Below are 49,947 nucleotides of genomic sequence, written 5' to 3' on the forward strand. Positions count from 1 at the left end.
TTCTCCACCTGTCCGTGAATGGCCTGAACCGACTGTTCAGGGGTGCCCGTTTCGTACAGCTTGGGGTCGCCGGTCGTCACCCAGGCCTGTCCGTGGCGGGCGGCGAGCTTCATGCCGCGCGGGCCGGTGGCGGCCACCGCGAAGGGCAGTCGGGGCCGCTGGACACAGCCCGGGATGTTGCGTGCCTCGTGTGCCGAGTAGAAGTCGCCGTCGTAGGAGACCGAGTCCTCGGTGAGGAGGCGGTCGAGCAGGGGTACGAACTCGCCGAAGCGGTCGGCGCGCTCACGCGGGGTCCAGGGCTCCTGGCCGCACTTCAGAAGCGTCATGGCGTCGAATCCGTTGCCGCCCGCGCCGATGCCCAGGGTGATCCGGCCGTTCGAGATGTCGTCGAGGGAGATCAGTTCCTTGGCGAGGGTCACCGGGTGCCGGAAGTTCGGCGAGGTCACGAGCGTGCCCAGGCGGAGCCGGTCGGTGGCGGCGGCCGCGGCGGTGAGCGTGGGCACGGCACCGAACCAGGGGCCGTCCCGGAAGGTCCGCCACGACAGGTGGTCGTACGTGAACGCGGTGTGGAAGCCGAGCTGCTCCGCACGCTGCCAGGCGGCACGCCCGCCCTCGTGCCAGCGGAGGTACGGCAGGATCACAGTGCTCAGACGCAGACTCATGCATCGAGCGTAAGCGGAGCCGCGGGGTGGTCGTGGCCACCGTGTGATCGCTCCACCGGTGCCCCTCGGCCGGCCGGTCGGCGGACGATCAGTGCGGGCCGGGGAAGCGCAGGTACTTCGACGGTACGGCCTCGGTGAGCCACACCCCGTTCGCGCTGACCCGGAAGACATGGCCGTCGCGGTGCATGGCGGCGGCGTCCACGCCGAGCACGACGGGCCGGCCGCGGCGGGCGCCGACGCGGGTGGCGGTCTCGCGGTCGGGCGAGAGATGCACGTCGTGCCGGTTCATGGGCCGCAGGCCCTCGGCCCGGATCGCGTCCAGATTGCGGGCCACGGTCCCGTGGTAGAGGTACCCCGGCGGAGTCGCCGGGGGCAGTCCGAGGTCGACCTCGACGGAGTGGCCCTGGCTGGCGCGGATGCGGGTGCCCTCCACGGCGAAGCGCCGCTTGTCGTTCGTGGCCACCACATGGTCTAGCTCCTCGCGGGTGATCCGGAAGCCGTGCTCCGCCGCTGCCGCGATCAGCGTGTCGATCTCGACCCAGCCTCCCTCGCCGAGCGTGAGCCCGATCCGCTCGGGCTGATGCCGCAGATGCTTCGAGAGGTACTTCGACACCTTCACGGTGCGTCTTTCATCCATCGGTTCGTTCATCCTGCCAGCGTGCCTGGCGAGAGGCGGATCACGCATTTGATTTTGGTGCGGAGGTTTGATCCACAAGCAAGTCCTGTTATCCACAGGTGAATTGACGAATCTGTGGACAACGCGCAGGAGATTTAGGGCGTTTCGCCAACGGTATGGTGATTGTTGTAATTTGAGGTGAGATGGTCCAACGTCCTGGCCTGGACCTCCCGTTCGGCTGCCGCCGCGACGAAGGAGGCCGCCTGTCCGGAACCAACCAAGGTCTCCACGGCGCGCATCGTGGAGACCGGTAGCTGAACGGAACGCGTCTCTTCCATGGTGTCTTGGGTCGGCCCCGCCCCAAGACGTTCACGCAGGTGTCGGGTCGCGAACAGCCGCATGGCACGGGCCAGTTCCGCGTCCACCGTCTGCTGCGCGAGCGGTCGCAGACGGCGTACCAGGGAGGCCGCCTCGACCGCTTCCGCATCGCTCGGCGGATGCTCACCGAGATAGCGCGCGAAGACGTGCTCGGTCGTGAACTCCAGGAAACGCGCGGCGATGTGCTCGACCTTGCCCCTCAACTCCCGCAGATGGCCCGAGATCGCGGACAGCGGCACGCCCGCCGCGTACAACTCCACTGCCACAGCGAGCTCTTGGGGGCTCGGGACCAGATACACCTCGCTCTCGCCGGGGAGGCGCTCCAGCACCCCGAGCTCCACCGCCTCCGCCACCGCCGCGTCGTCCGGGCTGCCACCGAACCGCTCGTCCAGCTCGGCCCGCGACATGCGCACGGCCTCCTCGTCGGTCCACGGTCCGTCGACCTCCGCGACCAGCCCGAGGATCCCGCCCAGCCCCCGGCCCGCGTCCCAGGCCTCCAGGAGTTCCTTGATGGAGGCCAGGGTGTAGCCGCGGTCCAGGAGGTCGGCGATCTGCCGCAGCCGGGCCAGATGCGCGTCCGCGTACACGTTGGCGCGACCGCGTCGCTCGGGGCGGGGGAGCAGCCCGCGGTCCTGGTAGGCGCGGATCGTCCGGACCGTGGCGCCGCTGTGATGCGACAGATCCTCGATGCGGTACGCGACCCGGACCGGCTCGTCGTTCACGCTGTCTGCCTCCCGACCCCCTGGGTACTACGCGACGGCCCCGCGCGGCGAGCCCTCCTGCGAGGGATGGTACGACCGCCGCGGACAGCGGGACATGGCCGTGCCGTGCTCCTCCAGAGTGGGCAACAGGCCCTTGCCCACGACCCCGTTGCGCGCGGCCACGAACCTCACAGCGGTGGCTCCATCCGCGCGATCGCGCGCAGCGCCCTCGGCGCCAGCCGAGACATCAGGCGGCCGCCGCGCGCCTCGGGGGTGACGGGTACGACCGCCTGGTTGCGGACGACCGCGCGCAGGATCGCGCCGGCCACCTTTTCCGGCGGGTAGTTGCGCAGCCCGTACAGCCGCGCCGACTTCTTCTGGCGGCGCTTCTCCTCGCTCGCGTCCACCCCGGCGAAGTGCGCGGTCGAGGTGATGTTCGTGTTCACGAATCCCGGGCAGATCGCCGAGACGCCGATGCCCTGCCCGGCCAACTCCGCGCGCAGGCACTCGCTGAGCATCAGCACGGCCGCCTTCGAGGTGCTGTAGGCGGGCAGCGCCTTCGAGGGCAGGTACGCCGCCGCCGACGCGGTGTTGACGATGTGGCCGCCCTGCCCGCGCTCGGCCATCTGCCTGCCGAAGAGCCGGCAGCCGTGGATCACGCCCCACAGGTTGACGTCGAGAACCTTCTTCCAGTCCTCCGGAGTGGTGTCGAAGAAGGACCCGGACAGTCCGATCCCGGCGTTGTTCACCAGCACGTCCACCACGCCGTACTCGCCGGCGACCCTTTCGGCGAGCTTCTCCATGGCCTGCTCGTCGGAGACGTCGACGGTCTCGGCCCACGCTTCGGGGGAGCCGATCAGCCGGGACATCTCCGCCGTGCGCGCCGCGCCCTCCGCGTCCCGGTCGACGGCCACCACGCGCGCGCCGGCCTCGGCGAACGCCAGCGCGGTGGCCCGCCCGATGCCGCTGCCCGCGCCGGTGACCAGCACGAGCTGCCCGCCGAACCGGTCGGCGTACCTGCCCGGGGCGATGGTGTCCCGCACCGGCACGCCGTCCTCGTTGGCGTGCACGAAGTCCGTGATCCAGGACGCCAGTTGGTCGGGCCGCGTACGCGGGATCCAGTGTTTGTCCGGGAGGGTGCGGCGCACCAGCTGCGGGGCCCACTCCTCCAGATCGTCGTAGAGCCGCTCGGAGAGGAACCCGTCCCCCAGGGGGGTGATGAGCTGCACGGGCGCGTGCGCGTAGGCGTCCGGGCGTGGCCTGCTCAGCCGGGCCCGTACGTTGTCGCGGTACAGCCAAGCGCCGTGCGCCGCGTCCGTCGGCAGCGAGGGGGTCGGATAGTCACCCGCAGGCACCTTCTCGACCCGCCGCAGGATCTTCGGCCACTGCTTGCCCAGGGGGCCACGCCAGGCGAGCTCCGGCAGCACGGGCGTGTGGAGCAGGTACACGTACCAGGACTTGGCGCCCTGGCCGAGGAGCTGGCCGATCCGGCGCGGGGTGGGCCGCCGCACACGCCGCTTGATCCAGTGGCCGAAGTGGTCGAGGGACGGCCCGGACATGGAGGTGAAGGATGCGATCCGGCCCTGGGTCCGTGCGACCGTGACGAACTCCCATGACTGCACCGAACCCCAGTCGTGCCCCACCAGGTGCACCGGACGGTCGGGGCTCACCGCGTCGACGACGGCCAGGAAGTCGTCCGTCAGCTTCTCCAGGGTGAACCCGCCGCGCAGTGGCTGCGGGGCCGTCGATCCGCCGTGGCCACGGACGTCGTACAGCACCACGTGGAAATGCTCCGCCAGGCGGGTCGCGACCTCGGACCACACCTCCTTGGAGTCCGGATAGCCGTGCACGAGCACCACCGTGGGCCTTGCCGGATCGCCCAGCTCGGCGACGCACAGCTCGATCCCGCCCGTCCGCACCCGGCGCTCGCGCGCGCCTTCGAGAGTCACGAGAGTCACTTCTCCTTCGCCCAGCCCCGCACGGTACGTGTCCGTAACTTGACACTGGCGAATGTGACAGTTGTTAGAGGCTGCGTCAATAGGCCTGCTCGGCACCTGTGGACAACCGGTCCGATGTGGATAAATCCCCGCCGGTTGTTCGACTTCAGGGGGACCCCTACGGGCCCGTACGACTGGAGGCGGACGCGGATACAGCTCCATGGGTTGACGACCGCTGTGGCGTGCGCCACTACCTTCGACAACGTGACTGTGATCGCGACCGAAAGCCTGAGCAAGCGGTACCCCCGGGTGACCGCTCTTGACCGGCTCTCCGTGGACGTCGGACCCGGTGTGACCGGACTCGTCGGAGCCAACGGAGCCGGCAAGTCCACACTGATCAAGATCCTGCTGGGTCTCTCCCCCGCCACCGAGGGCCGCGCCCAAGTGCTCGGACTCGATGTCGCCACCCAAGGCGGCGCCATCCGCGAGCGGGTCGGGTACATGCCCGAGCACGACTGCCTGCCCCCCGACGTCTCGGCCACCGAGTTCGTCGTCCACATGGCGCGCATGTCCGGGCTCCCGCCGGCCGCGGCCCGCGAGCGCACCGCGGACACCCTGCGCCATGTCGGACTGTACGAGGAGCGCTACCGCCCCATCGGTGGCTACTCGACGGGCATGAAGCAGCGCGTCAAGCTCGCGCAGGCCCTCGTCCACGACCCCCAGCTGGTCTTCCTCGACGAGCCGACCAACGGCCTCGACCCGGTCGGCCGCGACGAGATGCTCGGCCTGATCCGCCGTATCCACACCGAGTTCGGGATCTCGGTCCTGGTCACCTCGCACCTGCTGGGCGAGCTGGAGCGCACCTGCGACCACGTCGTGGTCGTCGACGGCGGCAAGCTGCTGCGGTCCAGCTCCACCACGGACTTCACCCAGACCACGACGACCCTCGCCATCGAGGTCACCGACAGCGACGAGCACCCGGACGGCACCGGCACGGTCCGCGAGGCGCTCCACGCGCGCGGGGTCGAGACCCACGACGGCAGCGGGCTGCCGGGCGCCGGCCACATCCTGCTGCTGACCGCCGAGGGCGAGGAGACCTACGACCTCGTCCGCGACGTCGTCGCCGACCTCGGCCTCGGCCTGATCCGGATGGAACAGCGGCGCCACCACATCGCGGAGGTCTTCCGCGAGGAACAGACGGACGGGACGGACGTGCAGGGCGTACGGAAGGAGGCAGTGGGCCATGGCAGTTGAGCAGTCCCTCACCCCCCGCGGTGAGCAGACCCGGATCCACGACATCGGCTACCGCCACTACGACGGCCCGCGCCTGGGCCGCGCCTACGCCCGCCGCTCGCTGTACTCGCAGTCCCTGCGCGGCTCCTACGGCCTGGGCCGCTCGGTCAAGTCCAAGGTGCTGCCGATGCTGCTCTTCGTGGTGATGTGCGTCCCCGCACTCATCATGGTGGCCGTCGCGGTCGCCACCAAGGCGAAGGCCCTGCCGGTCGACTACACGCGCTACGCGGTCATCATGCAGGCCGTCATCGGCCTGTACGTCGCCTCCCAGGGACCGCAGTCCGTCTCCCGCGACCTGCGCTTCAAGACCGTGCCGCTGTACTTCTCACGTCCCATCGAGACCGTCGACTACGTACGCGCCAAGTACGCGGCGCTGGCCTCGGCGCTGTTCGTCCTGACGGCCGCGCCCCTGATCGTGCTCTACGTAGGGGCGCTTTTGGCGAAGCTCGACTTCTCCGACCAGACGAAGGGCTTCGGACAGGGGCTGGTCTCCGTGGCGCTGCTGTCGCTTCTCTTCGCCGGGATCGGCCTGGTCATCTCGTCGGTGACCCCGCGCCGCGGCTTCGGCATCGCGGCCGTCATCGCAGCGCTGACCATCTCCTACGGAGCCGTGTCGACCGTCCAGGCCATCGCCTTCGAGCAGTCCAGCTCCTCGGCCGTGCCCTGGCTCGGCCTCTTCTCTCCCATCACGCTCATCGACGGGGTGCAGACGGCCTTCCTCGGCGCCACCTCCGCCTTCCCCGGCGGGGAGGGCCCCTCGTCCGGGCAGGGAGTCGTCTACCTCGTCGTCGTCCTGGGGCTCATCGCGGGCTCCTACGGCCTCCTGCTGCGCCGCTACCGAAAGGTCGGGCTGTGACCACGCTCAACATCGACCATGTCTCGCGCTGGTTCGGCAACGTGGTGGCGGTCAACGACATCACGATGACGATCGGCCCCGGCGTCACCGGCCTGCTCGGCCCGAACGGCGCCGGGAAGTCCACCCTCATCAACATGATGGGCGGCTTCCTCGCCCCCTCCACCGGCACCGTCACCCTCGACGGCCGGCAGGTCTGGCGCAACGAACAGATCTACAAGCACATCGGCATCGTCCCGGAGCGCGAGGCGATGTACGACTTCCTCACGGGCCAGGAATTCGTCGTGGCCAACGCCGAGTTGCACGGCCTCGGAGCGAAGGCCGCCCAGCGGGCGCTCGCCACGGTCGAGATGGAGTACGCGCAGGACCGCAAGATCTCCACGTACTCCAAGGGCATGCGGCAGCGCGTGAAGATGGCCTCCGCCCTCGTCCACGACCCGTCCCTGCTGCTGCTCGACGAGCCCTTCAACGGCATGGACCCGCGCCAGCGCATGCAGCTCATGGACCTGCTGCGCCGCATGGGCGACGAGGGCCGCACGGTGCTGTTCTCGTCCCACATCCTCGAAGAGGTCGAACAGCTCGCCGCCCACATCGAGGTGATCGTCGCCGGACGGCACGCGGCCAGCGGCGACTTCCGCCGCATCCGGCGCCTGATGACCGACCGCCCGCACCGCTACCTGGTGCGCTCCAGCGACGACCGGGTACTGGCCGCCGCGCTGATCGCCGATCCGTCGACGTCCGGCATCGAAGTGGACCTGGCCGAGGGCGCGTTGCGCATCCAGGCGGTCGACTTCGGCCGGTTCACGGCGCTGCTGCCGCGCGTCGCGCGCGAGCACGGCATCCGGCTGCTCACGGTCTCGCCGTCCGACGAGTCCCTCGAGTCCGTCTTCTCGTATCTCGTCGCGGCGTAGGAGGCCAAGATGTACGACCCCACAGTCGCCCGGCTCACCTATCGAGCCCTGCTCGGCCGCCGCCGGGCCCTCATCCTCTGTGCGCTGCCCGTCCTGCTCATCGTGATCTCCGCGGCCGTACGCAGCTTCGCCGGAGCCGACGACCAGGTGGCATCGGACCTGCTCGGCGGCTTCGCGCTCGCCACGATGGTGCCGATCATCGGCGTCATCGCCGGCACCGGCGCGATCGGCCCCGAGATCGACGACGGCTCGGTGGTGTATCTGCTGGCCAAGCCCCTGAAGCGGCCGACGATCATCTTCACCAAGCTGATCGTCGCGATCGGCGTCACCATGGCGTTCTCCGCCCTGCCGACGTTCATCGCGGGCATGATCCTGAACGGCAACGGCCAGCAGGTCGCCGTCGCCTACACCGTGGCGGCGCTGGTCGCCTCGATCGCGTATGCCGCGCTGTTCCTGCTGCTGGGGACGGTCACCCGGCACGCGGTGGTGTTCGGGCTCGTCTACGCGCTGGTCTGGGAGGCCCTGTTCGGGTCACTGGTGTCCGGCGCGCGCACGCTCAGCGTCCAGCAGTGGGCGCTCGCCGTAGGCCACAAGGTCACCGGCGGCGACCTCGTCACCTCGGACGTGGGCCTGCCCACCGCCACGGTGCTCCTGGTCGTGGTCACCGTGCTCGCCACCTGGTACGCCGGGCAGCGGCTGCGGTCGCTGACGCTGGCCGGCGAGGAGTGAGCCGGGGGTTCCACGCGCGCGTGCCGGTTGTCGCCATGCACGCGCGCGTGGCGCCCCCTTTTTTTCTTGACAGTGGCTTCACCTCTGTCCCGGCAGACTGGGCAGATGGGACGCGCGGCTAGGAGGAACGGGGATGGCGGAACCGCAAGGTGAGGGACAGAGGGAGACCGAGGACGTCTGGGACGGCCTCGTACTTGACGAGAGCTTCATACGGTCGGCGGAGACGACCGAGCCGTCCGCCCGCGCCCGTATGCTCGCCGCCCGCTGGCGCGAGGGGGGACCCGACCCGCAGCCCTGGCGCTCCGACGAGCCGCCCGCGGGGTGGTTCTTCAGCAAGGCACGTCGGCGCAAGTGGCGCCGCCGGTAACTCTCTTTGAGCCGTCGACAACCCCCTTTGCGGGGCGGCTTTATTCAGTGGCGTCCAAGTCGGCGTCCGGGCACAGTAGTTATGTCCACGTCGCCGCATCGAGTCGGCGCCACGTTCTGGGAGAGGAGCGCGACGATGCCCATGAGTAGCAGTCCGTCGAGCTCCCTACAGGGCAGCCCGCGGCAGGCTCAGGAGTAGTTACCCCTCCGTGGAGCCCGCCCGCACGGGGGGCTGCCCGGGGCGGCCGCTTCGAGCGCGCGTATGTCGCGCGGGCCGCCCACCCGGAGGATTGGCCGAGAGGCAAGGCACCGGCTTGCTAAGCCGTGGTCGGGGTCAACCCCGCGCGCGTTCGATCCGCGCATCCTCCGCGAGCTCTCACCCGCTAACCCAGCAACCGCTCCAGCACCACCGCGATGCCGTCCTGCTCGTTCGAGGACGTCACCTCGTCCGCGACAGCCTTGAGCTCGTCGTGGGCGTTCGCCATGGCCACGCTGTGGGCCGCCCAGGCGAACATCGGGATGTCGTTGGGCATGTCACCGAAGGCGATCGTGTCCGCCGCCTTCACACCGAGCCGACGGGCGGCGAGGGACAGTCCCGTGGCCTTGGAGAGGCCGAGGGGGAGGAGTTCCACTATCCCCGCGCCCGCCATGGTGACGCCGACCAGGCTGCCCGCGACCTTGGCAGCCACCGCGGCCAGTTCGTCGTCGGAGAGCGTGGGGTGCTGCACGTACACCTTGTTCAGAGGGGCCGACCAGAGGTCCGTCGCGTCCCTGATCGGGACGACCGGGAGCGAGCCGTCCTGCCTGCGGTAGCCGGGGCCGACCAGTACCTCGCCGTCGAGCCCGTCGCGGCTCGCGGCCAGCAGCAGCGGTCCGACCTCCGCCTCGATCTTGGCGAGCGCGAGCCCGGCCAGCTGCCGGTCCAGCGTCACCGAGGTGAGCAGCCGGTGCTCCCCCGCGTCGTACACCTGCGCGCCCTGTCCGCACACCGCGAGGCCCTCGTAGCCGAGGTCGTCGAGGATGTGCCGGGTCCAGGGCACCGCGCGCCCGGTGACGACGATGTGCGCGGCGCCCGCCGTGGTCACCGCGGCGAGTGCCTCACGCGTGCGCTCCGAGACCGTCTCGTCGGAACGCAACAGCGTGCCGTCGAGATCGGTCGCGACGAGCCTGTAGGGGAACGATCCGGTCGGACCCGTGGATCCGGTCGGACCGGTCGACCCGGCGGCGGCGGTCACTTGGAGATCGGCTCCAGAACCTCACGGCCGCCCAGGTACGGACGCAGCACCTCGGGCACCCGCACGGAGCCGTCGGCCAGCTGGTGGTTCTCCAGGATCGCCACGATCGTGCGCGGGACGGCGCACAGCGTGCCGTTCAGCGTGGCGAGCGGCTGGACCTTCTTGCCGTCGCGCATGCGCACGGACAGGCGGCGGGCCTGGAAGCCGTCACAGTTCGAGGCCGAGGTCAGCTCGCGGTACTTGCCCTGGGTCGGGATCCACGCCTCGCAGTCGAACTTGCGGGACGCGGAGGAACCGAGGTCGCCCGAGGCCACGTCGATGACCTGGAAGGGCAGCTCGAGCCCGGTCAGCCACTGCTTCTCCCAGTCCAGGAGCCGCTTGTGCTCGTTCTCCGCGTCCGCGGGGTCGACGTACGAGAACATCTCGACCTTGTCGAACTGGTGCACACGGAAGATGCCGCGGGTGTCCTTGCCGTAGGTGCCGGCCTCGCGGCGGAAGCACGGCGAGAAGCCCGCGTAGCGCATCGGCAGCTGGTCGGCGTCAAGGATCTCGTCCATGTGGTACGCCGCGAGGGGGACCTCGGAGGTGCCGACCAGGTAGTAGTCGTCCTTCTCCAGGTGGTACACGTTCTCCGCGGCCTGGCCGAGGAAGCCGGTGCCCTCCATGGCGCGCGGGCGGACCAGGGCCGGGGTCAGCATCGGCGTGAAGCCGGCCTCGGTGGCCTGCGCGATCGCCGCATTGACGAGGGCGAGCTCCAGGAGCGCGCCGACACCCGTCAGGTAGTAGAAGCGGGAGCCGGAGACCTTGGCGCCCCGCTCGACGTCGATGGCGCCGAGCGCCTCGCCGAGCTCCAGGTGGTCCTTGGGCTCGAAGCCCTCGGCGCCGAAGTCGCGGATCGTGCCGTGCGTCTCCAGGACGACGAAGTCCTCCTCGCCGCCGACCGGGACGTCCGGGTGGACCAGGTTGCCGAGCTGGAGGAGCAGACGCTTGGTCTCCTCGTCCGCCTCGTGCTGTTCGGCGTCGGCGGTCTTGACGGCGGCGGCGAGCTCCCCGGCCTTCCTCAGCAGCTCGGCCTTCTCGTCGCCGGACGCCTTGGGGATCAGCTTTCCGAGCGCCTTCTGCTCGGATCGGAGCTCGTCGAAGCGGACGCCGGACGACCTGCGCCGCTCGTCGGCGGAGAGGAGGGAGTCGACGAGGGCGACGTCCTCTCCACGGGCGCGCTGGGAGGCGCGAACACGGTCGGGGTCCTCACGGAGCAGGCGAAGGTCAATCACCCCTCAAGGCTACCGGTGCCCGCTTCCGGCCATCGACTCGATATTCCACTCCGTCACTTCTGTGACGTTATGAGTGAAATGCCGTGTCGGTATTCCTTGATCGCCAATGATCACCCATGCGTGCCGGTCCGCGTCAATAAAAGGGACGGTACTCCCTGAAACGGGGCAGACGGTAATCAGGTGGTTGACTGGATTCCCTTGTGGAGAGCGGTACTTGAGAAGGGTTGTCCACAGGGATCCATGCCTCCGCAGAGTTATCCACAGGCTGTGCGGAAGATCTGTGGACTTCGGAGGTGATCGTTCCGAAAGCCGCATGTGGGGCGAAGAATTCCCGGGTCAAACCATCCGTACACCCACGTTCGAGTGGAAATGCTTCGCTCCAAAGGATTGATCAAGGGAAAAGAGTGGACGAGGGGTGACGTGCGGGGCTGTGGACGAACTTGGGCCCTGTGGGCCGATTTGTCGACGATGTAGTGCTTCCTTGTCGACTTGTCCCCAGGTCGAGAAGCACACCTGTGGATAACATCTGTGGATGACGAATATCAGCAGGTAGGACTGATGGAATGCGGAGAAGGGCAGTGGAAAAGCCCGCGCCGAGGAGCCGCCGACGCGGGAACCCGAACGGGCCTGATCCGGCCCTGATCCGGCCTGGATCCGGCTCTGGTTCTGAATCTGGCCTGGAACCGGCCTAGAACTGTCCGTCCCGCCGGCCTAGAACCGTCCGTCCTGGCAGCGCGCCAGCCAGTCCGACGCCGCCGAGAACGCACTGTCCGACGTCCCGGGCCGCAGCGGCCGTACGTCCTCCAGGGCGACCCCGGCCCGCGGATAGGACCCGAGGAAGCGCACCTGGGGGCTGATGCGCTTGAGCCCCATCAGCGCCTCGCCCACACGGCGGTCGGTGATGTGGCCCTCGGCGTCCACGGAGAAGCAGTAGTTGCCGATGCCCCGGCCGGTCGGCCGTGATTCGATCCGCATCAGGTTGACGCCGCGCACGGCGAACTCCTGGAGCAGTTCGAGCAGCGCACCCGGGTGGTCGTCGCCCAGCCAGATGACCACGGATGTCTTGTCGGCGCCGGTCGGGGCCGCGGGCCGGGCCGGACGGCCGACCAGCACGAAGCGGGTCTCGGCGTTCGCTGCGTCGTGGATCTCGGTGACCAGCGGTTCGAGCCCGTAGGTCGCTGCCGCGAACTCGCCCGCGAAGGCCGCGTCGTACCGGCCCTCCTGGACCAGCCGGGCACCGTCCGCGTTCGAGGCCGCCGACTCCCACACGGTGTTCGGCAGATGGGTGCCGAGCCAGTTGCGCACCTGCGGCTGGGCGACCGGGTGGCCGGTGACCGTCTTGATGTCCTTCAGGGCCGTGCCGGGCCTGACCAGCAGGGCGAAGGCGATCGGCAGGACGACCTCGCGGTAGATCATCAGCTGCTCGCCCTTGGCGAGTTCGTCGAGGGTGGCGGTGACACCGCCCTCGACCGAGTTCTCGATCGGGACGAGGGCGCCCGCGGCCTCGCTCGCGCGCACCGCGTCGAGCGCGGCCGGCACGGACACCATGGGCACCAGCTCCCGTGTCGCGGCTTCCGGGAGCGTGCGGAGGGCGGCCTCGGTGAACGTTCCCTCGGGGCCGAGATAGGTGTAGCGCGTCGCCGACATACCCGTCACCCTAATGGGCCCCGTCCCGCACGGATCACCCTTCCAGCAGCCGCTGCCCCACGTACTCCCCCTCCGCCGCCCCGCCCGGCACCGCGAACAGCCCGCTCGCCTCGTGGCGGATGAAGGTCGACAGGGCGTCGCCGCGGTCGAGCTTGCGCTGCACCGGGACGAAGCCGCGCAGCGGATCCGCCTGCCAGCAGACGAAGAGCAGGCCCGCGTCGGGCACCCCGTCCGTGTCGAAGCCGTCGTGGAAGGAGAACGGGCGGCGCAGCATCGCGGCGCCGCCGTTCTGGTCGGGCCGGGTGATCCGGGCATGCGCGTTGAGGGGGACGACCAGGTTGCCGTCGGCATCGGTCTTGTCGAGTTTCATCGCGGTCGTCTCGGTGCCACCGGTCAGCGGCGCCCCGGTGGATTTCTTCCGCCCCACGACGTCCTCTTGGGCCTTGACCGACAGCTTCTCCCAGTCGTCCAGGAGCATTCGGATCCGGCGTACGACGGCGTAGGAGCCGTTCGCCATCCAGGCCGGGTTGCCGGCGGCCGGCACGAAGATGCGCCGGTCGAAGTCGGACTCGGACGGCTTCGGATTGCGGGTGCCGTCTATCTGGCCCATCAGGTTGCGGGCCGTCATCGGCTGGGCCGTGGCGCCGGGCGAGCGGTTGAAGCCGTTCATCTGCCAGCGCAGCCGGGCCGCGCTGCCCGCGTCCTTCTGGAGCGTGCGCAGGGCATGGAAGGCGACGAGGGCGTCGTCGGCGCCGATCTGGACCCACAGGTCGCCGTTGCTGCGCGTCTTGTCGAGGTGGTCGGAGGAGAAGTCGGGCAGTGGGTCGAGGGCGACCGGGCGCTGCTTCTCCAGACCCGTCCGGGCGAAGAAGCTGTTTCCGAAGCCGAAGGTGACCGTCAGGGACGACGGTCCGGCGTCACGGGCGACGTCCGTGTCGTCCTGCGCGGCCGCCTCGCCCGCCATCAGCCGCTGGGCCGTCGTCGACCAGCGGCGCAGCAGTGCGGCGGCCTCCTTGCGGCCCGCGCCCGCGGCCAGGTCGAATGCGACGAGGTGGCCACGGGACTGGAGTGCGGTGGTGATGCCGGGCTGATGTTTCCCGTGAAACATCACCGCGTCCGCGCCGAGCGAGGTCAGGGGCGCGGCCTTGTCGGCGGCGGGCGCTGCCGCGTACCCGGCGGCACCTCCGGCCGCGCCCAGGGCGAGACCTGTGGCACCGGCGGTGCCGAGCAGTCGGCGCCGGGAAAAGACCCCGCCAGAAGAGGGCTTCTGGGAAACGGCCTCTCCTGGAGGGGTCTTTTCCGTGGTGGCTTCCGGAGTGGGCTGGTCAGCCATGGTGAGGTTCAGCCGATCTTCGCGTTCTTGGTGACGGTCGTCTGGTCGATGTCGGAGGTGCGCACGGTCACCGCGATCTCCCAGTCGCCCGCCATGGGGATCTGCACCCCGATCGCCGACCAGTGGCCGGTGGCGATGCGGTCGGGGGTCACGGGCAGCGGCCCGATCTTCTTGGCCTTCAGGGTGAAGGCGACCTTCACCTCGGGGACGTCGAAGGCCTTGCCGTTCGGTCGTTCCACGAAGACGTGCATCTCGTTGCCGCCGACGCGGGCCGGGTCGAGGGTGACCTCCGCGGTGCCCTTGCCGTCCTGGCCGCCCGTGTCGAAGGGGAGCTTCAGGGAGAGCGGCCCGGACCGCTGCGAGGAGGACGAGGTGGCCTGCTGGGCCGCCTCCTCCGTGCGGCCCGGCTCGGTGGACGTCAACACGGTCGTCACGGCCAGCAGGACGACGGCGACGCCGGCCTCGGCGAGCACCGAACGGCGCAGGCCGGCCCGGGCCGGGTCGGCGTCGCGGAGGCGCTTTTGACGCGCGGTGTCCACGGCGGCCTGTTGCCGGGCGAGTTGAGCGGCGCGCCGGGAGTCTCCGGAGTTCGAGCCCCTGGAGTTCGAGTCCCGGGAATCCGAGCCCCCAGAGCTGGAGTCCCGGGAATCCGAGCCCCCAGAGCTGGAGTCCCGGGAATTCGCGGGCACCTTCGTCGGCTGCTTCGTCCGCAGTTCGGCGCGAGCCGTCGTTCCGGCCGTCGCCCCGGCTGTCGCCATGGCCTTCACCTGCGGCGCCTCGGACAACTGGGCCGTCCAGCGCCGCGAGATCCACCCGATGCCGACGAGGACCGCCACCAGGCCGATCTTGATGAGCAACAACTGCCCGTACCACGTTCCGGTCAGCGCCGACCAGGAGCCGACCTGGCGCCAGGACTGGTAGATCCCGGTCGCGGCCAGCACCGTCACGCTGCCGAACGCGAGGCGCGAGAAGCGCCGTACGGCCACCGCGTCGATCCGTGTCTCGTTGGGCGCCCGGAACAGCGCCACGAGCAGCGCCGACAGGCCGCCCAGCCAGACGGCGACCGCCAGCAGGTGCAGCACGTCGACGGGCATCGCGAGGCCCGCCTGGATACCGGTGGAGGCGTGCTCGGCCATCGCCCAGCTCGCCGCCAGGCCCGCCGCGACGACGGTGCCGCCGATCGCGAGCCCGAAGGTGAGGTCCCTCTTCGCGGCATCGGCATCGGCATCGACACCGCTCTTGTCGGACCCGTCACCCTTGTCGGACTCGTCACTCCTGCCGGACGCGCCGCCCTCGTCGGTCACGTCGGCTTCGTCCCGCCGCGCGTACGCCCCGAAGAGCACCGCGATGAACAGCGCGCCCGCGGCGAGCAGCAGCAGCCGTGAGACCAGTGCCGCGCCCGCCTTGGTCTGCAGTGCCTGCCCGAGCAGCGTCAGGTCGAAGATGTCGCCGACCTTGCCGGAGCCGACGTAGGAACCGCGCAGGAGCAGCAGCGCGAGGGTGGCGCCGGTCAGCGCGAGCCATCCGGAGACCACGAGCCGTTGCACCGGACGGACCCCGGCGCCGCGCTGCCAGCAGGCCAGTACGAAGGCCGCGCCACCCACCAAGAGGATGAATCCGGCGTACGAGACATACCGCCCGACCCCATAGAGCGCGCCGACGACTCCGCCGCCCACGGCAGGGTCGGAGAGCGCGACGGAGGTCTGCGAGGGCGCGCCGATGGAGAAGGTGAAGGCGCCCGAGACGGGATGGCTGTCCGCCGACACCACCTGGTAGGTGACGGTGAACGTGCCGTCGGGCAGCCCCGAGTGGAGCTTCACGCCGTAGGTGGTGCCGCCCAGGTCGGTCGCCTTGCCGGTGTCGACGCGCTTGCCCTTGGGGTCGAGCACGCGCACCGAGCCGTCGGACATCGCGACCTTCTCGGAGAACGTCAGCGAGACCTGGGTGGGTGCCCGGCTGACCACCGCTCCCTGCTGGGGGTCGCTGCCGGTCAGCGCGGCGTGCGCGGAGGCGGGCGCCGCGCCGGCCAGGACCGCGCCGATCACGGCGAGGAGCAGCACCAGCAGTGCCCGTACCCGAAAAGCGACCCCTCCAGTGGTGGTGGCGGCCGCACCGGGAGCGATGGCCTGTGTCACGGTGATCCCTCCCTCAGTGCCCGGTCTTGGGGTTGTACGTCGCGGACTTCACCGGCATGGAGACCTTCACCGCGCCCGCCTTGGTGAAGTGCAGCGTCACCGACACCTTCTCGCCCTCCAGAGGCTTGTGGGTGAGCTTTTCGAACATGAGGTGGTTGCCGCCGCTCGCGAAGTCGAGTGACCCGTCGGCGGGCACGGCGAACGACTTCTGCTCCTCCATCGCGCCGCCCTTGGTGGAGTGCAGCGTGACGTCAGGGGCGAGGTCGCTGGTGACGGAGGTCAGGGTGTCGCCGCCGCCGGAGTTGGTGACGGTGAAGAAACCCGCCGCCATGGTGTCCATGACGGGGGCGGGCATGTAGGCGCCGGTGATCTTCAGTTCGGGCTTGCCCGCGTTGTCCGAGGAGGAGTTGTCGGAGCCGCAGCCCGCCAGCGCCAGCACCGTGGCCGTCAGCGCCACGCATCCCGCCAGACGCCTCGAAGGGGCTCCGGGTCGGCTCACGGATTCTCTCCCTTGATGAGCTTGGGGAGGTCCTTGGTGTAGTCGTCGACCGTGGCGTCCTCGCCGTAGATCACATAGCCCCCGTCGGTCTTCGGCGAGAACGCGATGACCTGGGTGCCGTGCACGGAGACGAGCTTGCCGTTCTTGTCCTTCGCCGTCGGCTCGATGGAGATGCCCAGGGTGCGGGCGCCCGCCTGGATGGTGGGGAAGTCGCCGGTGAGGCCGACGAAGGCGGGGTCGATCCCCTTGAGCCACTTGCCGAGCGCGGCGGGGGTGTCGCGGGCCGGGTCGGTGGTGACGAACACGACCTTGACCTTGTCCTGTTCGGCCTTGGGCAGCTGCTTCTTGGCGACGGCGAGGTTGCTCATCGTCGTCGGGCAGACGTCGGGGCAGTGGGTGTAGCCGAAGTAGATCAGCGTCGGGACGCCCTTGGTCTCTGCCCGGAGGTCGTACTTCTTGCCGTTCGTGTCGGTAAGGACCAGGTCGGGCTTCTCGAACGCCTTGTCGAGGACCGTGGCGGCCTTGCCCGTGCCGGCCTCGGCGGACACGTCGGCGATCGGTTTGTTGCTGTCGTCCCCGCTGCCGCAGGCGGAAAGGGTCAGTGCGGCGGCGGCGAACAGGGCGGCCGCGGCATACGTCTTCTTGCGCATAGAAAAATGTCCCAGATGTGAGGGCTCCGGTGTGCACCGGGGTCGTACGACCACTTTGACGAGGGCGTACGACCTACCGGTGCACAAGGGAGGGGTGCGGTGGGCCCTCAGGCCTCGGTGCGCCGACGGCCGGCCAGAACGCCGTACGCCACGCCCGCCGCGCCGACGACGATGCCGACGACACCGAGGACGCGCGCGGTGGTGTCACTGCTGTCCGCGGAGGAGGCGGAGGTGGACGAGGCGGGGGCCGCCGTGGAGGTGTCGGAGGCGTCCTTGGCGGTGCCGGAGGACCCGTGGTGGCCGTCCGTGGACGCGTCGGAGAGCGTGAGCACCGGAGCGGGGTTCTCGGGCTCCTCCTGGCCCTTCTGCTGCGGCTCGATCCAGCGCACGACCTCCTTGTTGTCGTACGTCTGGATCGCCTTGAAGACGAGCTCGTCGGTGTCCTCGGGGAGCGCGCCGACGGAGAGCGGGAACTTCTGGAAGAAGCCCGGCTCGATGCCCTTGCCGGTGGCGGTCCAGGTGACCTTGCTGACGGCCTCGGAGATCTTCTCGCCGTGCAGCGTGAGCGGCTTGGCCAGCTTGCTCTTGGTGACCTTCACGGACCAGCCGTCGAGGGGCTGCGGCATGACGGAGGCGAGCGGGTGGTCGGTCGGGAAGTTCACCTCGACCTTGTTGGTCGAGGCGTCGTCGCGCTCGTTGGGGACCTTGAAGTCGACGACGGCGTAACCGCCCTTGGCGGCCTCGCCCTCCGGCTGCACGCTGACGTGCGCGAAGGCGGGGGCGGAGACGGCGAGGACGGCCGAGGCGGCGACGGCACCGGCGGCGGCGATACGGGAAGCCTTCATGGAAGAGAGCACTCCACTTTCAGTCCGATGAGAAGAGAAGGGGGTGCGCGTGCGAAGGGTGCGATAGGCCCCTGGGGGTGCTTTCGCGTGCACGCGCGCGTGCCGCACGACGGCATCCCCTTCGGATCCTTCGGATGCTTCGGATCCGTTCCGGACGGATTCTTCGGATCGGTCCGCGGAGTGGCGCGTCGTGTCAGGCGGCGAGGACGAGAGCGGTGGAGTGGGGCGGTCCACGGCGGACGACGCTGTGCTGGAGCTCGGCGGTACGGGGCTTGGACGGCGTCAGCAGCGCGGTGCGCCGGGCGCGCGGTGTCGCGTCGGGTGTACCCGGCAGTCCGGCCCGCAGGGCGCGTACGAGCGCGAGCGCCCCGCGCAGGGACCGTACGAGCGCCCCTTCCGCGACTCCGTGCGCGGACAGCCGCATCAGCCGCAACAGCGCCAGATCACCGTGGCGCAGCACCCAGCCGGAGGCGACGGCCGCGAGGACGTGGCCGAGCAGCATCGGCAGGGACGGCCACACGGACATCGAGGACCCCGTGACGGCCGACATCGCGTCCGAGGAGTGGGGCATGGGCATGGACATCGACGGGGTCGTGCCCGTGTCGAGCCGTGCGTCGGCGAGGATTTTCATGGCCTGAGCCGGGCTGATCGCCGCCGCGGTCGTGCCGCACACGATGCGCGCGGCACGTTCCACGAGTGAGGTGTCGGCCATCGACATGGAGCCCGAGCCCGACGTAGCGGTCCCGGCGAGTCCGAAGAGCGCGTGCAGGGCGGTCTGACCGCCCGCGAGCAGCGCGGCGATGCCCGGCAGCGAACGCTCCCGCCCCGCCAGCGCGGCGGCGACGGCGAAGACCGCGAGGAATCCGGCGCCGAGCGTCCACAGCGGGACGGTGGCGCAGGAGGCGAGCCCATGACCGGCCGCGGCCAGCACGACACAGACCGCGGCGAACACCGCGGCCCGCAGAATCCGGAGCTCGTGTCCGGAGCGCGCCCTGGGCTGTTGGGGGGCAGTCATGGCGGGCTCATCATCGCACTCGGCCCACCCGCTTCCTACGGCAGGTCCGCAGGATGACGGTCCGCGAGCCGTGGTCCGGAAGGTCACGATCCGGGCCGAACCACCCGCACATACACCGATCGTTGTCGCGTGCGCATCCGCCATATGGGCGGCATCACGTCATGCAGGCGATTGCGCACAGGTGCTTGCGGCAATACGTAACGGTATGTCGAGCCGCGGCCAGGAGGCTGGAGCATGAGCATCTGGTGGTCACTCCATTTGCGGCGTGAGGCTGCGAGCGTTCCGCTCGCCAGACGTCTGCTGCTCGGCACGATGGAGACGGCGGGTGTCGATCCGGACGTCTCGTACGACCTCTCCGTGGCCCTTACCGAGGCCTGCGCCAACGCCGTGGAGCACGGAGGCGACGCCGCTCCCGGTACCGCGTCCGAGGCCTATCGGGTCACCGCCTACCTCGACGGCGAGAAGTGCCGCATCGAGGTCTCCGACTCCGGCCCGGGTTTCGCCCCGGGCCGTGCGCGTCCCGCGCTCCGCCCGGTCCGCGGCGACGCGGAGCACGGCCGGGGGCTCTGCCTGATCCGGGAACTCGCCGATCACGTCCAGATCGGCAACGAGCCGGGGCGGGGCGGCGCGGTGGTCAGCTTCGACAAGATCCTCAAGTGGAAGAAGGACGCACCGCTGATGGCGGTTTAGCGCCCGGGGATGGCGGTTCGGCGCTCGGGCGGAGGCGGATCGTCAAGGCGGTCTCGTGGAGTGCCAAGGCGGTTTCGCGGATCGTCAAGGCGGTCTCGCGGTTCGTCAAGGTGGTCTGGCTGAGCGGGAGTTCGGCAGCGAGCGGTGGGGCGCTGCGAGTGGTGCGGTGCTGCGAGGGCGAGGGCGAGGGCGAGGGCGAGGGCGAGGGCATGCCGGGGTGTCCCGTGAGCGCGTCGGGCCGCCGTCGGAGCGGCAGGTGCGTCAGGCCGGGGTCGGCGTCCTGCGGCCCTGCGTTGCGAGGGCCTGTGTCCCGCGGTTCTCTGTTCCGCGGCTCCGCATCCCGTGGTTCTCTGCCGCGCGGCTTCGCGTCCCGCGGCTCTGGAGGAGGCCGAAGCCCGCGCCGAGTGAGACGAGGCCCATAGCGGCGGCGGCCGTGATCCCCTGCACACCGTCGAGGGCGAAGCCGACGGTCGCGGCGACGACTCCGTTGAAGAGGAACAGGAACCAGAGCACCGGAGGGGAGGAGAGGAACGACTTGATCGGGTCCTTCTTGGCGATGCGGGAGCCGGCCACGAGGGAGAGGGCGATCCCGCCGTAGGTGGCCACGTCCTTCTGCGTGCCGTCGAACGCGGCACCGGAGGCCACGGTGGCGGAGAGGCCGACCAGGAACAGCGACCGGAGCACGATCGAGGAGAGCAGCGACTTCATGAACCTTTTCCTTCGGCGGGAGTCTGTTCGGCGGGAGTCTGTAGGGGCGTGAGCTTCCGGATTCAACGATCCCGTCGGTAGCTCGCCGCCACGAGTGAGTGCTCTGCCGAACCTGCGGTGTAGCGGGCTACACCATCTGTCCGGAGCCTGCTCTCCCGCGCAGCCGCACCAGGCGTGCCTAGCCTGGACGGCATGGGAACGACGGTGCGGCAGGCAGCGCGAGCCACGGTCCAGTTGGGACGGGCCGCCGTACTGGCGTTCGGCTCGATCATCTTCATGACGGTGCTGCTGTTCACGGCCGTCGCCACCCTCGTGGTGGTCGGTGCCGGACTGCTGCCCGAGACGGTGCTCCTGGTGCGCCGCTTCGCCGGCGCCAAGCGACGCCAAGTCGCCGAGTGGACGGGCCGGGAGATCCCCGAGGCGTACCAGCGCGTCGAGGGTCCGCTCCGCTGGCGGCTGCGCACGGCGGTCCGTGACCCGGGCACCTTCAACGACCTGCGCTGGATGGTCGCCCACTACGCCTACGGCTTTCTGGGCGTCCTCGCGCTGCCGCTGTGGCCGGCCGGCCTGCTCGTCGACGGCGTACGACAGGGTGTGCTGGGCCGTTCACCGCTGGTCCTGCCGCTGATCAGCGGTCTCGCGGGCCTCGACGCCGGATGGTCCACCGCCCTGCTCAAGCCCTCACCCAAGGCCCTGCTCGCGGAGCGGGTCGAGGAACTGACCGAGACCCGGGCGGGCGCGGTCGCCGCGCACGAGGCCGAACTGCGCCGCATCGAGCGGGACCTGCAGGAGGGTACGCAGGCGCGACTGGTGTCGCTCTCCCTGCGGATCGGCATTGCCAAACGGGCGTACGAAAGCGACCCGGACGCCGCCCGCGAACTCCTCGACGACGCCCAGGACCAGGCCGAAGAGGCGCTCACCGAACTGCGTCATGTCGTCCGTGGCATCCACCCGCCGATCCTCACCGACCGTGGACTCGTCGGGGCGGCGCGGGCGCTCGCGGCGAGCAGCGGGCTCGACGTGACCATGGACGTGGACGGTCTGGAGGACGGGGCGCAGAGCGGGGTCCGGGCCCCCGCGGCGATCGAGGCGGCCGCGTACCTCGTGCTGGCCGAGGCGCTGACGAACGCGGGCAAGCACAGCGCATCGGAGCGGGCGGCGGTCCGGCTCGCCCGTACGCCGACGGGGTTGAGCGTGGTCGTCCGCGACGAGGGCCGCGGTGGCGCCGACGAGGTGGCCGGTTCGGGACTGATCGGTATGCGACGGCGGGTCGCCGCGCTCGACGGGGCCCTGCGCCTGACCAGCCCTGTCGGGGGGCCGACGGTGATTGAGGTGGACCTGCCCTACGCGTGGTGACGCCCTCGGCGTTTTCAGGCTCCCTCGTTTTCAGGCTCCCTCGTTTTCGGGCCCCTCGTTTTCGGGCTCCCTGTAGAGGGCGATTACCCGTCGACTTCAGTTTTCTCAGGATTCTTACCCTCCTCACAGCCCCACCCCATGCCCCTGACGGCTGCCCTTCCTAGCTTTCCGATCATGACGAGAAGCCACAAAGACACTTCGGTCACCCGGCGCCGTGCGCTCGCGGTGACGGGCGGCACCGTCGCCGCGGGCGGGCTCGCGGCCGCCGGCTACCAATCGGCGTTCGCCGACGAGACGACCACCGCCACCGACGCCGAGGCGACCGCCTCGGCGACCTCGACCTCCACCAGCAGTGGCCAGTGCGTGCTGATGTCCAGCGTGACGGAAGGGCCGTACTACCTCGACGGCGCTCTGGTGCGCAAGGACATCACCGAGGGCAAGGGCGGCGTCCCGCTGATGCTGCGCATCACGGTGCAGGACACCACCGACTCCTGTGGCCCGGTCGCGGGCGCGGCCGTGGAGATCTGGCACTGCGACGCCTGGGGCTACTACTCCGGCTACACCACCGCCAACCCCGGCGGCTCCGCGCCCGCCGAGAGCGAGGACGGCTCGACCGCGAACGACCAGACCTACCTGCGCGGCTACCAGGTCGCCAACGCCAACGGAGTCGTCAAGTTCGAGACGATCTTCCCCGGCTGGTACACGCCCCGCACCACGCACATCCACGTCAAGGTGCACACCGGCGGCGAGAAGGCGGACGGCACCTACGAGGGCGGCAAGGTCAACTTCACCGGCCAGCTCTTCTTCGACGACGACATCGCCGCCGAGGTCCAGGCCCTGGAGCCGTACTCCAAGCACACCGGCAGCTACACCAAGCTTGCCGACGACATGGTGTACGACGGCGGCGGCACCTCCAGCGGGCTGCTTACCCTGAAGCCGGTCCACAAGAAGGACCCGTCCAAGGGCTTCAAGGGGTCCATCATCCTGGGCATCGACCCCGACGCCGAGAGCACCGGCGCGGGCAGCGGTGGCGGTGGTACGCCCCCGAGCGGCGCTCCGACCGGTACGCCGCCGAGCGGTGCCCCGAGCGACGCCCCGAGCGACAGTGCCAGTCCGTCCGCCTCGGCGTCCTCGTAGGGCTCGCGCGTGAGTGGCCGCGAGGACGAGACGCTGGCGTGGGCCGCCGTGGCCGCGCTGACAGGGCAGCTGGAGCTCACCCCCAAGCCCGGCCTGCCCGATCCGCGGGATCTCGGCGCCCGGGCCACCCGCCGGGACCTGTGTTCCCTGCGCTGGTCGGCCAAGGCGCTGACGCCCGGCCTCGCGGCCATGGCGGCCGCCGCCCGCCGCATCGGCGGGCCCACACCCGAACTCCGCACGGAACTGGGCGCGATCGGCCGGTCCACCGAACACTCGGTGACGCTGGCGGGTGGTGGCCACCGCGGGGCGCTGTGGGTCCTGGGTTTCCTGGTCGCGGCGGCGGCCCTGGAACCAGGAGCCAAGGGTTTCGAGGTCGCCACCACCGCCAAGCGGATCGCGGCGCACCCCGACCGGCGGGCGCCGCGGCGGCCCTCCCGGGGGTCGTCCATGTCCGCGAAGTACGGCGCGGCCGGGGCGCGGGGCGAGGCACGCGCCGGATTCCCGCACGTACGACGGGCGTTGGACGCGCTCGCCGCCTCCCGCTCCGCCGGCGCGGCCGAGCCGTACGCCAGGCTCGACGCCCTCCTCACCGTCATGTCCACCCTCCAGGACACCGAGTTGCTGTACACGGCGGGCCCGCACGGGCTCCGGCACGTCCAGGCGGGTGCCCGGGGCGTGCTGGAGGCAGGCGGTACGGCGACGGAGGCCGGCCGCGCGGCTCTGGCCGCCTTCGACGACGACCTCCACACGCGCGCGTGGAGCCCGCGTGGCACGGGGGGACTGCTCGCGGGCGCCCTGTTCGTGGACTCGCTTCCGGTGGTGGTCAGTTCGCCGGCACGGGTTGCTGCTTGACCCGGTCCTGGGTCTGATTCCCGCCCCGGTCCCGGTCCCGGTCCCGGTCCTGATTCCGGTCCTGGTCCTGATCCCGGTCCCGGTCCCGGTCCCGGTCCTGATTCCGGTCCTGGTCCTGATCCCGGTCCTGGTTCCGGCGGTGGGCTGTCACCTCGTGCGTGGCGGCCCACCGCACCGCCGGGCCCATCCCGTACGAGGCCCCCAGCATCAGTCCCCCCAGCAGCAGCCATCCCGGCGTGCCCCAGCCCACCAGCAGTGCGGTCAGGACCAGCGGGCCCGCGGTACGCGCCACCGTGACGCCCGTGCCGAAGAAGCCCTGGTACTCGCCCATGCGGTCGGCCGGGGCGAGATCGAAGCCCACCTGCCAGGAACCCGCCGACTGCTGCATCTCGGCGAAGACCTGGAGCACCGCCCCCGCCACCAGGACCCCGGCAGCGACCCACGGCGAGGCACCGGCGGACAGTGCGAAGACCGCGCAGGACACCAGCATCACGAGCCCGGAACGGCGTATCGCGCGCGTGGCCGAGGCGAGGCCTGTCACACCGCGCGCCATCCGCACCTGGAAGACCATCACCGCAACGGTGTTGAGGACGAACAGCGCGGAGACCAGCCAGGCGGGCGCCTGGGTGCGCTCGGTGATCCACAGCGGGACGCCCAGACTGAGCAGCGGCATCCGCAGCAGCAGCACGGTGTTGAGGAATGTGACGAGCACGTACGGGCGGTCGCGCAGGACACCGGCCCCGTGACCGTGTCGTACGGTCACGCGAGGCACGGACGGCAGCCGCAGCAGCACACCCGCGCAGAGCAGGAAGCTCACCGCGTCCAACGCGAACACCCCGAGATACGCGTCCCGTGTTCCGGCGTGCAGTGCGAGCCCGCCGAGGCCCGCCCCCACCGCCAGACCGGCGTTGAGGGTCGACTGAAGATGGGCGAGCAGCCCGGTGCGCTCCCCGGCCGGTATCAGCCCGGCGAGCAGCGCCTGCCGGGCCGCCCCGAGCCCCGACTGTGCGGAGGCGTACGCGCAGGCCGCGAGGACGAAGGGCAGGAAGCCGCGGACGACCAGGAAGGACGCCACCGCCGCTCCGGTCGCGAGGGCCAGCAGCACCGCCGTGCCACGCGGCCCGCGCCGGTCGGCGAGCCGTCCCAGCGGTACGCCCACAAGGGAGCCGATCGCCCAGGCGACGGTCAGCCCGAGCCCCACGCGCGCGGGGGCCAGCCCCACGACATGCGTGAAGTACAGCGCGGAGGTCACGTAATAGGCGCCGTCCCCCACGGAGTTGGTCAGCTGGGCGACGGCGAGGACGCGTTGCGGTCCCGCGGGCGGGACGAGGCGGCTCGACTGCGCGGATGCTGCCGGATTCGTCATGGCTTCGACGCTACGGACCCGGTGGACCCGTCAACAGGCCCAATTCTCACGTCTTTTCGCGACCCAATCGGCTCCCGCCGGACACCCCTTGGCTCCCGCCGGACACCCCTTGGCCCCCACCCGACGCCCCTTGGCTCCCGTCCAGCACCCGCCCCAACGCCTCCAGCGCCTCCGGATAGATCCGCTCCCGGGGAGTCCCGTAGCCCACGACCAAGCCCTGAGGCCGCCCCTCGCCGCGCTCGTGCCAGTGCTCGCCCAGATGCCCGACCGCGAGGCCCTTCTCCTCCGCCCGCGCCAGCACCTCCGCCTCGTCCGCCACATCCACCAGTGCGTGCAGCCCGGCCGCGATACCCCGTACGCTCCTGCGCGCCCCCAGCCGGTCGAGCAGCTGGTCCCGGCGTCGCCGGTACCGCAGCCGGCAGGCGCGCACATGACGGTCGTACGCGTGACTGGTGATCATCTCGGCCAGCGCCAACTGGCCGATGGACTCGGTGTGATGGTCGCTGTGCAGCTTCACGTCGGCCACCGCGTCGACCAGGTGCGGCGGCAGCACCATCCAGCCGAGCCGCAGGGCGGGGCCGAGAGTCTTGGACGCCGTACCCAGGTAGGCGACCTGCCCCGGTGCCATGCCCTGGAGGGCGCCGACGGGTTGCCGGTCGTAGCGGAACTCACCGTCGTAGTCGTCCTCGACGATCAGTCCGCCGCGCGCGCGTGCCCAGTCGGTGAGCGCCCGCCGCCGCTCGGGGTGCAGGGTCACCCCGGTCGGATACTGATGGGCGGGCGTGACGACGACCGCGTCCGCCGGTGAGGAAGCCAACTCCCCCGCGCAGGCGCCTCGTTCGTCCACCCTCAGTGGCACCACCGTGCCTCCGCCCCGCCGCACCACGTCCCGGTGGAACGGCAGCCCGGGGTCCTCCATCGCGACCACCCCGCCGTCCAGCACGCGCGTGAGGAGTGCGAGCCCCTGCACGTATCCCGAGGTGATCACGATCCGCTCGGGCGGCGCGATCACGCCCCGGGCCCGTCCCAGGTAGCCGGAGAGCGCCGTTCGCAGTTCGATCCGGCCGCGTGGGTCCCCGTAGTCGTACGCCAGGGAGGGCGCCGTCGCGATCGCGCGGCGCAGCGCCCGCAGCCACGCCGCCGCCGGGAACGTACCGACGTCCGGGCTGCCCGGCCGCAGATCGAAACGGGGCGCACGCGCGCGGGGAGCCCCGACGGCCTCCGACACGGCGTCCGCGGGAAGCACCGCGACCTCGGTGCCCGACCCCTGCCGGGCCGTCAGATACCCCTCGGCGACCAGTTGGTCGTACGCCCCCTTGGCCGTCCCGCGCGAGATGCCGAGTTCGGCCGCGAGCCGCCGGGTCGGGGGCAGCCGTGTGCCCGGAGCGAGCCGTCCGTCGCGCACCGCGTCCCGCAGAGCCCGCTCCAGCCCGGTCCTGCGCCCCGCGGCCACGTCCGGTTCCAGATGCAGATCCACCCCGACACCGGACCAGAAGTCGTCGCCCACTAATCCCCCCCCCGTGAGTGCCCCGCGCCCAAAGGGGCGCGGGGAACCGCGCGACCAGCCACGGCCTACCCGCAGACGAATGGCCGGGCACTCACTTCTCGTACCCGGCCATCAGCCCTACGTCAGTCCTAGACCAGCCCTAGACCAGCCCTAGGTCAGCTCTTCAGAGCCGCCATCCACGCCTCGACCTCGTCGGAGCGACGCGGCAGCCCCGCCGACAGGTTCCGGTTGCCGTCCTCGGTCACCAGGATGTCGTCCTCGATGCGCACGCCGATGCCCCGGTAATCCTCGGGGACGGTCAGGTCGTCCGCCTGGAAGTACAGGCCCGGCTCGACCGTCAGGCACATGCCCGGCTCCAGCGTGCTGTCCACGTACGTCTCCGTCCGCGCGGCGGCGCAGTCGTGGACGTCCATGCCGAGCATGTGACCGGTGCCGTGCAGGGTCCAGCGGCGCTGCAGACCCAGCTCCAGGACGCGCTCGACCGGGCCTTCGACCAGACCCCACTCGACGAGCTTCTCGGCCAGCACGCGCTGCGCGGCGTCGTGGAAGTCGCGGTACTTGGCACCGGGCTGCACGGCCGCGATACCGGCTTCCTGGGACTCGTACACGGCGTCGTAGATCTTCTTCTGGATCTCGCTGTAGCGGCCGTTGACCGGCAGCGTGCGCGTGACGTCGGCGGTGTAGAGCGTGTGCGTCTCCACGCCCGCGTCGAGCAGCAGCAGGTCTCCGGAGCGCACGGGCCCGTCGTTGCGCACCCAGTGCAGCGTGCAGGCGTGCGGGCCGGCGGCGCAGATCGAGCCGTAGCCGATGTCGTTGCCCTCGACCCGGGCGCGCAGGAAGAAGGTGCCCTCGATGTAGCGCTCGCTGGTCGCCTCGGCCTTGTCCAGGACCTTCACGACGTCCTCGAAGCCGCGCACCGTCGAGTCGACGGCCTTCTGCAGCTCGCCGGCCTCGAAGTCGTCCTTGATCAGGCGCGCCTCGGAGAGGAAGACCCGCAGCTCCTCGTCGCGCTCGGCGGTGACCTTGTCGGTCAGGGCCGCCTCGATGCCGTCGTCGTAGCCGCGCACGACCCGGACCGGGCCGGTGGCCTCACGCAGCTTTCCGGCCAGCTCCCGCACGTCGGAGGCGGGGATGCCGTACAACTGTTCGGCCTCGGTGAGGGAGTGGCGGCGGCCGACCCACAGCTCGCCCTGCCCGGACAGCCAGAACTCGCCGTTCTCGCGGTCGGAGCGCGGCAGCAGGTAGATCGTCGCCTTGTGGCCGCCGTTCCCGTCCGGGGCGACGGTGGGCTCCAGGACCAGGACGCCGTCCTCGGTCAGGTTGCCGGTGAGGTACGCGTACTCGACCGAGGCACGGAAGGGGTAGTCCGTGTCGTTCGAGCGCGTCTTCAGGTTGCCCGCCGGGATCACCAGGCGCTCGCCCGGGAAGCGCGCGGAGAGCGCGGCTCGGCGGGTGGCGGTGTACTCGGCCTGCGCGATCGGCGTGAGGCCGCGCAGCTCGGTGTCGGCCCATCCGGACTTCATGTTCTCGGCGAGCTCGTCGGACACGCCCGGGTACAGGCCGTTCTTGCGCTGCTTGATCGGCTCTTCTTCGCCCGCTTCGTCAGCGGCATCGTCGAGCACGGCTTCCGGGGTCTCCGGGTTGAGCGCCTCCGACACGGTCTGCCTCCTAGATACGACTCTGGATCTTCCCCTCCAGCTCTCCGCTGTGCTCGAGCAGGGGGACACCCATCATCGTACGGTCGTACAGGAGTGGGCCCAGGGTCGGAAGTCCTGTTACGAGCGGAACTCAGCGCGGCGGCCCCAGAGCGGCACGCGAAGCCTGGACCTCACCCTCACCCCAAGTGCAGACCTCACTCGAAGCGTGGACCTCACTCGAAGCGCGCCGCCAGGAGTACGACGTCCTCCGCGCTGTCCGCCTCGTCCAGCCCGTCCGGCAGCACGGACCGCAGAACATGGTCGGCGAGCGCGCCGGGATCCTCACGCAGCGTCCTGGGGACGCTCGCGGCCGCCGCGTGCAGCCGGGCGAAGGCGCGGTCCATGGGGTCGCCGGTGCGGTGCAGCAGGCCGTCGGTGTAGAGCAGCACGGTTTCGCCGGGCTCGGCCGTCAGTTCGACGCTGGGCGCCTCCCAGCAGGCGAGCATGCCCAGGGGCGCGGACAGCGAGGTCTCCACGAATTCGGTCCGCCGCGCGCCGATCACCAGCGGCGGGCTGTGTCCGGCACCGGCGAGCGTGATCTTGCGCAGGGCGGGCTCGCAGTACGCGAAGAGGGCGGTCGCGGAGCGGGCGGGCTCGGTCAGGCGCAGCAGCAGCTCGAGGTCGGACAGGACGGCGACGGGGTCCTCGCCCTCCATCACGGCGTACGCCCGCAGGGAGGCCCTCAGCCGGCCCATGGCGGCGACGGCGCTGGGCCCGGCCCCGGTGACGGAGCCGACCGCGAGGCCGAGCGCGGCGTCGGGCAGCGGCAGCGCGTCGTACCAGTCGCCGCCGCCGCGCGGGCCCGTGCGGTGCAGGGCGGCGAGCTGGACACCGGAGACCCGGGGCAGCCGCGGCGGCAGCAGCTCCTGGGAGATCGTCTTCATGCACGCGCGTGTGCGGTCCAGTTCCAGCAGCCGTGCCAGGTGTTCGGTCGCGTAGCGGGCGTAGAGGCCGACGAGGTGGCGCTGGCGCTCCACCGGTTCGGCGGGTTCGTCGTAGAGCCATACGGCGGCGCCCAGCCGGCCCGCCGCCTTGGTGGACAGGGGCAGCGCGTAGCTCGCGGCGTAGCCGAGCCGGGCGGCCACCTCGCGGTGGCGGGGGTCGAGCCCGTCCTCGGAGAGGAGGTCGGGCTGGGAGATCTCGCCGTCGCCGCCGGGCAGCCCGTCCAGGATCCTGCCGTACGACATGGCGCTGCGCGGGACGGTCTCGATGTGGCCGAGGTCGGCGCGGGCGAGGCCCAGGCCGATGGTGGTGTCCGGGCCGAGTCCGTCGCCCGGTTCCAGGACGACGAGACCGCGCCGGGCACCCACGAGGGCGGCTCCGGCGCGCAGCAGTTCCTGCAGTGCGTCGTTCAGTGTCGCGGTGCGCACCAGGCGCTCGGTGAGTTCGTGGAGGGTGGTGAGGTCGGACACCCAGCCGGCGAGTCGGTCTTGGAGAACGGCTCCGGGGCCGGTGGACGAGGTGGCCGAAGAGGAGCCCGTTACGGAGCCCGCCGTGGAACCCGTGACGGAGGTCGTGGGCGCGACAGTGTGTGCGGGCGCGGGAACCGTTGAATCGATTCCGGCCACTTTCGGAACGTGAGGGGCGTTCATGGCGTCCGGCTTTCCGACCGGTGCGTATTGCTCAATAGCATCGCAAACCCCCATGTCGTTCTGCGCCGCTAGCAGTGTCTCCACATGTACACGCACTCGTGAGGGGATGTCCAGCATTGTCCTGCTGGGATTCCTGGTGTCCATGAGACCCTCGGTAACCCTTGCGGGAAAGCAAAGTTGGCTTAAAACTGACTCGGGTAACGGGTCATTGAGGTCGACTGGCCTCGTTCGACGGAGCGTCACAGCGGTCGTGATGGGTACGTACTCGGTGAAGGCCAGGGGTGGTTGGGATCCGCCCGGAACCTGGCGACGGACCCGGGCGTCTTAACCACCGACGACCGTGCCCCATCCTCCCGTGGCGGAGGCGGCAAGAAACAGCGGGACGGCAAAACGCCAGGCGCCGCCACCCCACGCCATGCCCATGCTTTAGACAGACGCAGTATGGACGCGGACGCAGCCAATGCTCGGCCCAGATGGGTTCCCCTTGCCCTACGCAGGGGTGTGATGCGCCAGCAGGTACGCACAGTGAAGTGATCGACACATGGTGTGATGTGATCCACGGTGTTGCCAGGCGTGCAACGGAAAGGAACGAGCGCTCATGCGCGAGATCCTCGGAAGGCGACGCAGGCTCCTGTCCAGGCGAAACAACGGGAGGCCTGAGATGCTCAGCGCGGCCCTGACCTTCGCGACCGATTGGCAGTGGCCCGTGCTCCCGGGTGTGGCACCGGACCCGCAGGGGCGTGCCCGCTGCGGATGCCCGGACCCGGAGTGCACGGTGCCCGGTGCTCACCCCTTCGACCCCGGCCTCCTCGCGGCCACCACCGACGAGCGCATGGTGCGCTGGTGGTGGACCAACCGGCCGTCCGCACCCATCGTGCTGGCCACCGGAGGCATGGCCCCCTGCGCGGTGAGCCTGCCCGCCCTCGCGGCGGCCCGCGCACTCGACGCGCTCGACCGCACGGGCATGCGCCTCGGCCCGGTCGTCGCGGCGCCCACACGCTGGGCGATCCTCGTCGCGCCCTACTCCATGGAGCAGCTCGGCGAGCTCCTCTACGCCAAGGACTTCGTGCCGGGGTCCCTGCGGTTCCACGGCGAGGGCGGCTACATCGCGCTGCCCCCGTCCGAGACCGGCCAGGGCCAGATCCGCTGGGAGCGCGCCCCACTGCCCGGCTCGGCCGCGCCCTGGGTGCCCGATGTGGAGGCCGTGGTGGACGCGGTGGTGGAGGCGCTCACTCGTACGGGTGTGAGCGCGCCCGAGTTGTAGGGTGCCCGGCGCGCGGTGAGCCGCGCGCCCACCCGCGCTCGTTATGTTCCGCACTATGCAGCGTCATTCCGGGGGACACAGAGCCCCATCGTCTCTACGTGCCGGGCCGGACCTCCAAAGGGTTCGCCTGGTGGCGCTGGCGGGCCTCGTGGTGTTCACGGTCGCCCTGCCACTGACCGTGGCCTCCGCAGGACCCGTCGGTGACGGGAACTCCGAGGCCGTACGCGCGTCCCAGAGGATCGACGACAAGGGAACGGTGGCCCCCGCCGCGCCCCGTTCCGCTTCCGCGACCCCTCCCGCTTCCGCGCCCGTGCCCCGGCTTCTGGGCCTCGGCCGGGCCACCGCCGCCCGGTGCGGCCCCGAGCTCTCCTCCCCCGACGGCGTCGAGGCGCAGACCTGTGTCATGACCCAGGGGGAGGACACCTGGGCGCGCACCTACTACCGCAACGCGACCGGTGGCGAGCTGAACTCCGCACTGAGCCTCATGGGCCCCGGTGGCCGCACCGTGGAGATGAACTGCGTGGTGGGCGCCGAGGACGACCCAGGGGTGTGCGAGACGCCCAGAGGGCGTACGGCGGGGGGTGTGGGGGCGTACACGGCGGTCGCGGAGTTCGCGAGGAGCGCCGGGAGCGGGCCGATGCTGCTGCGGTCGGGAAGCGAGGTGGAGAGCGCCTCGGGGAGCGACTCCGAGAGCACCTCGGGAAGCGGCCCGTAGAGCGGCCCGTAGAGCGCCTCGGGGAGCAACTCGGCCCCGTAGCAAGGCGGTTGGCGCCGCAGGAAAATCCGTACATGGAAAGACCCGGTTGCTGGCGACGGGGGATGCACCAGCAACCGGGCTACTCGAACGGTAACAAGAGATCGGCGGTTCGCAAATTCGATCTCGGCTATTCGGACACGGATTTACCTGTCACCGCCGGGAGTTGTGACAGGAGTCACCCGCTCCGTGACGCGCCGACCAGCTGACCGGTCGGTCAGTGCCCCAGCTGTGTGTCAGCTGAGCGTGACCTGTCGGTTCGTGAGGCCGCCGCGTGCCCGCCGCTCGTCCGGAGTGAGCGGCGCGTCCGAGGCCAGGGCGGTCGCGAGGCGCTCGGCGAACTCGGCCGCCGGCTTTTCCACGTCGTCGGCCGTGACGCCCGTCGGCAGGTCCCAGACCGGCACCGTGAGCCCGTGCGCGCGGAAGGAACCGACCAGCCGCGTGCCCTCGCCGAGGCTCGAGCGACCGGCTGCGTGCAGCCGCGCGAGCGCGTCCAGAAGCTGTTCCTCGGGGTACGGCATCACCCAGCGCAGGTGGTTCTTGTCGGGGGTTTCGCACCAGTACGCCGCGTCCACGCCGGAGAGCTTCACGGTCGGGATCGCCGCCGCGTTGGCCCGCTCCAGGGAGGCGGACACCTCCGGCGTCGAGTGCTCCGCGTCCGGGACCCAGAACTCGAAGCCCGAGTGGACAACTGGCTCGAACGCGCCTTCGGGGTCGAGCAGTTCCTGCAGTCGCGGGCCGTCGGCCGGGGCACGGCGGCCCTGGATCGGGGTGCCGGGCTGGGCCGTGAGCGCGCGCTGGAGGGTGTCGGCGAGGTCGCGGCTGATGTCGCCGGACGCCGTGTCGTTCTGCAGGCCGATCAGGACCGAGCCGTCGTCGCGGCGCAGCGCGGGCCAGGCCATCGGCAGGACGGTGGCGAGCGTCACCGAGGGAACTCCCTCGGGCAGGCTCTCCTTGAGCTTCAGCTCGACCGTGGCGGCGGGCACCAGCTCGCGCAGCGCGACCCAGTCGCCCTCGCTCGGCAGGCCCTCGAAGGGGCGCTGGACCAGCTCCGTCACCGCGTGTGCGGCGGCCCGGCCGTGGCAGGCCTTGTAGCGGCGGCCGCTGCCGCAGGGGCAGGGCTCGCGAGCGCCGACTACCGGGATCTCCCCGTCCTTGAGCTGAGGCTGCTTGGCCTTCGTCTGGGGTCGCTTCTTGGCCATCGTGGGTGTCTCCCGATCACGGCTCGTCTCGTACTGGCGCGAGCCTAGCCGCTCGTACGTCGGCCGACGGGACCCTGTGGACAACGCACCGAGTCGTCCCGGAACCGGACCTTCCGTCCGGGGCTTCCGCCCACGGTTTTCCGCCCCGCTCCGCCCCGCTCCGTCGCGCCCGGTCGCGCCCTGCCCCGTCCTGTCCCGTCCCGTCCTGGTCAGTCCAAGTCGTCGAAGGCGTCCGCGAAGTCCAGCCCGGGCAGCCCCGTCACACCCGGTGACGCGACGCGCGTAGCGAAGTCGTCACGCCGGTGCGCGGCGGCGGTGTCCGTCACGTCGTCCTGGACGACGACCCACACGGTGACCTCTCCGCGGGTGTCGTCCCGTACGCCCCAGTCCTTGGCCAGCGCCGTGATGATGTTCAGCCCGCGGCCGCCGTGTGCGGTGACCGAGGGCGTGGCGGGAACCGGGCGGGTCGGACCACCGCCGTCCGTCACCTCGACGGTGAGCCTGCCGGACGCGTCGACGCGCCACGCGGCCCGGACGTCGCCGTCCCCGGCGAGGGCGTCGCCGAGGGGCCTGCCGTGCCGGCACGCATTGCTCAAAAGTTCGGAAAGGATCAGTACGGCGTCGTCGATGACCGATTCCGTCACTCCACCGGTGCGCAGTTGATCGCGCATCCGATGTCTTGCTTTTCCCACGCCCGCAGGGCCATGGGGAACGGCCATGCTCGACGACGTGGGCACCTCCTGTGCCACCACCAACGCCACCCCCGAGACCTCCTTTGCCCCACGCCACGGTGTGGATGCCCCTTTGGACTGGACCGGAAACCGGCCAATCCACGTCTGCTGACGCACTCGTAACGATCGAATACGGAACGAACGCGCCGGTGCACTCCCTGTAACCGTGTGGCTGGATTTCGGCGGTGGTTGACGTGGTCCGACGGCCGTCGTCGGCACCTCGAGCGATGGTTTCCGGACGACGAGCCGCGAGGTCAGCGGCCGAGTTGGTGCAGCACCGCGCGTGGGCGGTTGGTGATGATGGCGTCGATGCCCAGTTCAACGCAGAGATCGATGTCCTCGGGTTCGTTCACCGTCCACACGTGGACCTGGTGACCGGCTCTTTTCAGCCGTTCGATGTATCCGGGGTGGCTGCGTACGATCCGCATCGAAGGGCCTGCGATCCGGACACCGGCCGGCAGTCGTCCGTCGCGCAGCCGGGGCGAGATGAACTGCAGAAGATAGACCGTCGGCAGCGTCGGGGACGCGGACCGGACGCGGTGCAGGGAGCGCGCCGAGAAGCTCATGACGCGCACCGGAGAGGTGGCGGCGCTCGCCGGGGCGTCCAGGCCGAAGCGCTTCAGGAGGAGCAGCAGCCGGTCCTCGACCTGGCCCGCCCAACGCGTGGGGTGCTTGGTCTCGATGGCCAGCTCCACGCGGCGGCCCGAGTCGGCGACGAGTTCGAGCAGTCGCTCCAGGGTGAGGACGGAGGTGTCCTGCGGGTCCCCGGGGCCGTACTCCCAGTCGGGGGACTCGTCGCGGTTCTTCCAGGAGCCGAAGTCCAGGGCGGCGAGTTCGGCGAGCTCCAGGGCGGAGACCGCTCCGCGGCCGTTGGACGTACGGTTGACGCGGCGGTCGTGTACACAGACGAGATGTCCGTCCGCGGTCAGCCGGACATCGCACTCGAGGGCGTCCGCACCGTCCTCGATCGCCTTCTTGTACGCCGCCAGGGTGTGCTCGGGAGCGTCTTCGGAGGCCCCGCGGTGGGCGACGACCTGAATCGGGTGCTGTCGTGCGTGGGTCACCGCGTCATGGTGCCACCGTCACAGGGCCGACGTGGGGGCCGAGACACCAGGAATGTTTCTTTTTAGTATAAAAAGCCCGATGTAAAGGATGGTCCTGGACCCACAGCCACCGCTTATGGTGCTCTGACGTCCCGTGGGAAAAGCTGACGGCGTACAAAAAGCACATGCACACCAGCACAGCTGCATCGCGCCGGACCGTCTGACAAGCGTGAGTGAGCGTGACCGAGTGCGACCGAGAACAACAGCCGTGGACCGAGGAGAAGAGCTGTGAGCACCGAGAACGAGGGCACTGCAGTACCCCCGGCCCCGTCCGCACCTCCTGTGCCGGTGGAAACTCCCGCTGCCTCCGCGCAGAGCGCTGCGCCCGAAGGGGGCGCGCCGACCGCGCAGCTCCCGGCGGTGCCTCCGAGCGCCCCCGGCGCACCGGAGCAGTCGTACGCGTCGATGGGCGCCGGGGCTCCTGAGGCGCACGGGCACGCCCCCGGAGCGTCCGGAGCGCCGGTCTCCGCCGCCGAGGCGGGCTGGCCGCCCCCGCCGCCCGCCGTTCCCTCGTACGCGGACGGTGGCGGCTCGGGAGCGGGCGGCTGGGGCTCCTCCTACGAGCAGCCCGCGCCGAAGCCCAAGAACGGGCGCGGCGGCCTGGTCGCGGCGATCCTCGTGGCCGCGCTGGTCGCGGGTGGCGTCGGCGGCGGTATCGGCTACTCGCTGGCCAAGAACAACGACAACTCCACCGACTCGACGACCGTCTCCGCGCCGAGCGGCAGTGGCGACGTGAAGCGGGCCTCGGGCACGGTCGCGAACGTGGCGGCCAAGGCGCTGCCGAGCACCGTCACCATCGAGGCCGAGAGCACCAGCGGCTCGGGCGGCACCGGCACCGGGTTCGTCTTCGACACCCAGGGCCACATCCTCACCAACAACCACGTCGTGGCGGACGCGGTCGACGGCGGCAAGCTCACCGCGACCTTCCCCAACGGCAAGAAGTACGACGCCGAGGTCGTCGGCCACGCGCAGGGCTACGACGTCGCGGTCATCAAGCTCAAGAACGCGCCGTCGGACCTGAAGCCGCTCACCCTGGGTGACTCCGACGCGGTGGCGGTCGGCGACTCCACGATCGCGATCGGCGCGCCCTTCGGCCTCTCGAACACGGTGACCACGGGCATCATCAGCGCCAAGAACCGCCCCGTGGCCTCCAGCGACGGCAGTGCCAGCAGCAAGGCCTCCTACATGAGCGCCCTGCAGACGGACGCCTCGATCAACCCGGGCAACTCCGGTGGCCCTCTCCTGGACGCCCAGGGCTCGGTCATCGGCATCAACTCGGCGATCCAGTCCTCGAGCAGCGGCGGTCTGGGCGGCACCAGCCAGTCCGGCTCCATCGGCCTCGGCTTCGCGATCCCGATCAACCAGGCGAAGCACGTCGCCCAGCAGCTGATCAAGACCGGCAAGCCCGTCTACCCGGTGATCGGCGCCTCGGTCTCCCTCGAGGACGGCACCGGCGGCGCGAAGATCACCGAGCAGGGTGCGAGCGGCTCCGCGGCGGTCACCTCCGGCGGCCCCGCCGACAAGGCCGGTCTCAAGCCCGGCGACGTCATCACCAAGCTCGACGACCAGGTGATCGACAGCGGCCCGACCCTCATCGGCGAGATCTGGACCCACCAGCCCGGTGACGTCGTGAAGCTCACGTACACGCGCGACGGAAAGACCCACACGGCCGAGGTCACCCTCGGACAGCGCGACGGCGACAGCTGACCGGTTGGTCTTGTCCCCGCGCCACGGACGATCGCCGGTGGCGCGGGGTGGGTTGCCCGAGCGGCCCAAGGGAACGGTCTTGAAAAACGTGAGGACGCGAAAGCGTCTCCGTGGGTTCGGATCGCGCCGCCATCGCAGGTCATATACATGCTGGTCAGAAGGGGTGCCTCTCGCTGAGGGGCACCCCTTCTGCATCGGGTCTGTCTCACCTTGATCCGGCTCCGTCACGTTGTGGATCAGCGTGTGTGGACCAGGCGTGGACCGGATGTCGGGCTGCGGGATTGGCCGCGACCTGGGCTTTCGTCGGGCTGATGGTTTGAAGGACTCCAAGCCCGAAGCAGGCGGCACGGGTGTTCACGCCTGGTGGGCGGCGGACGCCGACGGCCCCACACCCCCCGGTGACCTGCTCCGACGCCAGGAACCAGATCACCTAATTCCTTTCTAACGGTCCGGTGCTGTCCGGTGGACTCACTGGGTTTGTTCGAGCGTGGGGCGTGATGCCTCATGCCACCCGCTGTGAAGCCCGTTCATAGAGCGGCGGGTGGCCCCGTGCTCGTGGTGGCGGTCGCGTAGGTCCCGGGCGGACGCCTTCAGATCAGCAGGCGAGCAACGCCTCGTCTCAGACCGCGCGGCGCCCGGTGTCCTCTCGACCGCCACCTGCCCTGCTGCTCAGCTGCCGTGCCGCCCAGTACTCGCTGCCGCCCGAGATGTCGCTCAGCCCACGGAGACGGCGGCCGTGATGTGCGAGCCTGGCCGCGGAGCCCGATGTCTCCTGACCGTGTGACGCACGCCACGGGAACCTGCCATGCCGCGCGGACAAGACTGGACGTGGACTACTCATTGCACACCCGGATACGGGCAGGCGACCCCGAGGCGTTCCGCGAGCTCTTCCGTGACCACGCCCGACTGGTCCACCGGCACGCGGTGCGCGTGACGGGGGACTGGACCGTCGCCGAGGAAATCGTCTCGCTGACCTTCTTGGAGGCGTGGCGGCTGCGCGCCAAGCTGCGGGACGAGGGCGAAAGTCCGCGGCCCTGGCTGATGGGCATCGCCGTGAACGTACTGCGCAACACCACCCGCGCTGCGCGCCGTCACCAGCGGGCCCTGGAGCGTCTGCCGGCCAAGGAAACGGTCCCGGACTTCGCCGACGAACTCGTCGGCCGCATAGCCGATGCCGACCAGCTGGCTGCCGCCCAGCGTGCGCTGAAGAAGCTGAGCCGGAGCGAGCGCGAGGTCTTCACACTCTGTGTGTGGTCCGGGCTCAGCTACGCGGAGACGGCGGCCGTGCTCGGCGTCCCGGTCGGCACCGTGCGCTCGCGCCTGTCCCGTGCCCGTAAACGGCTGACCAAGCTGGCCGACGAAGAACTGAGAAATCGCAGGGAACCGCTACCGCGCAACGGACAAGTACAGGGCGGCCGCACTTCTGCGGCCCGGTCACACGAGTCGTACGAGGAGAGGTCCGAATGATCCGCAAGAAGTCGCGGCGTGAGGAGTCGCTGGACCACGCGGAACTGGCCCGGGTGCTGCCGGCGCCGGGAGACCCGCACCTGTCGCTCGACCGTCACCTGCTTCTCGAGGAGCACCTGATGAACGAGATCCAGCGCACCGCCCCCGCCCCTGCGCCGTCCCGCCGCCCGGCACGCCGTGTCCTGCTGATCGGTGTCCCGGTCATCGCCGCCGCCCTGGCCGGCGCATTCGTCTTCACCGCGCTGACCAATTCCGGGGGCAGCGGCACGACCGCGGCCACCCCGCCTCCGGTCGAGGCACCGGTCGTCCGCATCGAGCCCGGCAGCACCGCTCAGCTGGCCTCCACCGTCGAGCACATCGCCGCCGCCGCCTCGGCCCGCAAGACGCCCGAACCCGGCCCGGGCCAGTACATCTACATCAAGAGCGAGGTCTCCTACCTGTCCGTCTCGCACACCGACGCAGACGACTCCAAGACCTTGGTCGAGCCCCTGCATATCCGTGAGGTCTGGAATTCCTCCGACGGCAAGCAGGGCTGGCTGGACGAGCCCGGCTACAAGCCCAAGGGCGGTGTCACCCTCGACAACGACGTCGAGAGCAGCTTGAACGCCCCTTCCTACGACTACCTCAAGACGCTGCCCACCGACCCGGACGTCCTGCTGAAGAAGATCTACAAGGAGACCAAGGGGCAGGGGAACTCCCCGGACCAGGAGGCATTCGCCATTGTCGGTGACCTGCTCGGGGAGGAGCTCGCACCGGCGAAGCTGAACGCGGCGCTGTACCGGGCCGCGGCCAAGATCCCCGGGGTTGTGGTGGTGGACCATGCCAAGGACGCCGCGGGACGCGAGGGCATCGCCCTGGCCCACGTTGACCAGAAGAGCGGCGACCGCACCGAGTGGATCTTCGACCGCAAGACGTACGCCTATCTCGGCAGCCGCGGTGTCCAGGTCAAGCAGGCCGACGGCGTCAAGCCCGGTACGGTCATCGAATCCACCGCCGTGCTGGAGCGGGCCGTCGTCGACGCCCAGAAGCAGCGCCCCGGCGCGCAAGGTACCGGTGCGTGAGAACGCGATCGCTCTGCTGGGACCCCGCTGGGACGGTGCTGGGCAGCGCGTATGGTGCCACGCGATCAGGACCGGCGCGTCGAGGGGCACTCCCGTCGTCGCGGGTGCAGGTCTCGCGGTCGTGGTCGGTCGGCACCGGCGCAGTGTTCATCGCGCGCAGGCGCCGCACGGCCGGCCAGAGCTGACGGCAGGCAGTAGAACTGCTACGAGGGAAGTAGGGCGCTCGCCGTGTCGTGAGCGGCCTGCTCGTACTCCGAACCGCTCGGTGAACGACCACTACTGGCGCCCGGGGTGTTTGTGGTCGCCCTTGCCGTCGTCTCAGCTCCGAGGCGTGCCCCTCTTGCAGCGGGTACCCCGCCAATGGACGCACCACCGAGCCCACCCAAAAGGCCGACTCCAGCAGATACGAGTGCCACAAGTCCTTGATCCATGAAGGTAGGACGCAGGCAAACGGCTTGGGAATGATCCCGCTTCCCAGAACAGGAGAGGCGCCCCAGAAGGGACGCCCCTACGAGCCGGTTTACCTACTCGTCGTGCTCGTTGATCGCGTCGAGAGCCTGTTGGATCTGCTGGTTGGCCCTGGCTTGGTTGCGGTGGATGGCCTTGGCGTAGAAGCGGAACAGGACCGCGATGCTGTGACCTGCCCGGCGTGCGACCTCGGCTGGGGAGACGCCGGACTCAAGCCAGAGCGAGACGCCAGCGTGGCGCAGGGAGTACGGCACGTCAGCCAGCGGCGAGGCCGCCTCCGACTCTGTCAGCGCTGCGAGCCGGGCGGCCTTCCACGCCTCCCCGTACTCCTTGGACAGGAGGTGACCACCCTGGGGCGCGGGAAAGAGCCGACCGTCCTCGGCGGTGCCGAACTCCTGGATGTGCTCGCGGACCAGGCGCACGAGAACCGGCGGAATCGGCACCGGCCAGGTCGCTTTGCGGGCCCGCTTCTTCAGGCCGCGCGTATCGAACGAGTCGCCCGTGTCGGTCCATCCGGAGCCGACTCGGGGCATGCTCGTGGAGAGCAGGACTTCACTCCAGCCCTCCTCGGGAAGGGTGAAGTCATCCGCACGGAGACTGGCCGCCTCACGAGGACGGTTGGCCGCGTAGTAGCGGTGGAATCAACCACACCCTGGCTAAAAACGTGAGGACGTGAGGACGTGAAAGCGTCTCCGTGGGCTCGGATCGCACCGCCTCCGCAGGTCATAGACGTGCTGGTCAGAAGGGGTGCCCCTCGACGGGGCACCCCTTCTGCATGGGGGCTGTCTCACCTTCATCCGGCCGTGTCGCGTTGTGGATCAGTGTGTGTAGACCAGGCGTGGACCGAGAATCGGTGGACAGGAGCCGGGAACCTGCTGGTCAGCGGCCTAGGCGGTCTCCATCGGATCACTCTCACGGGCGTGCGATAGGTTGCCCGCCATGACCGAGCTTGGACCCATCGCTTGGCCCCCTGCCCCGGTAAGGACCGAGCGGCTAGTGCTCCGCGAGTCCGAGGCCCGGGATCGCGCGGCGTTCATCGAACTGTTCGCATCGCCAGAGGTGCGCACCTACCTCGGTGGCCCTCGACCGCGTGATGAGCTCGACCGCTCGGTGCCTGAGGTACCCGGGCGGCGCCGTGGCGTTTTCGTGATCGATCTCGACGGAGCGATGATCGGCACGATCACGCTCGATCGGCGCGACGCGGAGCGTCCGGGGCACGTCCGTCCGGATGCCGGGGAGGCCGAGCTCGGCTATATGTTCCTGCCGGGGGCGTGGGGATACGGGTACGCCGCTGAGGCGTGCGCAGCGGCACTCGGCTGGTTCGCCGACGCGCTTCCTGGCGAGCCGGTGGTGCTCTGCACCCAGACCGCCAACGACCGCTCGATGCGCCTCGCGGCGAAGCTGGGGTTCACCGAGGTGCAACGGTTCGAGGAGTGGGGCGCCGAGCAGTGGTTCGGCGTGTGGTCCACGGCGACGCCGTCCGGTTGAGCTAGGTCGTTTCGAAGCGTGGACCATGCCCAGGACAGCGAGAAGGCGCCACCCTCTCCCTGGTAGGGGTGAGGGGGCGCCTGTGTCGGAGTGCCGCCCGGTCTATTTGCCATCGACCGATTGCGAGAGTCGTTGGCCTGGACGCACCCGCCGATCGCAGCGCCAGGAGATCACTGACACTGCTTCCAGGCCAGGTGGTACACGGTTTTGATGCTGCCGTCCGTCGAATCCATCGCCAAGAAACTGGTGACGCTCGGGCTCGAGGTGCCGGGCTCGACCCGCAGTTCAGTGTTGATGGCGAGGTTGCGCTCCTCCCCGCAGCGGGCGAAGTCCCGGGCGGCGACGTCAACCCTGTCGGTCGTCTGCCAGTTGCCGGTGAACCCGCCCTGGAAGTGATGGGTGAAGTTGGTGGTGTGGGCGTTGCCCTGGAAGTGGTAGTTGGCCCGTTGGGTCCCGGACGCACCCGGCGCCAGTGACGCGAAGCCGCGGTAGTCGGCGGACACGATCGCGTAGGTGTAGCGACGGGGGACGTGCACGAGCAGGTTGAGCTGACAGTTCTTCAGGCGGTCGGTCGGCGCCGAGCCGGGCCCCACCTTGGCGATGTAGTTACTGTAGGTGACGGTGAAGGCGGTGTTGTCAGGGGACACGGCCACGGCGGCTGTCCCCGCCGGGCATCCGGAACCATTGACCGTCACGCTGTCGATGACGATCCGCGCCGGCGGCGGGGGCGGGTTGCCACCGAAGGCCGACGAGCCGAACAATGCTGTGGCGACACCAGTCGCGGCCAGCGCGCGGAGCACCATGCGCTTCCCTTCAATCGTTCACGGATCCAGGGCGGGCGTCACTTTCGAGCCCGACCCCCGGATTTCACGTGGGCATCGCACCACACGTTGCGTGTCCGCTTACGGAAGGCGACGCTCCAGTCACTCAAACGGCCTTCAGGGTGAGACCCCGTTCACCCACGGGGACAGAGCGGCGCGCTGGCTCGGATACACCGGCAGACTCAATCTGCTCTACCGCTACATCACCCAGGGGGCGTGCCGAGGGTGACAAGCTGGTGGCTCTCCATCAAGCGGTCATAGAAGGGCTGGGTGGTGTGCCGCTGTTTGTCGGACCTCCGTTGCCGTGAGCGCCACTCGCTCAACTTGAACCCCGACACCTGGCAGCAGAATGTCCGCGAGCCGAACCTCACCCATCACACGGGATCGATGCCCAACTACCCTCAAATTAGCGACAGAGCCCAAGAAGTGGACCAGAGCCGAATCTCGCGAACAGAACCAGGTGGGTGACCGTAGACACCGGGAACCAGCGGTGAACCGTGATCTCGGATGAGCAGGCACCGCACTAGGCTGTCGCATGTCCGTGTGGGTCTCGGGCCACGATTGGTCCGAGAGGCGATCTCGGGCGGAACGGAGCCAGTGGACCCCGTGTGGACCACGGCCTCCAAGTGAGGCCGCAGGCCGGTAGGCTGTAGCCGCTCCGCCCCTGGTGGCGGGGCCGAGGTGGGTTGCCCGAGCGGCCTAAGGGAACGGTCTTGAAAACCGTCGTGGCAGCGATGTCACCGTGGGTTCAAATCCCACACCCACCGCGCAGGTCAGAAGCTTTGCAGGTCAGAAGGGGTGCCCCCGGGAACGGTGGCGCCCCTTCTGCGTGCAGCTTGTCTCACCCCGATTCGCCCGTGTCCCGGGTTTGACCAGGGCGTATGGGCCATGTGTGGGCCAACGTGGGCCCGCTTACCCGCCCTTGTTCAGCTCCTGCGCGATGAGCTGATTGGAACGGGACTGCTCGCCCCGAAGGATCTTGGCGTAGAAGCGAAACAGCACGGCGATGCTGTGGCCGGCCCGCCGGGCGACTTCCACGGGGTCGACCCCCGATTTGATCCACAGGGACAGTCCCGCGTGACGGAGTGAGTACGGCACTTGCGCGAGGGGAGTTGTCGCGTCCTCCTCCGACAGCACCGCAGCGCGAGCCGCTTCCCACAGATCGCAGTACTCGGTCGATCGGACCCGGCCGCCCTGCGCCGCACGGAAGAGACGGCCGTCCGGGGCTGTCCCGTAGGCCGCGAGGTGGTCGCGCAGCATCCGCACGAGGATCGGGGGAATCGGCACGGACCGCGCAGTCCCGCGGCGCGCGCCCTTCCCATGTCGGTCTCGGGGGTATCGCCGACCATCCACCCTCCGGCACTCAACCGCGTGCCGCACAGGGAAGCGGCGACCTCGAAGTGCGCGAGCGCCGGTTTCCGGGCGCCGATCTCCTCCGATATACAGATCCCGTCGAAGAACGGCGTGAGCCCCACTGCCGCGAGCTTCGCCCGTTGGATGTCCCCCGGCGCCATTCGTCGCGATGCCGAGAGTCCATCCGGCGCTACGCAGCTCTGCGAGGCTCTCGCGAACCCTCGGAAAGCAGCGCGCGGACCAAGCGATGCCATCGACGTACTCACGCCAGAGGCCGCCCGGATCATCGCTGAGTCCGAGCACCTCCCGCAGGTGCGCAAAGTCCGCGGGATATGCCCGCTCGCGGAGCCGACCGCAGATGACGGCTTCTGCCTCTTGCGGCAATCCGCGCGACCGAACGAAACCGCGGGCCCAGCGAGCTAGGCCCCCACTACGGTCGATCAGGGTGTTGTCCAGGTCGAAAAGTGCCAGCACGCGGCGACGCTATGCGATAGCGCGTTGATCTCAGTCTCCAGGCCCCGCTTTTGGTATTCGTGGGCCATGTGTGGGCCAGGGCCCCCGCAGGTGTCAAAACCGCGCCCGAACTGGGCATACGGGTGCGCGCTCAACGCAGCCGACCTATCGCTGCTGATCGCTCATCGCACCGACCTGATCACCGACCGCGTCCGCATGCTCAATCGGCTTCGCGACATGCTCACCGGGATCTTCCCCGCCCTGGAGCGGGCCTTCGACTACGCCGACCACAAAGGCGCGCTCATCCTGCTCACCCGCCACCAGACCCCGTCCGCGATACGCCGCCACGGCCAAGCCCGCCTCGCCGCCTGGCTCAAGGGACACAATGTCCGCACTCCCGACGCGATCGCCGCCACCGCCCTGCAAGCCGCCAGGACTCAGCACGCCACGCTGCCGGGCCAAGATGTCGCCGCCGGCATCGTCGCGGACATCGCGACGCAGATCCTCGCCCTGGACGACCGGCTCAAGCACATCGAACAGCAGATCCGGCAGACCTTCCGCACCCACCCCCAGGCCCACATCATCGAGTCCCTGCCGGGCATGGGCCCCATTCTGGGAGCCGAGTTCATCGTCGCAGCCGGTGACCTGGGCACCTACGCCGACGCAGGCCACCTCGCTTCCGCCGCCGGCCTGGTGCCCGTTCCACGTGATTCCGGACGCCGTATCGGCAACCTGCACCGCCCCAAGCGCTACAGCCGACGCCTCCGCCGCGTCTTCTATCTGTCCGCGCAGACCAGCGCCATCCGCGAAGGCCCCAACCGCGACTACTACTTGAAGAAGCGGGCCGAGGGATGCAAGCACGTCCAGGCCGTCATCGCCCTCGCCCGCCGACGTGTCGATGTCCTATGGGCGCTCTTGCGCGACGGCAGACTCTTCACCTTCCACCCACCCGTCGCCCAAGCCGCATGAAAAGGGCCAGTGCGCCCCGCCTACCTGGCGATAGCCTGCGGGCCAAACCAAGAGGGTGGGTCCGGTGGGATTCGAGGCAGAACGATCAGCGCGCATCGCTGCCATGCGGGAAACCGCGCGGCCCGTCTGGGAGACATCCGGCGACACGGACACACTCCAGCAGTTCCTCAGGGACAACGGGTGTCACGGCGTGGAAGCCGTATTAGTGACCGTAGGCCTGCTGAACTGCGATCTTGCCGAAGCCCAACGAGCCTTCTTCAATGCCCCATGCCGCGACGCCGAACGCCGCTTCCACAACGACGCCATGGACGCGCTCGCAGAGGCTGCCGACCACGACGTCTGACAGCACCGCCAGCCGGTGGAGCCTCTTGACTCAGCCACTAAGACTTCACCGAACTGCGGCGTAGAGTGCACGACTCTAGGGGGTGGGATGGGGTCTCTCACGATCACGTGGACGTTGCGCTATCAGGGCTGGGCGTACTGCACAGTACGTGATGATCAAGGCGAAGCGGTGGCGATCGCCTCCGACATCACTGGAGGGCCGGAGCAACTCTTGCAAGCCCTTGCCTCACTGTTGGGCGGCGCTGATGTAGCGCAGGCCGAGTTCGAAGCCGAGCCACAAGTGTTCCGCTGGTTCTTCCGCCAGGTCGAATCGAAGGCGCACATCCGTCTGGTGCTGGCAGATGACCATGAAGCACCTGCCGATACAGGCACCCTGCTTTGGGAAGGGCACCACCCTATTGCGGCCTTCGCACAGGCTGCGGTGAGCGCATTTGATCACGCGGCCGACGAGTTGGGTGATGAGGAGTACGCATCCCAGTGGGGTCGTCCGCTGCCACGCCCCGACCTTGATGCTCTCCGCGCGCTTGTCAAGGTCGCCCCGATCCCCGACATCAACGCCTGACACCAACAGCAGCGAACCCCGCCGACTAGCGCCGAACCTCCGCGACCGCTCGGGCGGGATGCATGGCGGGTTGGTCAACGCCGATGGCGCCTGTGGATCGACCTGATAAGGATGAAGCCAGGGTTGTAAAACCCCTGCCCGGAGGGACGCCGTCCTGTCGATGGACGGCGTCCTTCCGGCTTGACTCGGCCATTGAGACTCCACCGCCCTGTGCGTCCGGTGCAGCCTCGCAGCCGAGTTCACATGATGTGTGGAAAGCCTGCAGAAGCGGTAAGTGTTGCGAAAGAAGCGCTCCAAAAAGAGATTAAATATGTGGCAACGAAAGTGGGATTGCGCGTTGCGGCATCAAGGGCGCTATGCCAGCAGAAGCTCTATGAAGAGGCGCGGTTAATCTTGCGCGAAGATTCCGATCTGTATGAGGATGGGCGGGATCTGAAACTAGAGTATGCCAGCGTGTATGTTCGGCAGGGGCTACATAGTGAATCTGCAAAGATTCTAGAAGAGCTGATTCCGGACACATGATGTCGCCGACGCACCTTCCCGGGACGTATTTCGGATGGGGACACAAGCGGCTTCATGTGCCAGACCACCCAGCTCCGTGCAGCACTGAAGTACAGCAGCGGCGTACAGCAACCCCAGCAACCGACCATGACCGACAGTCCCTCTGAGGGACCGAACGACGACCTGTATGACCCCCGTTGACCGACCTCTGTAGAGCTACGGATCAGAAGGTGCGGCCGGGACAAGTACTCCGGCTGCACCACGAGCGCATCAGATCGAGCGGGGAACAGCGGGGAATCACGGTGAAAGACATCGAGTCCGACCCGCGTGCGCCCAATCCCTTCGCGCAGGTCAGTGGGCATCCGAAGCGCGATTGATCGCAGCTTCCCAAGCTGATGTCTCATCAGCGCTCGGGCCAGCCGTGACCGGGCCAGCCGTGACCGGGCAAGCCGCTTCTGACGTTTCCGGTCTGTAGGGATTGTCGTTTCCCTAGGCTGAGATTGCGGTACAAGCAAAGCCGCAGGCCAAGGAGTTGGGGATGAGTGCGGAGATCGTTCAGTTTGTGGGGCAGGCGGGCCCGTACCTGACGGCGGCCCTGGGGGCCTATGGCGCAGGAGTGTTGACCCGGACCGAGAACGCTGCGGTCGACGCGACGGCAAACGTCGGGCGGCGAATGCTGCAGTCGGTGTGGCGTCGTCGGGACGAGCAGGGGCGTGCCGAACTAGAGGCGGCTGTGCAGGACGCGGCCGAGGCAACCGGCGACGAGGACGCAGCTGCAGCACTGCGGCAACAGCTCAGGCGTGCGGTACGCGAGGACGTCGAGTTGCTGCGGGAACTGGCCGAGTTGCTGCCAGCTGTCGGCGGGCCGGTGACTGTGACCGCGTCGGGTGAGCGTTCCATCGCGGCCCAGACGATCGGTAATGCGGTCACCGGTGACAATGCCACGCTCAAGCCGTGAGCAGTGATTACCCGGCCGCCGCCGGTGGGCCACAGGCCTCGGGCCCGCGATCGGTCGCAGCCGCCGGCAGCATCGAAGTAGCGATCACGGGTGATGGCGCCCGGGTTGTGATGCTGCCGCCGGAGGCGGTGCGATGGGCGCGGGAGGTGAGCGCGCCGCCGGGGGCAGCGAATCTGCCGGGATCGGCGTCCGGTGTGTTCGTGGGCCGGGATCAGGAACTGAAGCGGCTACGGGGGTTGCTGGCCCAGGGCGGTGAGGCCGCGGTGACTCAAGCCCGCTCCGGGACGCGGGCAATCCACGGGCTGGGCGGGATCGGGAAGAGCTCCCTCGCGCTGCACTATGCCCATGAGTACCGGTCGAAGTACACGCTGGTGTGGTGGATCACTGCTGAGTCCACCGAACAGATCGTCACGAGTCTGGCCGGGCTGGCAATGAGGCTATGCCCACAATGGGCTACAGCGGTGGGCGTGGAGGACCGCGCGGCATGGGCGATCGTCTGGCTGCAGTGGCATCCGGGCTGGCTGCTGGTCTTCGACAACGTTGAGGACCCGACGGATCTGCGCCACTACCTCGGCGCCCTGGCGGACGGCCATCACCTGGCCACCAGCCGAAAGGCAACCGGCTGGCACACCATCGCCCCGACCATGGCCTTGGGCCTGATGGACCCGGACACGTCCGTGGACCTGCTGTGCACACTTGCCCTCGGACAGGGGCAACCCACCCCGGAACAGCGACGCCAGGCCAAAGAGCTGGCTGCCGAGCTCGGGTATCTGCCATTGGCGCTGGAGCAGGTAGGGGCCTACCTCTACCAGACGGGTACCGCTCTGGGTGTATACCAGCACTTGCTGGGACGGGGCCTCGACAGGGCGGCAGACGGCACCGACCCGGAACGCACGATCGCCCGCATCTGGCTCCACACTCTCACCGCGGTCGAAGGCCGTGATCCGCTGGCCGTCAGACTCCTACACACAATCGTATGGCTGGCCCCCGATGACATCCCCCGGACTCTCCTCGCCGCGCTTTCCACTGATCCAATCGCACTGGGCGACGCGCTGGGGGTGCTCCACGCCTACAACATGATCGCCTTCACCGCCGACCGCCAGGGCATCACCGTGCACCGCCTGGTGCAGATGGTGGTACGCACCCGTGCCACCGCTGATCCCAGTGCTGTCGCCCTGGGCCGACAGGATGCCGAACAGGCTCTGAAGCAGGCCATCCCTGACGGGAGCGACACTGGCACGGAGGCGAACACTCGGTGGGAACGCCTGCTCCCCCATATCTTCGCCCTGGCCGAATCCACACCACTGAGCTGCCCCGCTTCAGCCGAGACCGCCGGCATCTATCGTGCTGCCGCCCAGTACCTGTTCCGGCAGGGCCGCGATGCCCACTCCATCCCCCTGCGCACAGCTGTCCTTGCACAGTCTGAGCAGGCGCTGGGTGATACCCACCCTTCTACTCTGATCAGCCGCACCAGCCTGGCTGGCGCCTACAGGGAGGCGGGGGATCTGGGGCGGGCCATCTCGCTGTTCGAGTCCACCCTCGCACAGCAGGAGCGGGTGCTGGGCGACTCCCACCCGGACACTCTGATCAGCCGCACCAGCCTGGCTGGCGCCTACAGGGAGGCGGGGGATCTGGGGCGGGCCATCCCGCTGTTCGAGTCCACCCTCGCACAGCAGGAGCGGGTGCTGGGCGACTCCCACCCCGACACTCTGATCAGCCGCAACAACCTGGCCGGCGCCTACACGGAGGCGGGGGATCTGGAGCGGGCCATCCCGCTGTTCGAGTCCACCCTCGCCCAACGCGAGCGGGAGTTGGGAGATACCCACCGCTTCACCCTAAATACCCGTAACAACCTTGCCCTCGCATACCACGCGGCGGGGGATCTGGAGCGGGCTGTTTCGCTGTTCGAGTCCACCCTCGCCCAACGCGAGCAGGTGCTCGGCGACACTCATCCCTCCACCCTGACCAGTCGCAACAACCTCGCACTTGCCTACAAGGCGATGGGGGATCTGGAGCGGGCCATCCCACTGTACGAGTCCACCCTCAGCCAGCGCGAGCAGATGCTCGGCCACACCAATCCGCTTACCTTGGCCAGCCGTATCAACCTTGCTGGCGCGTACCGGGCGGCGGGGGATCTGGAGCGGGCCATCCGGCTCTTCGAGTCCACCCTCGCCCAGTGCGAGGAGGTGCTGGGCGACTCCCACCCCGACACCCTCATCACCCGCAACAACCTCGCCAGCGCGTACCGGGCCGCGGGGGACCTGGAACGTGCCATCCCGCTCTTCGAGTCCACCCTCAGTCAACGCGAGCAGGTACTCGGCGACACCCACCCTCGCACGTTGACCAGCCGTGGCAACCTCGCTGGCGCGTACCGGGCGGCGGGGGATCTGGAGCGGGCCATCCGGCTCTTCGAGTCCACCCTCAGTCAGCGCGAGCAGGTACTCGGCGACACCCACCCCGACACCCTCATCAGCCGCAACAACCTCGCTGGCGCGTACCGGGCGGCGGGGGACCTGGAGCGGGCCATCCCGCTCTACGAGTCCACCCTCACCCAGTCCAAGCTGGTGCTGGGCGACACCCACCCCGACACCCTCCTCAGCCGCAACAACCTCGCCCACGCGTACAAGGCGGCGGGGGCTCTGGAGCGGGCCATCCCGCTCTACGAGTCGACCCTCAGTCAGCGCGAGCAGGTGCTGGGCGACACCCACCCCGACACCCTGATCAGCCGCAACAACCTCGCTGGCGCGTACCGGGCGGCG

45 protein-coding genes, 2 tRNA genes and 2 pseudogenes (1 of these 49 cut by a window edge) are annotated in these 49,947 nt (G+C 69.6%); 23 read left to right on the forward strand and 26 right to left on the reverse strand.

Features of this window, described 5'->3' with window-relative positions:
• The 5 genes from ACIRA5_RS41775 to ACIRA5_RS41795 all read right to left on the reverse strand — a co-directional run.
• Positions 1 to 662, reverse strand: the 5' portion of a protein-coding gene (locus ACIRA5_RS41775; protein ID WP_403700239.1) for an LLM class flavin-dependent oxidoreductase. The gene continues 250 nt to the left of window position 1, outside the view; only the first 662 of its 912 coding nucleotides appear in the window; the start codon lies at positions 660 to 662; its stop codon lies beyond the left edge, outside the window.
• 88 nt (positions 663 to 750) lie between these two features.
• Positions 751 to 1,299, reverse strand: a complete 549-nt coding sequence (locus ACIRA5_RS41780; RefSeq protein WP_352053048.1) for an RNA 2'-phosphotransferase — start codon at positions 1,297 to 1,299, stop codon at positions 751 to 753.
• A gap of 134 nt (positions 1,300 to 1,433) precedes the next feature.
• The gene (locus tag ACIRA5_RS41785; protein ID WP_403700242.1) at positions 1,434 to 2,378 is read right to left on the reverse strand and encodes a MerR family transcriptional regulator; all 945 of its coding nucleotides are present in this window, start codon (positions 2,376 to 2,378) and stop codon (positions 1,434 to 1,436) included.
• A 27-nt stretch (positions 2,379 to 2,405) separates the two neighbouring features.
• Positions 2,406 to 2,549 carry a hypothetical protein gene (locus ACIRA5_RS41790; RefSeq protein WP_403700245.1) on the reverse strand — a complete coding sequence of 48 codons (144 nt, stop codon included), beginning with the start codon at positions 2,547 to 2,549 and terminating at the stop codon, positions 2,406 to 2,408.
• Positions 2,546 to 4,306: an SDR family oxidoreductase gene (locus ACIRA5_RS41795; protein ID WP_403700248.1), complete on the reverse strand. Its 1,761-nt coding sequence runs from the start codon at positions 4,304 to 4,306 to the stop codon at positions 2,546 to 2,548. Before ACIRA5_RS41795 ends, ACIRA5_RS41790 begins: the two co-directional genes overlap by 4 nt.
• Positions 4,307 to 4,564: 258 nt before the next feature.
• On the opposite strand from ACIRA5_RS41795, the gene ACIRA5_RS41800 reads away from it, so the two are divergent.
• The 6 genes from ACIRA5_RS41800 to ACIRA5_RS41825 all read left to right on the forward strand — a co-directional run bounded on the left by ACIRA5_RS41800 (position 4,565) and on the right by ACIRA5_RS41825 (position 8,815).
• Positions 4,565 to 5,548, forward strand: coding sequence for an ABC transporter ATP-binding protein (locus tag ACIRA5_RS41800; RefSeq protein WP_403700426.1), 984 nt, complete (start codon positions 4,565 to 4,567; stop codon positions 5,546 to 5,548).
• Complete coding sequence (locus ACIRA5_RS41805; RefSeq protein WP_403700250.1) at positions 5,538 to 6,443, forward strand: ABC transporter permease subunit; 906 nt, start codon at positions 5,538 to 5,540, stop codon at positions 6,441 to 6,443. The genes ACIRA5_RS41800 and ACIRA5_RS41805 overlap by 11 nt, the downstream gene beginning before the upstream one ends.
• Positions 6,440 to 7,351: an ABC transporter ATP-binding protein gene (locus ACIRA5_RS41810; RefSeq protein WP_054236923.1), complete on the forward strand. Its 912-nt coding sequence runs from the start codon at positions 6,440 to 6,442 to the stop codon at positions 7,349 to 7,351. The genes ACIRA5_RS41805 and ACIRA5_RS41810 overlap by 4 nt, the downstream gene beginning before the upstream one ends.
• Before the next feature lie 9 nt (positions 7,352 to 7,360).
• Entirely contained in the window at positions 7,361 to 8,080 is a 720-nt protein-coding gene (locus ACIRA5_RS41815) for an ABC transporter permease (protein WP_403700253.1), read from the forward strand.
• A gap of 133 nt (positions 8,081 to 8,213) precedes the next feature.
• Complete coding sequence (locus tag ACIRA5_RS41820) at positions 8,214 to 8,447, forward strand: hypothetical protein (protein ID WP_403700255.1); 234 nt, start codon at positions 8,214 to 8,216, stop codon at positions 8,445 to 8,447.
• Positions 8,448 to 8,730: 283 nt separating this feature from the next.
• Positions 8,731 to 8,815 (forward strand) — tRNA-Ser (locus tag ACIRA5_RS41825).
• A gap of 14 nt (positions 8,816 to 8,829) precedes the next feature.
• Here the strand turns inward: ACIRA5_RS41825 and ACIRA5_RS41830 are convergent.
• From ACIRA5_RS41830 to ACIRA5_RS41870, 9 genes are all read right to left on the reverse strand, one after another.
• Positions 8,830 to 9,681: an HAD family hydrolase gene (locus ACIRA5_RS41830; protein WP_403700257.1), complete on the reverse strand. Its 852-nt coding sequence runs from the start codon at positions 9,679 to 9,681 to the stop codon at positions 8,830 to 8,832.
• Positions 9,678 to 10,955: a serine--tRNA ligase gene (serS, locus tag ACIRA5_RS41835; protein WP_403700260.1), complete on the reverse strand. Its 1,278-nt coding sequence runs from the start codon at positions 10,953 to 10,955 to the stop codon at positions 9,678 to 9,680. The genes ACIRA5_RS41830 and serS overlap by 4 nt, the downstream gene beginning before the upstream one ends.
• Positions 10,956 to 11,666: 711 nt before the next feature.
• Complete coding sequence (gene pheA, locus ACIRA5_RS41840) at positions 11,667 to 12,602, reverse strand: prephenate dehydratase (protein WP_403700263.1); 936 nt, start codon at positions 12,600 to 12,602, stop codon at positions 11,667 to 11,669.
• A 34-nt stretch (positions 12,603 to 12,636) separates the two neighbouring features.
• Positions 12,637 to 13,935, reverse strand: coding sequence for an iron uptake transporter deferrochelatase/peroxidase subunit (gene efeB, locus ACIRA5_RS41845; protein WP_403700266.1), 1,299 nt, complete (start codon positions 13,933 to 13,935; stop codon positions 12,637 to 12,639).
• An 8-nt stretch (positions 13,936 to 13,943) separates the two neighbouring features.
• Entirely contained in the window at positions 13,944 to 16,058 is a 2,115-nt protein-coding gene (locus ACIRA5_RS41850; protein ID WP_403700428.1) for a copper resistance CopC/CopD family protein, read from the reverse strand.
• Positions 16,059 to 16,083: 25 nt separating this feature from the next.
• Positions 16,084 to 16,569: a copper chaperone PCu(A)C gene (locus tag ACIRA5_RS41855; RefSeq protein WP_403700268.1), complete on the reverse strand. Its 486-nt coding sequence runs from the start codon at positions 16,567 to 16,569 to the stop codon at positions 16,084 to 16,086.
• Complete coding sequence (locus ACIRA5_RS41860; protein ID WP_403700271.1) at positions 16,566 to 17,219, reverse strand: SCO family protein; 654 nt, start codon at positions 17,217 to 17,219, stop codon at positions 16,566 to 16,568. The genes ACIRA5_RS41855 and ACIRA5_RS41860 overlap by 4 nt, the downstream gene beginning before the upstream one ends.
• Positions 17,220 to 17,326: 107 nt before the next feature.
• Entirely contained in the window at positions 17,327 to 18,064 is a 738-nt protein-coding gene (locus ACIRA5_RS41865; RefSeq protein ID WP_403700273.1) for a YcnI family protein, read from the reverse strand.
• A gap of 193 nt (positions 18,065 to 18,257) precedes the next feature.
• Complete coding sequence (locus ACIRA5_RS41870) at positions 18,258 to 19,079, reverse strand: hypothetical protein (RefSeq protein ID WP_403700276.1); 822 nt, start codon at positions 19,077 to 19,079, stop codon at positions 18,258 to 18,260.
• A gap of 234 nt (positions 19,080 to 19,313) precedes the next feature.
• On the opposite strand from ACIRA5_RS41870, the gene ACIRA5_RS41875 reads away from it, so the two are divergent.
• On the forward strand, positions 19,314 to 19,769 hold the full coding sequence (locus ACIRA5_RS41875; protein ID WP_054236932.1) for an ATP-binding protein: 456 nt from the start codon (positions 19,314 to 19,316) through the stop codon (positions 19,767 to 19,769).
• Between the two features lie 261 nt (positions 19,770 to 20,030).
• Here the strand turns inward: ACIRA5_RS41875 and ACIRA5_RS41880 are convergent, their stop codons facing one another.
• On the reverse strand, positions 20,031 to 20,477 hold the full coding sequence (locus ACIRA5_RS41880; RefSeq protein WP_403700279.1) for a hypothetical protein: 447 nt from the start codon (positions 20,475 to 20,477) through the stop codon (positions 20,031 to 20,033).
• Between the two features lie 192 nt (positions 20,478 to 20,669).
• Between ACIRA5_RS41880 and ACIRA5_RS41885 the strand changes: the two genes are divergently transcribed.
• The 3 genes from ACIRA5_RS41885 (at position 20,670) to ACIRA5_RS41895 (ending at position 23,822) form a co-directional block, all read left to right on the forward strand.
• Positions 20,670 to 21,833 carry a sensor domain-containing protein gene (locus ACIRA5_RS41885; RefSeq protein WP_403700281.1) on the forward strand — a complete coding sequence of 388 codons (1,164 nt, stop codon included), beginning with the start codon at positions 20,670 to 20,672 and terminating at the stop codon, positions 21,831 to 21,833.
• Between the two features lie 174 nt (positions 21,834 to 22,007).
• Positions 22,008 to 22,970: an intradiol ring-cleavage dioxygenase gene (locus ACIRA5_RS41890; RefSeq protein ID WP_403700284.1), complete on the forward strand. Its 963-nt coding sequence runs from the start codon at positions 22,008 to 22,010 to the stop codon at positions 22,968 to 22,970.
• Between the two features lie 9 nt (positions 22,971 to 22,979).
• Positions 22,980 to 23,822 (forward strand): triphosphoribosyl-dephospho-CoA synthase, encoded by an 843-nt coding sequence (locus ACIRA5_RS41895; RefSeq protein WP_403700287.1) that lies wholly within the window; start codon positions 22,980 to 22,982, stop codon positions 23,820 to 23,822.
• Here the strand turns inward: ACIRA5_RS41895 and ACIRA5_RS41900 are convergent.
• The 4 genes from ACIRA5_RS41900 to ACIRA5_RS41915 form a co-directional block, all read right to left on the reverse strand.
• Positions 23,794 to 25,188 carry an MFS transporter gene (locus tag ACIRA5_RS41900; protein WP_403700290.1) on the reverse strand — a complete coding sequence of 465 codons (1,395 nt, stop codon included), beginning with the start codon at positions 25,186 to 25,188 and terminating at the stop codon, positions 23,794 to 23,796. The genes ACIRA5_RS41895 and ACIRA5_RS41900 overlap by 29 nt on opposite strands.
• A 46-nt stretch (positions 25,189 to 25,234) precedes the next feature.
• Positions 25,235 to 26,695 carry a PLP-dependent aminotransferase family protein gene (locus ACIRA5_RS41905; RefSeq protein ID WP_403700293.1) on the reverse strand — a complete coding sequence of 487 codons (1,461 nt, stop codon included), beginning with the start codon at positions 26,693 to 26,695 and terminating at the stop codon, positions 25,235 to 25,237.
• Between the two features lie 155 nt (positions 26,696 to 26,850).
• Positions 26,851 to 28,353 (reverse strand): aminopeptidase P family protein, encoded by a 1,503-nt coding sequence (locus ACIRA5_RS41910; protein WP_403700295.1) that lies wholly within the window; start codon positions 28,351 to 28,353, stop codon positions 26,851 to 26,853.
• Between the two features lie 212 nt (positions 28,354 to 28,565).
• Positions 28,566 to 30,101 carry a PP2C family protein-serine/threonine phosphatase gene (locus ACIRA5_RS41915; RefSeq protein ID WP_403700430.1) on the reverse strand — a complete coding sequence of 512 codons (1,536 nt, stop codon included), beginning with the start codon at positions 30,099 to 30,101 and terminating at the stop codon, positions 28,566 to 28,568.
• A gap of 481 nt (positions 30,102 to 30,582) precedes the next feature.
• Here ACIRA5_RS41915 and ACIRA5_RS41920 point away from each other — a divergent pair, with 481 nt between their 5' ends.
• On the forward strand, positions 30,583 to 31,248 hold the full coding sequence (locus tag ACIRA5_RS41920; protein WP_403700298.1) for a bifunctional DNA primase/polymerase: 666 nt from the start codon (positions 30,583 to 30,585) through the stop codon (positions 31,246 to 31,248).
• A gap of 55 nt (positions 31,249 to 31,303) precedes the next feature.
• Complete coding sequence (locus ACIRA5_RS41925; RefSeq protein WP_403700300.1) at positions 31,304 to 31,963, forward strand: hypothetical protein; 660 nt, start codon at positions 31,304 to 31,306, stop codon at positions 31,961 to 31,963.
• Positions 31,964 to 32,238: 275 nt separating this feature from the next.
• Here the strand turns inward: ACIRA5_RS41925 and ACIRA5_RS41930 are convergent, their stop codons facing one another.
• The 3 genes from ACIRA5_RS41930 to ACIRA5_RS41940 all read right to left on the reverse strand — a co-directional run bounded on the left by ACIRA5_RS41930 (position 32,239) and on the right by ACIRA5_RS41940 (position 34,999).
• Positions 32,239 to 33,204 carry a DUF5926 family protein gene (locus ACIRA5_RS41930; RefSeq protein ID WP_352050436.1) on the reverse strand — a complete coding sequence of 322 codons (966 nt, stop codon included), beginning with the start codon at positions 33,202 to 33,204 and terminating at the stop codon, positions 32,239 to 32,241.
• A 209-nt stretch (positions 33,205 to 33,413) separates the two neighbouring features.
• Positions 33,414 to 33,965 carry an ATP-binding protein gene (locus ACIRA5_RS41935; RefSeq protein WP_403700303.1) on the reverse strand — a complete coding sequence of 184 codons (552 nt, stop codon included), beginning with the start codon at positions 33,963 to 33,965 and terminating at the stop codon, positions 33,414 to 33,416.
• Between the two features lie 224 nt (positions 33,966 to 34,189).
• On the reverse strand, positions 34,190 to 34,999 hold the full coding sequence (locus tag ACIRA5_RS41940; RefSeq protein WP_403700306.1) for a glycerophosphodiester phosphodiesterase: 810 nt from the start codon (positions 34,997 to 34,999) through the stop codon (positions 34,190 to 34,192).
• 267 nt (positions 35,000 to 35,266) lie between these two features.
• On the opposite strand from ACIRA5_RS41940, the gene ACIRA5_RS41945 reads away from it, so the two are divergent.
• The 3 genes from ACIRA5_RS41945 to ACIRA5_RS41955 all read left to right on the forward strand — a co-directional run bounded on the left by ACIRA5_RS41945 (position 35,267) and on the right by ACIRA5_RS41955 (position 39,273).
• Positions 35,267 to 36,745 carry a S1C family serine protease gene (locus ACIRA5_RS41945; RefSeq protein ID WP_403700308.1) on the forward strand — a complete coding sequence of 493 codons (1,479 nt, stop codon included), beginning with the start codon at positions 35,267 to 35,269 and terminating at the stop codon, positions 36,743 to 36,745.
• An 828-nt stretch (positions 36,746 to 37,573) separates the two neighbouring features.
• The gene (locus ACIRA5_RS41950) at positions 37,574 to 38,212 is read left to right on the forward strand and encodes an RNA polymerase sigma factor (protein ID WP_403700311.1); all 639 of its coding nucleotides are present in this window, start codon (positions 37,574 to 37,576) and stop codon (positions 38,210 to 38,212) included.
• Entirely contained in the window at positions 38,209 to 39,273 is a 1,065-nt protein-coding gene (locus tag ACIRA5_RS41955) for a CU044_5270 family protein (RefSeq protein ID WP_403700313.1), read from the forward strand. Before ACIRA5_RS41950 ends, ACIRA5_RS41955 begins: the two co-directional genes overlap by 4 nt.
• A gap of 524 nt (positions 39,274 to 39,797) precedes the next feature.
• Here ACIRA5_RS41955 and ACIRA5_RS41960 read toward each other — a convergent pair.
• The gene (locus ACIRA5_RS41960; protein WP_403700316.1) at positions 39,798 to 40,274 is read right to left on the reverse strand and encodes a hypothetical protein; all 477 of its coding nucleotides are present in this window, start codon (positions 40,272 to 40,274) and stop codon (positions 39,798 to 39,800) included.
• A 406-nt stretch (positions 40,275 to 40,680) separates the two neighbouring features.
• Between ACIRA5_RS41960 and ACIRA5_RS41965 the strand changes: the two genes are divergently transcribed.
• Positions 40,681 to 41,229, forward strand: coding sequence for a GNAT family N-acetyltransferase (locus ACIRA5_RS41965; RefSeq protein WP_403700319.1), 549 nt, complete (start codon positions 40,681 to 40,683; stop codon positions 41,227 to 41,229).
• Between the two features lie 170 nt (positions 41,230 to 41,399).
• Here ACIRA5_RS41965 and ACIRA5_RS41970 read toward each other — a convergent pair whose 3' ends face one another.
• Complete coding sequence (locus tag ACIRA5_RS41970) at positions 41,400 to 42,029, reverse strand: DUF4360 domain-containing protein (protein ID WP_403700433.1); 630 nt, start codon at positions 42,027 to 42,029, stop codon at positions 41,400 to 41,402.
• A 701-nt stretch (positions 42,030 to 42,730) separates the two neighbouring features.
• Here ACIRA5_RS41970 and ACIRA5_RS41975 point away from each other — a divergent pair.
• Positions 42,731 to 42,817 (forward strand) — tRNA-Ser (locus ACIRA5_RS41975).
• 145 nt (positions 42,818 to 42,962) lie between these two features.
• On the opposite strand, the gene ACIRA5_RS41980 is transcribed toward ACIRA5_RS41975, so the two are convergent.
• Positions 42,963 to 43,337 (reverse strand): hypothetical protein, encoded by a 375-nt coding sequence (locus ACIRA5_RS41980; protein ID WP_403700439.1) that lies wholly within the window; start codon positions 43,335 to 43,337, stop codon positions 42,963 to 42,965.
• Positions 43,338 to 43,399: 62 nt separating this feature from the next.
• Positions 43,400 to 43,690 (reverse strand): annotated as a pseudogene (locus ACIRA5_RS41985) (HAD family hydrolase); the annotation flags it as partial.
• A 322-nt stretch (positions 43,691 to 44,012) separates the two neighbouring features.
• Between ACIRA5_RS41985 and ACIRA5_RS41990 the strand changes: the two are divergent.
• The 6 genes and pseudogenes from ACIRA5_RS41990 to ACIRA5_RS42015 all read left to right on the forward strand — a co-directional run.
• Positions 44,013 to 44,825, forward strand: a pseudogene (locus ACIRA5_RS41990) (IS110 family transposase); the annotation flags it as partial.
• 64 nt (positions 44,826 to 44,889) lie between these two features.
• Entirely contained in the window at positions 44,890 to 45,168 is a 279-nt protein-coding gene (locus tag ACIRA5_RS41995; RefSeq protein ID WP_403700322.1) for a hypothetical protein, read from the forward strand.
• Between the two features lie 87 nt (positions 45,169 to 45,255).
• On the forward strand, positions 45,256 to 45,729 hold the full coding sequence (locus ACIRA5_RS42000; protein ID WP_403700325.1) for a hypothetical protein: 474 nt from the start codon (positions 45,256 to 45,258) through the stop codon (positions 45,727 to 45,729).
• 219 nt (positions 45,730 to 45,948) lie between these two features.
• Positions 45,949 to 46,251, forward strand: coding sequence for a hypothetical protein (locus ACIRA5_RS42005; protein ID WP_403700328.1), 303 nt, complete (start codon positions 45,949 to 45,951; stop codon positions 46,249 to 46,251).
• 517 nt (positions 46,252 to 46,768) lie between these two features.
• On the forward strand, positions 46,769 to 47,188 hold the full coding sequence (locus tag ACIRA5_RS42010; RefSeq protein WP_403700331.1) for a hypothetical protein: 420 nt from the start codon (positions 46,769 to 46,771) through the stop codon (positions 47,186 to 47,188).
• On the forward strand, positions 47,185 to 49,947 hold a 2,763-nt coding region (locus ACIRA5_RS42015; RefSeq protein ID WP_403700334.1), incomplete at its 3' end, for a tetratricopeptide repeat protein. The genes ACIRA5_RS42010 and ACIRA5_RS42015, both read left to right, overlap by 4 nt.

It is taken from the genome of Streptomyces sp. NPDC096311 (genome assembly GCF_044763085.1).
GTDB lineage: Bacteria > Actinomycetota > Actinomycetes > Streptomycetales > Streptomycetaceae > Streptomyces.

Excerpts from the sequence above, each read along its gene's own strand:
- ACIRA5_RS41780 (WP_352053048.1), bottom strand. The coding sequence starts at position 1,299 with ATGGATGAAAGACGCACCGTGAAGGTGTCGAAGTACCTCTCGAAGCAT.
- ACIRA5_RS41805 (WP_403700250.1), top strand. The coding sequence starts at position 5,538 with ATGGCAGTTGAGCAGTCCCTCACCCCCCGCGGTGAGCAGACCCGGATC.
- ACIRA5_RS41815 (WP_403700253.1), top strand. The coding sequence starts at position 7,361 with ATGTACGACCCCACAGTCGCCCGGCTCACCTATCGAGCCCTGCTCGGC.
- ACIRA5_RS41820 (WP_403700255.1), top strand. The coding sequence starts at position 8,214 with ATGGCGGAACCGCAAGGTGAGGGACAGAGGGAGACCGAGGACGTCTGG.
- pheA (WP_403700263.1), bottom strand. The coding sequence starts at position 12,602 with ATGTCGGCGACGCGCTACACCTATCTCGGCCCCGAGGGAACGTTCACC.
- efeB (WP_403700266.1), bottom strand. The coding sequence starts at position 13,935 with ATGGCTGACCAGCCCACTCCGGAAGCCACCACGGAAAAGACCCCTCCA.
- ACIRA5_RS41860 (WP_403700271.1), bottom strand. The coding sequence starts at position 17,219 with ATGCGCAAGAAGACGTATGCCGCGGCCGCCCTGTTCGCCGCCGCCGCA.
- ACIRA5_RS41865 (WP_403700273.1), bottom strand. The coding sequence starts at position 18,064 with ATGAAGGCTTCCCGTATCGCCGCCGCCGGTGCCGTCGCCGCCTCGGCC.
- ACIRA5_RS41870 (WP_403700276.1), bottom strand. The coding sequence starts at position 19,079 with ATGACTGCCCCCCAACAGCCCAGGGCGCGCTCCGGACACGAGCTCCGG.
- ACIRA5_RS41875 (WP_054236932.1), top strand. The coding sequence starts at position 19,314 with ATGAGCATCTGGTGGTCACTCCATTTGCGGCGTGAGGCTGCGAGCGTT.
- ACIRA5_RS41880 (WP_403700279.1), bottom strand. The coding sequence starts at position 20,477 with ATGAAGTCGCTGCTCTCCTCGATCGTGCTCCGGTCGCTGTTCCTGGTC.
- ACIRA5_RS41885 (WP_403700281.1), top strand. The coding sequence starts at position 20,670 with ATGGGAACGACGGTGCGGCAGGCAGCGCGAGCCACGGTCCAGTTGGGA.
- ACIRA5_RS41890 (WP_403700284.1), top strand. The coding sequence starts at position 22,008 with ATGACGAGAAGCCACAAAGACACTTCGGTCACCCGGCGCCGTGCGCTC.
- ACIRA5_RS41900 (WP_403700290.1), bottom strand. The coding sequence starts at position 25,188 with ATGACGAATCCGGCAGCATCCGCGCAGTCGAGCCGCCTCGTCCCGCCC.
- ACIRA5_RS41915 (WP_403700430.1), bottom strand. The coding sequence starts at position 30,101 with ATGCTGGACATCCCCTCACGAGTGCGTGTACATGTGGAGACACTGCTA.
- ACIRA5_RS41920 (WP_403700298.1), top strand. The coding sequence starts at position 30,583 with ATGCGCGAGATCCTCGGAAGGCGACGCAGGCTCCTGTCCAGGCGAAAC.
- ACIRA5_RS41925 (WP_403700300.1), top strand. The coding sequence starts at position 31,304 with ATGCAGCGTCATTCCGGGGGACACAGAGCCCCATCGTCTCTACGTGCC.
- ACIRA5_RS41930 (WP_352050436.1), bottom strand. The coding sequence starts at position 33,204 with ATGGCCAAGAAGCGACCCCAGACGAAGGCCAAGCAGCCTCAGCTCAAG.
- ACIRA5_RS41955 (WP_403700313.1), top strand. The coding sequence starts at position 38,209 with ATGATCCGCAAGAAGTCGCGGCGTGAGGAGTCGCTGGACCACGCGGAA.
- ACIRA5_RS41960 (WP_403700316.1), bottom strand. The coding sequence starts at position 40,274 with ATGCCCCGAGTCGGCTCCGGATGGACCGACACGGGCGACTCGTTCGAT.
- ACIRA5_RS41965 (WP_403700319.1), top strand. The coding sequence starts at position 40,681 with ATGACCGAGCTTGGACCCATCGCTTGGCCCCCTGCCCCGGTAAGGACC.
- ACIRA5_RS42000 (WP_403700325.1), top strand. The coding sequence starts at position 45,256 with ATGGGGTCTCTCACGATCACGTGGACGTTGCGCTATCAGGGCTGGGCG.
- ACIRA5_RS42010 (WP_403700331.1), top strand. The coding sequence starts at position 46,769 with ATGAGTGCGGAGATCGTTCAGTTTGTGGGGCAGGCGGGCCCGTACCTG.